The 46,221-nt window shown below is 65.9% G+C and carries 26 protein-coding genes (1 of these 26 cut by a window edge); 7 read left to right on the top strand and 19 right to left on the bottom strand.

Annotated elements, in window-relative coordinates; translation table 11 throughout:
- Positions 1-68: 68 nt before the first annotated feature.
- The 3 genes from hflX to H582_RS31135 form a co-directional block, all read right to left on the bottom strand.
- Complete coding sequence (gene hflX, locus H582_RS0116610; protein ID WP_028599411.1) at positions 69-1,376, bottom strand: GTPase HflX; 1,308 nt, start codon at positions 1,374-1,376, stop codon at positions 69-71.
- A 623-nt stretch (positions 1,377-1,999) separates the two neighbouring features.
- Entirely contained in the window at positions 2,000-2,302 is a 303-nt protein-coding gene (locus H582_RS0116600) for a hypothetical protein (protein WP_028599410.1), read from the bottom strand.
- Positions 2,274-2,897, bottom strand: coding sequence for a DUF3990 domain-containing protein (locus tag H582_RS31135; protein ID WP_228551789.1), 624 nt, complete (start codon positions 2,895-2,897; stop codon positions 2,274-2,276). Before H582_RS31135 ends, H582_RS0116600 begins: the two co-directional genes overlap by 29 nt.
- Before the next feature lie 230 nt (positions 2,898-3,127).
- Between H582_RS31135 and H582_RS0116590 the strand changes: the two genes are divergently transcribed.
- Both H582_RS0116590 and H582_RS30255 read left to right on the top strand, forming a co-directional pair.
- On the top strand, positions 3,128-4,774 hold the full coding sequence (locus tag H582_RS0116590; RefSeq protein WP_028599408.1) for a DNA-binding protein: 1,647 nt from the start codon (positions 3,128-3,130) through the stop codon (positions 4,772-4,774).
- Between the two features lie 393 nt (positions 4,775-5,167).
- Positions 5,168-8,914, top strand: a complete 3,747-nt coding sequence (locus H582_RS30255; protein ID WP_052333358.1) for a glycosyl hydrolase 53 family protein — start codon at positions 5,168-5,170, stop codon at positions 8,912-8,914.
- Between the two features lie 444 nt (positions 8,915-9,358).
- Here H582_RS30255 and H582_RS0116580 read toward each other — a convergent pair whose 3' ends face one another.
- The 5 genes from H582_RS0116580 to H582_RS0116555 form a co-directional block, all read right to left on the bottom strand.
- A complete protein-coding gene (locus tag H582_RS0116580) occupies positions 9,359-9,994 on the bottom strand; it encodes a hypothetical protein (protein ID WP_127464489.1) in 636 nt (211 codons plus the stop codon).
- 42 nt (positions 9,995-10,036) lie between these two features.
- Positions 10,037-10,513 carry a GNAT family N-acetyltransferase gene (locus tag H582_RS0116575; protein WP_043111470.1) on the bottom strand — a complete coding sequence of 159 codons (477 nt, stop codon included), beginning with the start codon at positions 10,511-10,513 and terminating at the stop codon, positions 10,037-10,039.
- 350 nt (positions 10,514-10,863) lie between these two features.
- On the bottom strand, positions 10,864-11,931 hold the full coding sequence (locus H582_RS33255; RefSeq protein WP_084137381.1) for a cupin domain-containing protein: 1,068 nt from the start codon (positions 11,929-11,931) through the stop codon (positions 10,864-10,866).
- Positions 11,932-12,043: 112 nt separating this feature from the next.
- On the bottom strand, positions 12,044-16,609 hold the full coding sequence (locus H582_RS28110; RefSeq protein ID WP_164820150.1) for a carbohydrate binding domain-containing protein: 4,566 nt from the start codon (positions 16,607-16,609) through the stop codon (positions 12,044-12,046).
- 1,340 nt (positions 16,610-17,949) lie between these two features.
- Complete coding sequence (locus H582_RS0116555; protein WP_028599405.1) at positions 17,950-19,023, bottom strand: branched-chain amino acid aminotransferase; 1,074 nt, start codon at positions 19,021-19,023, stop codon at positions 17,950-17,952.
- A gap of 190 nt (positions 19,024-19,213) precedes the next feature.
- Between H582_RS0116555 and H582_RS0116550 the strand changes: the two genes are divergently transcribed.
- The gene (locus H582_RS0116550; RefSeq protein WP_028599404.1) at positions 19,214-20,104 is read left to right on the top strand and encodes a LysR family transcriptional regulator; all 891 of its coding nucleotides are present in this window, start codon (positions 19,214-19,216) and stop codon (positions 20,102-20,104) included.
- Positions 20,105-20,209: 105 nt separating this feature from the next.
- On the opposite strand, the gene H582_RS30250 is transcribed toward H582_RS0116550, so the two are convergent.
- Complete coding sequence (locus H582_RS30250; RefSeq protein ID WP_052333356.1) at positions 20,210-23,251, bottom strand: S-layer homology domain-containing protein; 3,042 nt, start codon at positions 23,249-23,251, stop codon at positions 20,210-20,212.
- Between the two features lie 150 nt (positions 23,252-23,401).
- Positions 23,402-24,331, bottom strand: a complete 930-nt coding sequence (locus H582_RS28100) for an aromatic acid exporter family protein (RefSeq protein WP_043111469.1) — start codon at positions 24,329-24,331, stop codon at positions 23,402-23,404.
- Between the two features lie 188 nt (positions 24,332-24,519).
- On the opposite strand from H582_RS28100, the gene H582_RS0116535 reads away from it, so the two are divergent.
- Together H582_RS0116535 and H582_RS0116530 are read left to right on the top strand one after the other, a co-directional pair.
- A complete protein-coding gene (locus H582_RS0116535; RefSeq protein ID WP_043111468.1) occupies positions 24,520-25,911 on the top strand; it encodes a carbohydrate-binding protein in 1,392 nt (463 codons plus the stop codon).
- A 253-nt stretch (positions 25,912-26,164) separates the two neighbouring features.
- Positions 26,165-26,908, top strand: coding sequence for a class I SAM-dependent methyltransferase (locus H582_RS0116530; protein ID WP_028599402.1), 744 nt, complete (start codon positions 26,165-26,167; stop codon positions 26,906-26,908).
- A gap of 723 nt (positions 26,909-27,631) precedes the next feature.
- Here H582_RS0116530 and H582_RS0116525 read toward each other — a convergent pair.
- From H582_RS0116525 to H582_RS0116510, 4 genes are all read right to left on the bottom strand, one after another.
- A complete protein-coding gene (locus tag H582_RS0116525) occupies positions 27,632-28,360 on the bottom strand; it encodes an ABC transporter permease (protein ID WP_028599401.1) in 729 nt (242 codons plus the stop codon).
- A 289-nt stretch (positions 28,361-28,649) separates the two neighbouring features.
- Positions 28,650-29,366, bottom strand: coding sequence for an ABC transporter permease (locus tag H582_RS0116520; protein WP_028599400.1), 717 nt, complete (start codon positions 29,364-29,366; stop codon positions 28,650-28,652).
- Positions 29,366-30,325 carry an ABC transporter ATP-binding protein gene (locus H582_RS0116515; RefSeq protein WP_240479037.1) on the bottom strand — a complete coding sequence of 320 codons (960 nt, stop codon included), beginning with the start codon at positions 30,323-30,325 and terminating at the stop codon, positions 29,366-29,368. Before H582_RS0116515 ends, H582_RS0116520 begins: the two co-directional genes overlap by 1 nt.
- Positions 30,326-30,405: 80 nt before the next feature.
- Positions 30,406-32,166, bottom strand: coding sequence for a glycoside hydrolase family 2 protein (locus H582_RS0116510; protein ID WP_028599398.1), 1,761 nt, complete (start codon positions 32,164-32,166; stop codon positions 30,406-30,408).
- A gap of 461 nt (positions 32,167-32,627) precedes the next feature.
- Here H582_RS0116510 and H582_RS0116505 point away from each other — a divergent pair, with 461 nt between their 5' ends.
- The gene (locus H582_RS0116505; RefSeq protein WP_028599397.1) at positions 32,628-35,105 is read left to right on the top strand and encodes a family 43 glycosylhydrolase; all 2,478 of its coding nucleotides are present in this window, start codon (positions 32,628-32,630) and stop codon (positions 35,103-35,105) included.
- Positions 35,106-35,314: 209 nt separating this feature from the next.
- Here H582_RS0116505 and H582_RS28095 read toward each other — a convergent pair whose 3' ends face one another.
- The 5 genes from H582_RS28095 to H582_RS28090 form a co-directional block, all read right to left on the bottom strand.
- Positions 35,315-36,766, bottom strand: a complete 1,452-nt coding sequence (locus H582_RS28095; RefSeq protein WP_052333355.1) for a HAMP domain-containing sensor histidine kinase — start codon at positions 36,764-36,766, stop codon at positions 35,315-35,317.
- Positions 36,763-37,446 (bottom strand): response regulator transcription factor, encoded by a 684-nt coding sequence (locus tag H582_RS0116495; protein ID WP_028599396.1) that lies wholly within the window; start codon positions 37,444-37,446, stop codon positions 36,763-36,765. The genes H582_RS28095 and H582_RS0116495 overlap by 4 nt, the downstream gene beginning before the upstream one ends.
- Before the next feature lie 148 nt (positions 37,447-37,594).
- Positions 37,595-38,167 carry a DUF4276 family protein gene (locus H582_RS0116490; RefSeq protein ID WP_028599395.1) on the bottom strand — a complete coding sequence of 191 codons (573 nt, stop codon included), beginning with the start codon at positions 38,165-38,167 and terminating at the stop codon, positions 37,595-37,597.
- Positions 38,164-39,348, bottom strand: coding sequence for an AAA family ATPase (locus H582_RS0116485; RefSeq protein ID WP_028599394.1), 1,185 nt, complete (start codon positions 39,346-39,348; stop codon positions 38,164-38,166). Before H582_RS0116485 ends, H582_RS0116490 begins: the two co-directional genes overlap by 4 nt.
- A gap of 146 nt (positions 39,349-39,494) precedes the next feature.
- Positions 39,495-44,960: an S-layer homology domain-containing protein gene (locus H582_RS28090; protein ID WP_164820149.1), complete on the bottom strand. Its 5,466-nt coding sequence runs from the start codon at positions 44,958-44,960 to the stop codon at positions 39,495-39,497.
- A gap of 549 nt (positions 44,961-45,509) precedes the next feature.
- Here H582_RS28090 and H582_RS0116475 point away from each other — a divergent pair.
- Positions 45,510-46,221, top strand: partial view of a CAP-associated domain-containing protein gene (locus H582_RS0116475; RefSeq protein ID WP_028599393.1) — the 5' portion only. Its footprint extends 404 nt past the window's final position; 712 of the gene's 1,116 nt are visible here — the first part of the coding sequence; it begins with the start codon at positions 45,510-45,512; the stop codon falls past the right edge of the window.

The raw sequence follows: 46,221 nt of genomic DNA, 5'->3' as shown, positions 1-46,221 counted from the left end.
CATCCAAGGCACTTTTCTGCCTTGGATGAGCCGCGCCTTTTCCACCGGATGCCGCTCGCCCCCTCGCCCTACTCCCGGACCGCCGGCTGCCGCTCCGCGCCCGTCTCCTGATAGAAGCGGTTCAGATCCGCCTCGCGCACCTCGAGCTTGAGGCGCGTGCCGGCCTCTTCGTACTCCGTCTCCTGCACATGAGCATGCTCGTTGAAAAACGACACCCAGGCGCCCTGGTGGAAAGGCACGACGACCTCGGCGGCGATATAGTCGCGGAAGATCTGCTTGCGGATCTGCGCGACGAGCTCGTCGACGCCCTCGCGCCTGGAGGCGGACAGATACACCCGGTCCTGCTCTACGCGCGGGTAGCTTCGGCCGGCGAGGTCGGATTTGTTGAACGCATACAGCATCGGGATGCCGTCCGCGCCGAGCTCCTTGAGCGTCTGCTCGGTGACCTCGATCTGCTGCTTGAACTCCGGGTTGGAGGCGTCGACGACATGCACGAGCAGGTCGGCCTCGGCGACCTCCTCCAGCGTCGAGCGGAACGCCTTGATGAGATGATGGGGCAGCCCGCTGACGAAGCCGACCGTGTCGGTCAGCAGGAACGACTTGCGGTCCGGCAGCTCGATGCTGCGTACCGACGTCTCCAGCGTGGCGAACAGCATGTCTTTGGCGAGCACGTTCTTGCCGGAATCGGGGTGGAACGTATCGACGAGCGCGTTCAGCAGCGTCGACTTGCCGGCGTTGGTGTAGCCGACGAGCGCGAGCACGGGGATCTCGTTCTTCTTGCGGCGCTTGCGCTGCACCTGGCGCTGGTGGACGAGCTTCTCGAGCTCCGTCTCCAGCAGGTGGATGCGCTCCTCGATCCGCCGGCGGTCGAGCTCCAGCTTGGTCTCGCCCGCGCCGCGGTTGCGCAGTCCGGCTCCGCCTCCGCCGCCTTGGCGGCCGAGCGACTCGCGCAAGCCGACGAGGCGCGGCAGCATGTAGTTCAGGCGGGCGACCTCGACCTGCAGCTGCGCCTCCTTCGTCTGCGCCCGCTCGGCGAAGATGTCGAGGATGACGATCGTGCGGTCGATGACCTTCGTCTTGACGGCGGCCTCGAGGTTGCGGATCTGCGAAGGCGACAGCTCGTCGTTGCAGATGACGGTCGGGGAATCGTACGCCTCCATGAGAGCCGCCAGCTCCTCGAGCTTGCCGGAGCCGAGGTAGTGCGTGCTGTGGATGCGCTCCGCCTTTTGTGTCAGCTCGGCCACGACCTCGATGTTGCAGGCTTCGGCCAGCCCTTGCAGCTCCTGCATCGAGTAGGCGAACTGGTGGTTGTTCTGTTCGTGCACGCCGACGAGAATCGCGCGCTCGCGGGGGTGTTGGTTGGAATGTGTTGTCATATGGGAAATCATCCTCTCTTGGGGCGGGTATGAAAAAACACGGGCCTGGCGGCCCGTGTTCGCAGTTATGCAGGATGGATCGGCTTCGTCCCTGTCCGCCTCGCCGCATGGCAGCGGCGCCCGGAGGGACGCGGACGGCAGCATGCCGCCGCGCCGCTCTCCGGCCGGACAGAAAGGCTCCTCCGCGGACGGAAGAGGCGGCCTCGCCGACATCTCCGCCTAAGGGGCCGAAGCCGCCGGGAGACGGGAGATGCGAAAGAGGCGCGTCAAAGCGATGAACGTGGATTCATCCACGATTCGAGATCCCTGCACAAAGGCAGAACATGGGCGTTATTCCATTAGCGACGCACCGTGCGGATCCGAATCGAATGAATCACACGCAACCCTCCGTTCGATCGCGAGCCGCCCGGCTGGAGCCTGACGGCCCGCGGACGGCTTTCGCGTTTGATTGCTACGAGTGTAGCATAGCCGCTTTCCGTCCCGCAAGCGCTCCACATCACTATAGGAGAACTTTACCACTCTAGTCTGGTCGCCAAGCGGGGGCGTTATCCGTTCATCGACTCTCGCTCCTTCAAGCGCGATGGATAAGAAAAACCCACCTCTACATGAGGTGGGTTTAAGTATTAGTGGGAGATTAACGCCGCAGCCATCTCAATCTTGGTAAGAGGATCTATGCCAGAGTCGGACTTGCTTTGCTTTGACACTTTGCGGATGTTGGCTGCGGAGCGGGCGGGGGAAATGTTTTTCTCCACGCACTTAGCAATGGCCTCAGCGTGCTCGTAAGGCGGGTCATAGCTACCAATAAGATGGATAGGAGTCCGGTAACGGATGACCAATTCTTCACCCTGCTCTTCGGAAAAGCCGAAGTGATGGTGCAATTCCCTGGCAATTGCCGTTTCATACGGAGTCAGCTTTTCGCTCTTCATGGTTCCACGCTCCTTCCTCGCTATAAACATAATACCCGGTGAGTGCCAGCCGCGAATCCCACACGTCGGAGCAAAATGCAATCTGCGTTCCTAATCTAGGGAGACTGAGCTTTTGATTTTGTCGGGAATGAATAATCCTGTCGTAGAACCAGTCGAACCCGTACTGGTATTGTATCTCTTGTTGAACAATAGCGCCAGTGTCGTTGTCGGCCATAGGCCCGATTACAACAGCGGGGTGTTTTTTACAAGGGTCTCCGGATTGGCTAGAAGCTAACCGGTGTTGATAAATAAAATACGCCCACGAGCGCGAGACACCACTGAAAATAGTCGTCTCGTTCTCCACGCCACCATCATCATCTATGTAGGGTTGAGGGAGAAAATCAACCTCCAGAACGCAGGGTCGGACAAACTCACCCACACGCGCTCGTTTCTCCGCCGCTTTGTGCGCCCATTCACGTGCTTGGTCAATGTCGGGCGTTGCGTAAAAGCCCGGTCCGAAATCTCGTCCCGGCCTCCAGTATTCGGAGTTGATCAGCTGACGGGAAAACCCAGCTAAGCTGTCATCTGTCGTTCCGTGGTAGAGCTTTTCAATCACGAGCTGCAAATAGGATCCTCCTAAGATCAGTCTATGCTCCCTATGTTATCATGTCGGTTGACTTAGAGGGAGTATCTTCCACTTGAACAGGAAAAGGTTCCCTGCCGACATTTACAAAAATATGACGGACATGCCCCTCACATCCCTCTATCCGAACTCCCTCCTCTCGCCTTATAGTAGTCTCAGCCGGAATGGAAGAAGATTCCGCGCCCATCGAAAGGGGACGAGTTATGAAACCAGCTTTGTCATGGAAGAAACGCCTGCTCGGCGCGGCCGTCGCCGCAGCCCTCCTGCTCCCTGCCCCGCTGGCGCAGCCCGGAGGCTACCGCGCCTATGCGGAGGGGCCGTCGGACCCTGCGCCGTCCATCGCCGCCAAGGTCGTGAACGGCAACGCCGGCAAGAAGATCCTTTTCGACAACACCCATGCCCAGACGGCCGGCGCCGCGGACTGGGTCATCGACGGCGGCTTCTCGGACTTCGGCAACGCGCTTGCGTCCGCCGGGTTCTACGTCAAGGAGCTGCGCAAGACGACTCCGATCACCCTCTCCGACCTGACGCCGTACAACGTGTTCATCACGGCCGAGCCGAACGTGCCGTACAAGGCGACGGAGCAGGCGGCGATGGCGCAGTACGTGCAGAACGGCGGCAGCATCTTCTTCATCGGCGACCATTACAACGCGGACCGCAACAAGAACCGCTGGGACGGCAGCGAGGCGATCAACGGCTACCGCCGCGGCGCCTGGACGAACCCGGCCAAAGGCATGAGCGCCGAAGAAGCCGCCTCCCCCGCCATGCAGGGCGTCGTCAGCTCGGACTGGCTCGCGACGAACTTCGGCGTGCGCTTCCGCTACAACGCGCTCGGCGACGTGAACGCGACGCAGATCGTCGCGCCGAGCCAGGCGTTCGGCATTACGCAGGGCGTGTCGTCCGTGGCGATGCATGCCGGCTCGACGCTCGCGATCATTGATCCGGCCAAAGCCAAGGGCATCGTCTACCTGCCGCAGACATCCGCCAAGTGGGGCAGCGCCGTCGATCAGGGCGTCTATGCCGGAGGCGGCGTCGCCGAGGGGCCGTATGTCGCGGTCGCGAAGAAAGGCGCAGGCAAAGCGGCGTTCATCGGCGACTCCTCCCCTGTCGAGGACGCCTCGCCGAAGTACAAGCGCGAGGACACCGGAGCGAGCAAGACGACGTACGACGGCTTCAAGGAAGTCGACGACGACACGCTGCTCGTCAACCTCGTGAACTGGCTGGCCGTGCCGGAAAGCTACACGAGCCTGTCGCAGGTGAGCGGCCTGACGCTCGACAGCCCGACGCCGCTGCTCGCCTTTGAGAATCCGGCCTCCTCGACCGAGCCGCAGGCGGAGCCGTGGGCCGCGCCGGCCGCCGGCTACAAGTGGTACGACTCGTCCACGTTCAAGACGGGCTCCTACGGCTACGGCGCCGCGTCTCCGACGCCAACGCCTACCGTGACGCCGACCCCGACGCCGACCGCTTCGCCGACGGCAACGCCGACTCCGACGCCGGGCGTGCTCAGCTACAGCTTCGTGACGCCAGCGACGCTGCCGAGCAACGGCACGTCGTTCCAGATCACGGTCAAGGCAAGCGGCTTGACGCCGAACGGCACGACAAGCGGGTACAACGTCGGCATCTACCTGACATCCGGCGGCACGCAGATCGCCCAGGTGCAGAACGCCGACGGCAGCTGGCCGACCGCCTACGGCTACAGCTCCTCGTTCAGCCTGACGGCCGACAGCAGCGGCAGCGCCTCCAAGCAGCTCACCGTCCGCATCAAGTCGGGCTCGAGCGGAGCCGCCAGCCTGCGCCTGCGGCAGAACAGCACGAACCTGACGACGGTGTCCGTCACGCTCGGCAGCTAGGCGCTTGAAGGAGCGGCCAGGCCAGCGCTCCGGCGCAAGGGCTTGGCGCGAGGTCCAGATCGGATCCGGAGCGTCGGCTTGCATCCCGTCAAATCGCATAGCAGCGAGTAGACCGCCTAACCTTTTACGAGGTTCGGGGCGGTCTGCTTTTTTTCGAGCGGCTCCGGCGGCTGGCGGACGGGCTCCTCAGTGCCATATTTACCACTGAGGAGGGCCGTTCCTCGGCGGCGGGGCCTCTCAATGCCATTTTTACCACTGAGGAGAGCCGTGCCCCACGCTCCTTCCACCCCGCATCGTTGAAAGTGTATCTCTTTTTGTTGACCCGCTGAATGGGTGCGCTTTCACCTGTTCCCTACAATAGGAGAGACAACGGTACAAGGGGGAATCATCATCGTGCATACCAAGCTGCTGCGCCGACTCGGCGCCGCCATGCTGGCGCTCGTCATCGGGCTCGCCGGACTCGGCCTGCCGGCAGGAGGAGCGGTCGCCGACGCGGCCGCTTCGTCCGACCCGGACGGCTTCATCAAGGGCGTAGACATCTCCACGCTGCAGGCGCTCGAGGACAAGGGCGTCGCCTTCTACGACGACGGAACCGAGCGCGACCTGCTCGCGATCCTCAAGGAGCATGGCGTCAACTACGTGCGCCTGCGCCTGTGGAACGATCCCGTCCAGGCGGACGGCTACAACGACAAGGCCCATCTCATCGAGATGGCCAAGCGGGTGAAGGCCGCCGGCATGGGGCTGCTCGTCGACTTCCATTACAGCGACTTCTGGGCCGATCCCGGCCAGCAGGTCAAGCCCGCCGCCTGGGCTTCGCTCGGCTTCGACGAGCTGAAGGCGGCGCTCTACGGCTACACCCGCGAGGTGATGGACGAGCTGCTCGCCGAGGGCGCATACCCGGACATGGTGCAGATCGGCAACGAGATCAACTCCGGCATGCTGCTGCCGGACGGCTCGACGAGCCGCTTCGCGCAGCTGGCCCAGCTGCTGTCCGAGGGCGTGCGCGCGGTGCGCGAGACGACGCCCGCCGGGCACGAGACCAAGATCATGCTGCATCTGGCCGAAGGCGGCAGCAACGCGAAGTTCCGGACGTTTTTCGACCAGGCGCGGCTGCAGGGCATCGACTATGACGTGATCGGACTGTCCTACTATCCGTACTGGCACGGCACGTTCCAAGAGCTCAAGAGCAACATGGACGATCTGGCGGCCCGTTACGGCAAAGAAGTCGTCGTCGCGGAGACGGCCTACCCGTACACGCTCGAGGACGCGGACGGCCACGGCAACATCGCCGGCGAGGCGCAGGCGAAGCTGACCGGCTTCGAGGCGAGCGTGGCGAGCCAGAAGCTCGTCACCGAGCTCATTCTGAACACCGTCGCTCATGTGCAGGGCGGCAAGGGGCTCGGCGTCTTTTACTGGGAGCCGGCCTGGCTGGCGGGCGTCGGCTGGAAGGCCGGCGAAGGCAACGCGTGGGAGAACCAGGCGATGTTCGACTTCGACGGCAACGCGCTGGAGTCGCTGGATGCGTTCCGGTTCGTGCCGGGCGATCTGGACGACATCAAGCCGCTGCTCGTCTATCCCTCCCTGGACGTGACCGCGAGCGCCGGCTCCGCGCCGGAGCTGCCGGCCGAGGCCGAGGTGCTGCTCAGCGAGGGCAGCATCGAGAAGCGGGCAGTCGTCTGGGACGAGCCGGCCGATCCGGATCAGTGGAAAGTGCCGGGGACGTACGAGCTGCAAGGCTCCGTGCAAGGCGTGGACGCCGCGATGCGGGCCGCCGTGACCGTCAAGGTCGTGGACAATCCGAACCTCGTCCGTAACCCCGGCTTCGAGCAGGACGGCCTGGCCGGCTGGACGCTGAGCGGCACGGAAGGCGCGGCCAAGCTGTCCAAGGAAGCGGGCAACGCGCATAGCGGCGGGCATTCGGTCAACTATTATTACGGAACGGAGTACGGCTACCGCATCAGCCAGACGGTGACGGGGCTGGAAAACGGCACGTACCGCCTCAGCGCCTGGGCGTCGGGCGGCGGCGGCGAGACGAAGCTGCGGCTGTTCGCCGAAGGGTACGGCGGCGATCCGCTCGGCGCGGATGCCGTGAATGCGGGCTGGAACGTATGGAAGCCGTACGCCGTCGAGGAGATCGAGGTGACGAACGGACAGGTGACGATCGGCTTCGACGTCGAGGCTCCGGGCGGCACATGGGGGTATTTGGACGATTTCGAGCTGGTGAAGGCGCCGGAGAAAAATCCCGTGCAGAACCCCGGCTTCGAAAACGGCGACCTGACCGGCTGGACGCTCGGCGGCACCGCCGGCGCGGGCAAGGTCGAGAACAATGCGGCCAATGCCCATGCGGGCACGCATGCGTTCAACTATTGGTATGAGGATCCGTACCGCTTCACGCTGACGCAGATCGTGAGCCAGCTGCCGAAAGGCGTCTACGAGCTCACGGCCGCCGCATCGGGCGGCGGCGGCGAGACGAAGCTGCAGCTGTACGCCGAGACGGGCATCGGCTCGCGCTGGAACGCGGACATCGTCAACACCGGCTGGAATGTATGGAAGGAATACAAGGTCAGCGGCATCGAAGTGGCCAACGGCCAGGTGACGATCGGCTTCGACGTCGAAGCGCCCGGCGCGGCATGGGGCTGGTTCGACGACATTCGGCTGACGCGGACCGGCGACCTGCCGGGCACCGGCGAGCCTCCGGCGACCGGCGAGCCTCCGGCGACCGGCGAGCCTCCAGCGACCGGCGAGCCTCCGGCGACGGGCGAGCCTCCGGCAACGGGCGAGCCTCCGGCGACGGGCGAGCCTCCGGCAACGGGCGAGCCTCCGGCGACCGGCGAGCCTCCGGCGACCGGCGAGCCTCCGGCGACGGGCCAGCCTCCGGCAACGGGCGAGCCTCCGGCAACGGGCGAGCCTCCGGCAACCGGCGAGCCTCCGGCGACCGGCGAGCCTCCGGCAACACCGACGCCGACGCCGGAGCGGACTCCGGCGCCAACCGCTACGCCGGCGCCAAGCGCGGCAGCCTCGCCGACGCCGAGCGCCGGCAGCGGCGTCGTCGCCGTGCAGGCCGGCCAGCTGTCCGGCGATGCCGGAGCCGCCGCCGTCCTCAAGCTGGACGGAGCGGCGACCGTGCGCCTGGGCGCCGAGCTGAAGCCGCGGCTGGCGGACGGCCTCCGCCTCGAGCTGCCCGGCCTGAGCGCCGAGCTGTCCGGCGACGAGCTGCGCCAGCTTTGGCAGCAGGCCGGCGATGCGCCGCTGTCGATCCGCCTGAGCGCGGCGGCCGGCGTAGGAGAGCAGCTGGCTCCGCTGCAGCAGCCGGGCAGCCGCGCGTATGCCGCCGCAGGCGGCAGCGTGGAGCTCGCCATCGGCTCGATCGCCGCGGACGGCCGGGAGCTGCCGCTTGAAGCGGCTTCGATCCGGCTGAAGCTGAGCGCGGCAGCCGGCTTCGATCCGGAGCGCTCCGGCATCTTCCGCCTGGACGCGAACGGCGCGCCGGCCTACCAGCTCGGCTCCCGGCTCGCAGGCGGCGATTGGACCGCCGACGCCGACGTCCGCTCCGCCGGACGCTACGCCGTGCTGGAGCTGAGCGTCGCGTATGCCGACGTGCCGGCCGGCCACTGGGCGCAGGCGGGCATCGCCAGCCTGTCGGCCAAAGGCATCGTGCAAGGCGCAGGCGCGGCAGGCTTCCTGCCCGCCAAGTCCGTCAGCCGCGCGGAGCTGGCGGCCATGCTCGTCCGGGCGCTCGGCCTGAGCGCCTCCGGCAGCGCCGCGGCAGGCTTCGCCGACGTCTCGGCGGACGCCTGGTACGCCGGAGCGGTCTCGGCCGCTCTGGACGCGGGCATCCTTCGCGGCCAGGCGGACGGCATCGCCGCTCCGCAAGCTTTGCTGAGCCGCGAGCAGATGGCGGCGATGCTCGTGCGCGCCGCCGCCGCAGCGGGCAAGCCGCTCGTGGCTGCCGCCGGCGAACGGCCGGCTGCCGCCGACGCGGGAGCGATCGGTGCCTGGGCGGCGCCGTCCGTCGCGGCCGCCTACGAGGCCGGCCTGCTGCAAGGCGACGCGAACGGCGCGTTCCGGCCGCAGGCGGAGCTCACCCGCGCGGAAGCCGCCGCCGCGGTGCAGCGCCTGCTGAAGCTGCTGCAGGCGTAGGTTCATTCGCCCGCAGCGGTCCGTTCTGACGCAAGCACCCTCATTAAAGAGGCTAACGACGAATCCGCTCATTAGACGGCCGAATTCAGCCCTCGCCGAACTTTAATGACTCGTGAGAAGCTTAGCGTCGGGAAAACAGCGTCCAACGAGTAGAAATACCGCCATGCGAACGTTTAAGCGTCTGAGGAGTCGTTAACGCAGAGGAAAGCGGAAAAACAGGCGTCTAAGCTTCTGACCCGTCGTTAGAACACAAACCCGCATCGAAGCAAAGCGGCTCCGAAAGGCTGCTGCCTATATCCTCAAGCCCGCCACCGGCCTCGGCCGCTGGCGGGCTTTTTTATCGCGCTGCACGGGGCGAACCGCTTCCCGATCCGCCGCGAAGCGCTCACCCGGCCGCGGCCAGCGCCGGCCGATCGAGCTCCCTGCCGATGGCGGCAGCGCTCGTCAGGCAGGCTCATCCTTCGGCTTGCGGGCGGGCAGACGCTTGAGCTGCCGGGCCAGCCTTTTCAAATACAGCGCCTGGAGCAGGAAAACCAGTCCATATAGACCCGGCAGCAGGATGATCTCGAACGGATAGCCGCCCAGGCGGGCGATGTAGACGACCACAAGCGCGAGGCCCAGCCCCGAACCGATCAGCGAAACCCAGAAGCGGCGAAGCCTGCGGGCGAGATCGCCTCCGTACAGCGTCAGCGCCGCCGCCGTGATCAGCACGCAGAGATTGTAAAAAAGCTGGCGGTTGATCGGGAAAAGGAGCCTCTTCGAAGAGGCATAGCTGATCGTCCACTCCTCCAGGGGCAGGCGGTCGAGCTTCACCCGGCAGACGCCGTCCTCGCAGCGCAGCGGCACGTTGCTATGCAGCCTCCAGCCCCAGCTATCCGGCAGCCGGGCCTCCAGCTCGACTTCAGGCTGCCCTTTCCAATAGGCGGCCGGCGAAAGATAGTACCGATGCGCCGCCATCCGCAAAGCCGCGCAAGCCCATCCCCGCGCCTCGGCGCGGAGCCTCCTCCGCAAGCCCGCGCGCCGCGCCGACCTGCGCCCGAGACGGCAAGCCTTGCGCCGCGTCCGCCCCTTTTGCTGCATCTGCCATGCCCCTTTTGCCGCATCCGGCCGTCCTCCTGTCCCTTACTCCTCATCCCGGCGCTCCCGCTTCGGCAGCCGCTTCTCCAAAAAGACGAGCGTCAGCCGTTCGTCGACGAGCCTTTCCTTGAAGGGCTCGTAGCCGAGCTTGCGGTAGAACGCCAGGTTTTTCGTGCTGCGATGGCCCATGAACAGCTCTGCGCGCGCCGCATCCGGCCAAAGCCGCTCCGCCTCCAGCAGCAGCCGCTTGCCGAGGCCTCGGTTCTGAGCGGACGGATGCACGATCAGCTTGCCGATGCGCACGCTGTCCCCGTCGCGCTTGGCGCGGACGGAGCCCACGATGTCGCCGCCTTCCACGACGATCAGCACAACGCCCTCCCGATGATCCTGCTCCAGCTCCTCCAGCGTCTGCGTCAGCGGGGGGATCGCCATGCCGTCATACAGCTCGGCCTCGCTCAGATAAGCGAGCCTCTGCAGCGAAAGGATGGCCGGCAGGTCCTCCCGTTTCGCTCGTTCGATCATCCGTTCTCCTCCTCCTGGATCGATTGCGGCCATCCCGGCCGGCGGATGGTCCGGATGCCGCTTCCATCTCTTCCAGTATATCGAGGATTTCCCGCTTGCCTAGAGCGCTTTGCGCTGGAATCTCCCGCTGCGAGGAGTGCGGCGCCCATGCCGATCGCACGTCAAAAAGCCGGCCCCCGAGGGCAATGCCATCAAGTCAAGCTGATCTTGATGGCATTGCCCCTGAGGGACCGGCTTGGCGACAAGCTTGAAGCCGCTCGCAGACGCCTGCGAGCGGCTCCTGCATCGGCGCTGCCCTGGCGGCGGCGAGGCCGGCTCGCCTCAGCGGCAGGCGAGGCCGCCGCTGGCGCTCAGCGCCAGCCGCCGCCGGGCGCCTGCTGCGGCGCATACGCCGCTGGCGAGCCGTAGCTCCGCTGCGCGTACGCCGCGGACGCTCCGTAGCCCTGCGGCGCGTAGGCCGCCCAGCCCTGCTGCGGCTGCCCGTAGCCGGCGTAGTAGGCCGCCTGCGGCGCATACGCCCGGGCGGCGGCCGCCTGATGAGCCGCGTAGCCGGCCGCATACGGCTGGCCGGCCTGCGCGTAGGGCTGGCCGTACGGCGGCTGCGCCTGGAAAGGCGACTGGCCGTACACATAGGCCGGCTGGCCCGACACGCCGGTGCCGGCCCAGGAAGGCGCGGTCCGGTAGGCGGAGATCGCGCCGACCGTCGGCGCGTCCTCCAGCTCCTCCGCTCCCTGCGGCCCTCGAGCTCCTTGAGCTCGCGTCTCCCTCGCCCCCTGCGGGCCTTGAGCTCCTTGAGCTCGCGTCTCCCCCGCTCCCTGCGGCCCTCGAGCTCCTTGAGCCCGCGCCTCCGCAGCCTGCCCTTCCTCCCCGCTCTCGCGCGCCTGCTTGCAGCTGTCGAGCGGACCGATCGCGACGGTCTGCTTGATCGGCGCGATCGCTTCCTTCCATTTCGCCTCGTCGAGGCAGTACGTCTGGGCGATCGCCTTGGCCGGCGTCAGCCGCAGGATGTCGGAGCCGAGGATGACCTGCGGCGTCGGCGCGTCGAAGATCGCCAGAATATGCGTGTCGTCCGAAGTCGCCTCCTCGAAGTGCCACCAGCCCTGCGGCACGATGACGACCTCCTGCGGCACGATCGGGATGGAGATGAGCTTGTTCGTGAACGGATTGATCATGCTGACGGTCGCGCTGCCCGAGATCAGATAGACGAGCTCCGAGGCGTTCTGATGATAGTGCGGCTCGACATAATGCCCCCGGCTCAGGAAGATGTCCAGCAGCGAGGCCGAGCCGAGCGTCGGCAGCTGCTTGTAGCCGAGGATGTTGATGTAGTTGCTCGCGTTCGTCTTGAACGCCGTGCTCTTCTTCATGTCGAACGAGAACTTGAGATCGGGATCCGTATAGTCCATGTACGAGACGGTCATGTTCCCCATCCTTCCCCCTGCGTGATGCCTACTGAAAAGGATATGAAGCTCGGAGTCCGTCCCATTCCCGCCACCCGTCCATTCGGCTGCAGCCGGACCGGCTTTGCTCTGCCTAAGGCAGCAGCTCGCGCACGGCGACGTCGTCGATGCGGATCGCATGCGGAGCGTCCGGCGTCGCGGCCGCGCCGTCGACGACGTTGCCGAGCAGGAACTTGAGCTCTACCGTGCCGTCTGCCGCGGGCGTGACGACGACGCGGTGCACGCGCGCGCTGTCTCCCGTCAGGCGGACCGCCGACTTGCCGACGCCGGCCGCGCCCGTCCATTCAAGCTCGATCGGACGGTCGGCGTCGCTCCATGCGCGGAACGTCAGCTCGTAGCTGACCCCGCCTTTGAGCTTGAGGCCGCCTTGGATGAGCTGGCTCGACCAGCTCACCGGCACGTTCCACTGCGGATGGATGCCCCCGTGGTAGAAAATGTCGATCTTCGCCGCCCCGTCCTCCACGGCGAAGGCGGAATCTCCGCCTTCGCCTTTCCAGTACGTCCAGCCGGCCTCGCCGCTTGCGAACGAGCCGTTCGCGAGCAGATTGCCGTCCGCCTCCATGACCGGCTGCCGGACGGAGGCGTCGGCATAGCCTTCCGCCTGCACCGTCACCGTCGCCGTGCCGGCCGAAAGCCCGGCTGCCGGCAGCAGCCGCAGCACGCCCGGCTCCAGGACGTAGGCGTCCGGCGCCAGCGTCCTTCCGTCCGCCGCCACCGAGCGGACCGCCGCCCGCCAGTCGGCATCGTCGGCGAACGTCAGCTGCAGCTCCGAGCCGGCATAGTTGCCGTCCAGGTCCTCGTTCAGCCGCACCGGCCGCTTGAACGGAGCGTCGGCGACCTCCAGCACGACGTTGCCGATCCAGACCTGATGGCTTCCCGCCGGCGTGCCGGGCAGCCTGCCGAGCAGGAACTTGAGCGCGAGCGTCTCGTCGGCGGTCGGCCGGAACGTGTAGGCGAAGCGCTGCCAGTCGCCGGTCAGCGCCTTCTCTCCGGAGTCGAAGCGCCGCGCGTAGGAGGCGTTCTCCAGCGTCGCCTGCAGCGGCCGCGCCTCGCTCGCCTTGGCGTCGAACTCCAGCTTGTAGGCGAAGCCTTTCTTGAGGCTCAGGCTGCCTTGGTTCAGCATGACGTTCCAGCTCTCGCTCCCGGCATTCGAGATGTCGATGCGTGCCGCGCCGCCATCCGCCGCGAAGGTCGCTCCGGCTCCTTGGACGAACGGCTCCCACGAAGCCAGGCCGCCGCTGAAATCGCCGTTCTGCAGCGGGAACAGATCCACGCCGGAGTAGTCGACGTTGCGGTCCGACAGGCGGAGCAGGCGAGCCTCGTCCAGTACGATTTCGCCCGCGGCGCCTCCGAACAGGAAGGACAGTCGTCCCAGCGGATCGCTTTCGCCCGCCGGCATCGTGAAGGCGAGCTTATGCTCGGCCATCGCCGTCCCGGCCGCCATCTCCTGCGAGGCGTACGTCCGGCTGCCGCCCTGGCTGCCGAGCTGCACGCCGACCGTCCGCCCCGCCGTGGAAGCCCGGGCGCGGAACGTCAGCTCATAGTCGTCGCTTTGCAGCAGCTGCAAGCCGTCCTGGCGCAGCGCCGCGTCCTGCGGCGCGCCTGCCGCTGCGGTCGTCAGCCGGACCTCGCGGGCGGACGGATCGACCGATGCGGACGCGCCGGCGGTCGGCGCCGCATCCAGCGTCCAGTAGGTCAGCCGGTCCATCTTGCCCAGCTCGAAGCTGCCGTTGTAGATATGGTTGCCGTTCTCGAGCGGCTCCTTGGCCGCCAGCGGGTCGCGCAGCTGCTCGACCTCCTCCAGGCGGACATTGCCGATCCAGACGTCGCCGGCCGCGAGGCCGACGTTGAACTCGAGCCGCGCCGTGGAGTCGGTCGCGTTGCCCATCGCGAAGCGGTATTCGAACGGCTTGACCTCCGTGCCGAGCTGCGGCGCGAACTGGTCCGTGTAAGCGGCCCAGCCGTTGTCGGCGTCGCCGCCCAGCTTGACGGCGATCGCGCGCGGAGCCGAGGCTTTGGCGTCGAAGGCCAGCCTGTAGTTGCGGCCCTTGACGAGCGTCGCGTGCTGGATCAGCTGCAGCGAATAGTTCTGCTGGCCGCCGTCCGTCGCCGTGATGCGGGCCATCGGCGTGCCGCCGACCGTCTCGATCTTGGCCGTGCCGGCCCCGCCGAATTCGCCGGTGTGCAGGAAGTTCCAGTAAAGCGGATCGAGCGCCGCCCCCGGAGCCGCGACGTCGGTCAGGCCGCGCGCGAATTCCCGGTCATGGATCCAGCTTCCGTCCACCGGCTGCTTGGCGTCTGCCGGGATCGGCTCCTTGACCCCGCTCGGCTCCTGCGGCGTACGGTAGTCGCGGCCCGTCAGCTCGTATGCGCGGACGTAGTCGACCTCGACGCGGCCCGGAAGGTCGGAGTCCTGGGGCGTCCGGCCGCCGTCGTAGTTGCCCCCGACCGCCAGATTGACGATGAGGTGGAACGGCTGGTCGAACGGCGCCGGGAACGCGTACTTGTCCGGCTGCCCGACGCCTTGGCTGCTCCACTCGTTCTGCGTCTGGTACAGCTTGCCGTCGACGTACCAGCGGATCTCCCCCGGCTCCCACTCCACGCCGTACGTGTGGAATCCGGTGATGTCCTCGCCTTCGGGGAAATGGTACTCCTTGCCGGTGTAGCGGTTGTCCGGCCAGGTCTTGCCGTGGTGGAGCGTGCCGCCCACCTCGCCGAGCAGCCGTCCGCGCGCCTCCATGATGTCGATCTCGCCGGAGGACGCCCAGACGCCGTAGACGCTGTCCTGCGGCATCATCCAGAAGGCCGGCCACAGCCCCTCCCCGGCCGGCAGCTTCATGCGCGCCTCGAACTTGCCGTACGTCTGGCTGAACGTCGGCGACGTCCACATCCGGCCGGACGTGTACGGCTTGCCGCCGACGCTCTCCTTGCGCGCCTCGATGACGAGCTTGCCGTCCTCGACCTTGATGTTCTCCTTGCGATAGAACTGCTGCTCGTTGTTGCCCCAGCCGTCGACGCCGTACTCCGCGCCGTTGCCGAGCTGGTAGCCCCACTTGCTGAGGTCGACGCCGTTCGTATCCGGCTGCGCCGCATTGCCGTCGAACTCATCCGACCAGGTCAGCGTCCAGTCGCTTTCCGTCGGCGTCGAAGTCGGAGCCGGCGTCGGCGTAGGCGTTGGGGTCGGCGTAGGCGTTGGGGTCGGCGTTGGGGTCGGCGTCGGAGACGCGGACGACGTCGGCGTTGGCGTTGCGGTCGGTGCCTGCGTCGGCCAAACGATCGGCGGCGCGGCGCTTGGCGTTGGCGAAAGGCTCGGCGAAGGGCTCGCGGCCTTGCCGCCGCTCACGGCGCCGGAAGCGACCGTACGGCTCTCGCCCGCCGGCAGCGGCTCGCCGTTCAGCGTCACGCCGGTTCCCGCAGCCGTGACGCGCCCTGCGCTGCCCCGGATCGACAGCTCGGAGCCCGCTCCGCCTTGCCCGACCTCCATCTCGCCGACCTCGGCCTGCGGCCCGATCTCGATCGTGGCGCGGCTTTGCGCCTGCAGCCGGCCGACCTCGCTGGAGCCCTCGAGCACGACCCGCACCGGTCCGGACGGCTTGTCCACGACGACTTCGCCCGCCGTGCTGTCCTGCAGATGGATGCTGCTGGCGCCGCCGCCTTGCACGAGGATGCGGCCCTTGACGCGGACGCCCTTCAGCGTCACGTCGCCTTCGCCGATGCCCGGCGCCAGGTACAGGTCGCCCGCCACCGCCGTGCCCTGCACGACGACGCCGCCCGTCTTGACGACGAGATTGCCGGCCTCCGCCTTGGCATGCGTGCCCGGCGCGGCGACGATGTCGCCCGACAGCCGGTCCAGCAAAGCGATCGCCTCCTCCCTCGTCACCGGCGCGCCCGGCTTCAGGCTGCCGTCGCCGTAGCCCGACAGGTAGCCGCCGGCGAGCAGCGCCTCCAGCGCCGGCCGCGCATAAGCCGCAGCCTTGGCTCCATCGGAGAACGCGCCGAGCTTGTTCGCCGTCGGGCCCGCATCCGCCAGTCGGAACAGCTTGGCGGCCAGCACGGCGGCCTCCTGCCGCGTGACGGCAGACGAAGGACGGAAGCTGCCGTCCGGATAGCCGCTGGCCAGGCCCGCGGCGCGCAGCGCCTCGATCGCTCCCGCGTGCCAGGCGCCCGGCTTCACGTCGGCGAAGGCCGCCGACGCCCGTTCAGGCGTCGGCAGGCCGAACAGGCGGACCATCAGCTGCGCCAGCTCGGCGCGCGTCACGGCCGCCTGCGGACGCGCCGAGCCGTCCGGATCGCCCGCCGCCAGTCCAAGCTGCGCCCATTTCGCCATGACCGCATCCGACCATCGGCCGGCCGCTGCTGGGGCTGACGAGGCTGACGGAGCAGCTCCGGCTGTCGATTCGGCCGCCGGTACAGATCCGGTCGCTGCCAGTGCCGCCGCTGGGGCCGTCGAGGCCGCGTTCGCGCCTTGCGCTTCTCGTGCTGCAGCTCCATTCGCAGCTGCCGCCCCGATCGTCTGCGCAGCCTGGCCGCTGCTTGGCGCGGCTTGTCCTCCGCCTGCCGGCGCTCCATAGGCCGGCATCGCTCCTGCAGCCACGAGCAGCGCGCACAGCGCTGCAGCGGCCGCTTTCCCTTTTCTCATTCCAATGCCCCCTTCTGATGTTAACGCTTTCATAATGAGATGCTACTTACTATAGAGGAATCCAATGTTGGATTATATCCCCATATTTCAGGTAAGGTGACGGGAGTTCGGATCGCCGCCGACTTTATTCCTGCTGCTGTTGAAACGTCCCTCCGAATGTACTCCTTGCTGCCGAACGTCCGTCTTGCCATCTCTCTTCTCACGCCCGCCTCGCCTCGTCGCTCCAGCCTCGTTCATCTCGTCCAATCGTCCACCTCGCCCGCCCCACTGATCTCGTTCATCTGTCCACCTTGCCCGCTCCGTCCATCCCGTTCATTCGTCCATTCGCCCGCCTCGTCCAACTCGTTCATTCGTCATTCGCACGCTCCGTCCATCTCGTCCATCTCGTTCAATTCGTTCATTCGTCCACCTGCCCCTCGCTCAACTCGTTCCTTCGTCCATTTCACCGGTCTCGCCCACCAAGCTCTTGGTTCCATTCGTCGCTCGTCTCGTTCCTCATGCCATCCCTCCAGCCGCCTGCTGCCTCGTCCGCCTCGCCTGCTCGTCAGCCGTGCCGCTAACGATACGGAGAAGCGCTATTTTGCCCAAAACGAACAGCTGGAAATTCTAACGATACTGAGGCGCGCTATTCGACTAAAATCGGCCAAAATCATCGTTCTGGACTCGAATAGCGCTCGCCAGTATCGTTAGCTGACAAAAAGGCTCGAAAATCAGCAAATAGCGTCTCTGAGTATCATTAGCATTCGCAGGCAGCCCTGGATGCGGCACATCCGAGGCTAGACTCACTGCGCTGCGAAAGAAAAACCTCGGCTTGGCAACCAACAAACAGACGCCCCCCTGCAAGAGGCCGCCCATCATCTGAGCAGGTGCCCGCAGGGCACGGCTCCAGCCCTTAGCGGCGCCACCGGCCAGGCGCCCGCAGCGCGACGTCTCCAGCCCCCAGCGACGCCTTCGGCCAGGCGCCCGAAGCGGTGCGACGGTTCAACCCCCTAGCGGCGCCTCCAGTCAGGCGCCCGCAGCGGTGTGGCGCCTCCAGCCCTCAGCGACGCCTCCGGACAGGCGGCCGCAGCGGCGCGATCGGCTCCGCGGGCGGCGATCGCCACCTCCGCGAACGACAAAAAGACGGCTCCCCTTGCGGGAAGCCGCCCCTCTACGCGCGCATGCATTACGGTCCGTCGACCGTCATTCCGCCGATCCAGCGTTCCGTCGATTCGTCATTCCGCCGATCCATCATTCCGACGATCCATCGTTCCGTCGATTCGTCATTCCGCGGATCCAGCGATACGCCGGTCCGTCATTTCGCCGTCCGACAATTCGTCATTCCGCCGTCCGCCGATCCGTCAGCCCTGCAGCTCGACCGTCCAGCCGAACGGGTCTTCCTTCTCGCCGCGCTGCAGGCCGGTGAGCTCGTCGTACAGCCGCTGCGACAGGTCGCCGGTGCGGCCCTCGTTCACCTTCATCGCCTCGCCCTGCCAGTACAGCTCGCCGATTGGCGAGATGACCGCCGCCGTGCCCGTGCCGAACGCCTCGACGAGCGTGCCGGCCCGATGCGCGTCGGCGACCTCCTGCATGGACAGCTGGCGTTCCTCGACCTCGTAGCCCCAGTGGCGGAGCATCGAGATGACCGAGTCGCGCGTGATGCCGTGCAGGATGCTGCCGTTCAGCGCCGGCGTGACGACCTTGTCGCCGAGCACGAAGAACACGTTCATGCTGCCGACCTCTTCGATGTACTTGCGGTGCACGCCGTCCAGCCACAGCACCTGCGAGTAGCCCTTGGCCGTCGCTTCCTCCTGCGCCTGCAGGCCGGCCGCGTAGTTGCCCGCCGTCTTGGCCTCGCCGACGCCGCCCGGCACCGCGCGCACGTAGCCGGACTCGACGTAGATGGAGACCGGATTGACGCCCTCGGAGTAATACGCGCCGACCGGGGACAGGATGATCATGAACTTGTACTGGTGGGAAGGAGCCACGCCCAGCGTCGCCTGCGTCGCGATGACGAACGGACGGACGTACAGCGACGTGCCTTCCTCGGACGGCACCCAGTCGCGCTCGACGACGAGCAGCTGGCGCAGCGCCTCGAGGAACAGCTCCTCGTCGATCGTCGGGATGCTCATGCGCGCGTTGGACAGGTTCATGCGCTTGATGTTGCTCCGCGGACGGAACAGCAGCACGCGGCCGTCCTCGGTCAGGTACGCCTTGAGCCCCTCGAAGATCGTCTGGCCGTAGTGGAACACCTTGGCGGCCGGATCCAGCGTGATCGGCTGGTAGGGCACGATGCGGCCGTCATGCCAGCCCTGCCCCTTGTCGTAATCCAGGATGAACATATGATCCGTGAAGCGGGTGCCGAATACGGAGCCTTGAAGCGACTCCTTGGCCTTCGGCTCCTTGGTGCGCTCGATCTTGAACTCGTAAGCCATCTGCGATCCTTCCTTCCGTCGTCCGCCTCGTGCGGCGTCCGAGCATTCTTCTACTAGTCATCCTACCACTTGATCCCCTATAGTGAAAGGATCGGTTTCATTCAGTTCTCCATACCTTCCGGGTATGGCATTCCGGACGATCGCCCGCAGCCGCCAGGCTTTTCCATTGTTGCCGAAAGGAGTCTTCCGTATGGATATGCGCCAGCTGAATTACTTCGTGACGATTGCCCGCGAAGGCCAGATTACGCGCGCGGCGCGCGCGCTGCACATGGAGCAGCCGCCGCTCAGCCGCCAGCTGCGGCAGATGGAGGAGGAGCTCGGCGTCGTGCTGTTCGACCGCACGGGACGCAGCCTGCGGCTGACCGCCGCCGGCAAGCTGCTGCTCGAGCGCGCGGAGCGGCTCATGCGCGAGTTTTCCGACACGCTGCAGGAGGTGCGGGAGCAGGGCGAGGGCATCCGCGGCGTGCTGTCCGTCGGGGCGGTCGTCTCGTGCATCTCGCTGCTGCCGGATCCGATCCGCAAGTTCCACCGCCAGTATCCCGACGTGACGTTCAAGGTGCATGAAGGGGATCATTTCTCGCTCGGCCAGGAGCTGGACGCGGGCGAGATCGAGCTGATCGTGACGCGCCTGCCGTTCGAGTTCGACTCGGAGCCGTCGGCCTACAAGATCGCTCCGCTGCCTTCGGACCCTTTCGCCGCCATCCTGCCTGCGGGCTGGGCGCCCGAGAGAGGGGGGCCGATCTCGCTCGGCGAGCTGGCGGAGCATCCTTTCCTCACGCTCAAGACCGAGCGCACGACCGCCATGCACGAGAAGCTGCTCCAGCAGTTCCGGCTGGCCGGCTGCGAGCCGCATATCCTGTGCGAATGCTCCAGCGTCGCCGTCATCCTCGCGCTCGTCTCCGAAGGCATCGGGGCGACCGTGCTGCCGCGCTCCGTGCTGGCCTCGTTCCAGATGTCCGGCATCGAGCTGCGCGAGCTCGGCGGCGAGCGCTTCCACTCCGAGGTCGGCATCGTCTGGCGCAAGGACCGGTACCTGTCCAAGAGCGCGGAGCGGTTCATCGCGACGCTGCTTCAGACTTGACCGGAACAGCTGGCCTGGATGATTGTGCAGGTGAAAAAGCCAAAGGCACCCTCGAGGAGGGTGCCTTTGGCTTGTCTGCTATTGTCCGCGATCCGGAACCGCGGCCTAGGCCGCTTGCGGCGCGCTCAGCCGCACCAGCAGCGCGGCGGCTTGCGCCCGCGTCACCGGAGCCGTCGGAGCGAAGCGGTCGCCGCCGATGCCGCCCATGAGGCCGGCCTGCTGCAGGGCGGCCACCGACGGCCGCGCCCACGCCGGGATGCTCGCCAGGTCGGCGTAGTCCGGCCGAGCGCCGGCGGCCGGGCTCAGGCCGGCCGCCTTGGCGGCCAGCACGGCCAGCTCCGCGCGCGTGACCGCGCGGTCCGGACGGAAGCTGCCGTCCTCGTAGCCGCCGATCAGGCCGGCTCCGGCTGCGCCGGCGATGGAGCCGCGCGCCCAGGCCGGAATCTGCGCGGCGTCCTTGAACGCCGCTTGTCCGCCGGCCGACGGAAGCTGCAGCGCCCGCGCCAGCAGCACCGCCAGCTCCGCGCGGCTGACCGAGGCGTCCGGACGGAAGCTGCCGTCCTCATAGCCTTGGGCGATGCCGAGCTGGATCGCCTGCCGGATGCTTGCGGACGCCCAGTGCGTCGCCGGCACGTCCTTGATCTGCGCCGGGGCCGGCGTGGCCGACGGCAGCGCCGATGGCGCCGGGGTAGGGCTGCTCGTCGGCGCCGGGGTCGGACTTGCCGTCGGGCTTGCGCTCGGCAATGGCGTCGGCGTCGGCGTGACGACCGGAGTCGGCGCCGGGGTTCCGCTCGGCGACGTCGTCGGGCTTGCGCTTGGCGATGTCGTCGGGCTTGCGCTTGGCGATGTCGTCGGGCTTGCGCTCGCCGTCGGCGTTGGCGTCGGAGTCGCGCTCGCCGTCGGCGTCGGCGTCGCCGTCTCCGCGTTCGTCTTCACGAACGCCGCGGCAGAGTTGCCGCGTCCCGCCGTGGCGCGGACGGCAAGCTCGTACTTGCCTTTCGGATCGGCTCCTTCGAGCACGTAAGCGTAGGCCGTCTTTCCATCGACATGCGGCACTGTGACCGTCCAGTTCGCGCCCAGCGCGTCGGTGCGCTCATAGAGGCGGTAGGCGGTCGGAGCGGCGCCGGCCGGAGCCGTCCATTCCACCTGCAGCTTGCCGGCCGCGTTCACCGACCAGCGGGCGTCCCGCACCGCCGCCGGAGCGGCGTCCGTGCGCTTGATGCGGTAGGCGTCGTAAGCATCGGTCGTGCCCGCCTCCGTCGTCGTGTACGCCTGGAAGCCGATCGAATCGTCGCTCACCTGCACGCCGGTGAACATCTCCTTGCCCGGCTGCTCGTACTTGGCCGCGTAAGGGAACTCCATGCCGGTCTTGACGTTGTAGCGCTTGTCGCCGGCCGCGTTGGTGATGAGGTACAGCGTGCCCTTCGGATCGACGACCTGTCCGTCCGCATCCGGCAGCTTGTCCTTCTGCGCCTCGCCCCCGAGCATCTGGAAGCTGCGCGTATACGTATGGTCGTGGCCGCCGAGCACGAGGTCGACGCCCATCTCGTCGAACACCTTGGTCAGCTCCGAGCGGAAGCTCACGACGTCGCTGTCCGACACATGGCTCGCGACGGAGTACATCGACTTGTGCAGCAGCACGACCTTCCACTTCTTGTCCGTGCGGGCCGCCTCGGCGCGCAGCCATTCCACCTGGTTGCGGTAGATCTGCTGGTACTCCGCGCTGCTCGCGGCAAGCGAATATTCCGTGTTGATGACCATGAAGTGCGCCGGGCCGTAGTCGAACGAGTACACCGAGCCGTCCGGCTTGGCGCCCGTCTGCGACAGGTTCGGCAGGTTGAAGTGCTGCGTGAAGTTGCCGTAGCTCTTGGACTCGTGGTTGCCGACGAGCGGCACGAGCGGCCGGCTCATGAGCAGCTCCTTGGGCTTGTCGAAGAACCAGGACCACTGCTCCTCGAGGTCGCCGTTGTCCACCAGGTCGCCCGTATTGGCGACGAACGCCGACTGCGGGAACCGGTCCAGCCCTTCCTGAAGCGTATGCGCCCAGGTGACGAAGTCCGCGTCGGTCGTGCCTTGCGAATCCGTCGTATACAGGAACGTGAACGCCTCCGGCTGCGCCGCCTCCGTCCGGAACGAGCCGGTGCCGCTCCAATGGCCGTCTTCCCCGTCGCCGACGCGGAACACATAGTCCGTGCCCGGCTTCAGGCCGACCGCCTTCGCCTTGTGGCTCTGGTAGACCGTCTTCTTGCCGGCGGCTTTGTCCGCCTTGGTCTGGTACGTCTCGACGCGCTCCGCGGAGCCTTCGAACGTCAGCGCCTTGTCCGCCGGGAAGCCGCCTCCCGCCGGAGCGCCGCTCTTCTCGGCGACCTGCAGCTTCGTGCCCGGGTAGTCCTCATAGGTATACCAGGCGACGCCCAGCTCGGTGCGCGGATCTCCATGGAACGTCAGCGCCACCGACTGCGGCAGCGGCGACTGCGGCGGATCGACCGGCGTCTGCCCCGCCGTCTTGTACGCCAGCAGTTCCATGTCGAAGTACAGGTCGGAGCTGCTTTTGCTCTGCTGATGCACCTCGACGGCGATCTCGTTGGCGCCTTCCTTGACGACGCCGGCCAGCTTGTCCGTCAGGTCGACGTCGTAGAACGACAGCGGCGCCGATTTGCCTTCGACCGACAGGGTCGAGTAGCTGATCGGGCCTTCCGGCATGTTGTAGCGGGCGATTTCCGTCCCGTTGACATACAGCACCATGCCGTCGTCGACGCCGAAGCTGCCGACGAAGCGCTTGTAGTCGGCAGCGCCGCTCAGCTGCACCGTCTTGCGGAAATATGTCGTCAGGTACTTGTTGCTGCTGCTGCCCCCGTAGCCGATCGTCGTGGCGATGCCGCCGAACCTCGACGTCGCCGTCTCCGCCCGTACCGGGTAGCCGAGCGGAGCCGTCCCCGCGTCCCATGACGAGTCGTCGTAGACCGCCCTCCAGACGCTGCCCTGATCGGCCGGCGTCACCAGCACCTTCCAGTTGCCGCCCCCTTCGACCAGCTTGAGCGGCGTCTCCTCCGCGGCTTGCGCCGGCTGTGCCCCCGGCCATGCGATGCCGGCCGCCAGCGCGGCGCTCAGCATGATGCCGAGCCCTTTCCGTACCCACTGTCTCATGCGCTTCCTCCTGCCTGTCCGTTGTGGTTGCATCGCCCATTAGCGTACGGGACTTCATTCAGCGGAGGATCAGCGTTTCATGATGCTTTAGTAAAGAAATAAAAAAACGGCCCCCCGTCCTCCGGCCTTAGGGCATGTTGGAAGCACGCCCTAAGCCAGGGTCAGGATGAACCGTTCCAGCTCGTTGGCCATGCCGTACAGGCTGGCCCTCGTCTCGAACTCCTCGCGCGTCTCGGGCAGCGGAAGCTCCTTGTGGTAGTCGCGGATCGAGCGCAGCCGCTCGTGGTAGTCGCGGCCGCCGGGAATCGTGTTCCAGTGGTCGGCCAGATCGTCCAGGAACTCGCCGATGCGGCGGCCCTGCTCCAGCCTCGCGTCGACCTGGGAGACGAGCGGCATCATCGTCTTGAGGATGTCGGCCTGGCGCCTTCGCGTCTCGTAGTAGGTGTAGAACAGGCTGCGCCGGCCGCTGAAGTCGTTCTCCGTCGCCTGCACGCCGAGCGCCCGCGCCTGCTCCAGCAGCTTGTCGAGCTCCAGCAGCTCGCGGCCGTCCCACAGGCTGCTGCCGTCCTTGAGATAGATCGCCAGCTCGCGCAGGATGCGCTCGATGTTGTCCTCGATGCGCCGCCGCAGGGTCATCACCTGACGCTCGATGCCCGGCATGTACAGGTTGACGACGAGCGACAGGCCGAGGCCGATCGCGATCAGCGCCAGCTCGTTGCCGATGAACGAGAGCGTCAGGTCGCCGTGGATGTACACATGCATCATGATGACCGAGCTGCTGGCGATGCCGCCGGTGCAGCGCAGCCCGACGCACAGCGGGATCAGCACCAGGTAGATGGGCACGAACAGCAGCGCGTAGTAGCCGGCCAGCTCGAAGGCCAGCCCCGAGACCGCGATGCCGACGAGGCAGGCGAGCAGCCGCTCCCAGATCGCGTTGAACGACTGGCGCCTCGTCTTCTGGATGCAGAGCAGCGTGAGGATGCCGGCGGAGGCGAAGTTGAGCAGTCCGAGCTGCTGGGCGGTCAGCACCGACAGGCTGACGCCGACGGCGGTTTTGAGCGTACGGAATCCGATCCTCATGATTCGCTCCTTGTCTCGTCAAAAATGTCACCCCGATTATAGCATCCGCGAAGTTCCGTGACGAACCGGCGTCTTTCTTCAAAAAATCTGCCCCTGATTCTCGGAATATTCTCCCTTATCTGAAATCTATTTCAGTGGTCCAATAGAGTAGAAGATTCCGCAAGGAAATTCCGAAAGGGGATGGATTGATGAAACGCAAAAGTCTTGCCCTTACCCTGATCCTCATGCTGCTGGTGGCGATCGTGCCGGCAACGGTGTTCGGCGCCGCGGCCTGGACGCCCGGCACCGCCTACAAGGCGGGCGACGTCGTGACGTACGCCGGCAAGGACTACCGCTGCGTGCAGTCCCATACGGCGCTGACCGGCTGGGAGCCGCCGAACGTGCCCGCGCTGTGGACGCCGACGGGCGGCACGACGCCGACTCCGACGCCTTCCGCCACGCCGACGGCCACTCCGACTCCGACCGCCACGCCGACGCCCAAGCCGACCGTGACGCCGACGCCTACCGCGACGGTGACGCCGACTCCGACCAAGACGCCGGTTCCCACCGCTACTCCGACGCCTACGGTCGCGCCGACCGCCACGCCGATTCCTTCGGCCACGCCTTCGACCGGCAAGGTCGTCGTCGGCTACTGGCATAACTTCGACAACGGCTCCGGCGTCATCCCGCTGCGCGACGTGTCGCCGAACTTCAACGTCATCAACGTCAGCTTCGCCGAGACGCTGAGCGACCATGCGACGCTCACGTTCGTGCCGTTCCAGACGACCCCGGCCCAGTTCAAGGCCGACGTCGCCTACCTGCAAAGCCAGGGACGCCGCGTGCACATCTCCATCGGCGGCGCCAACGCCACCGTCGAGCTGAACACGGCGGCAGCCAAGGCCAGCTTCGTCAGCTCGCTGAAGAACATCATCAATACGTACGGCTTCGACGGCATCGACATCGACCTCGAAGGAAGCTCGCTGTCGCTGAACGGCGGCGACACCGACTTCAAGAACCCGACGACGCCCAAGGTCGTCAACCTGATCAGCGCCATCAAGGAGATCATGGCGACGTACGGCTCCGGCTTCGATCTGACGATGGCGCCGGAAACGGCGTACGTGCAGGGCGGCCAGATCGCCTACGGCGGCCCGTGGGGCGCCTACCTACCGGTCATCCACGCCGTGCGCGACCAGCTCGACTACATCCACGTCCAGCATTACAACAGCGGCTCCATGCAAGGACTCGACGGCAAGTCCTACGCCCAGGGCACGGCCGACTTCCAGGTCGCGATGGCCGAGGTGCTGCTCAAAGGCTTCCCGATCGCCGGCAACGCCAGCAACCTGTTCCCGGCGCTGCGCGCCGACCAGGTCGCGATCGGCCTGCCGTCGTCTCCGGCCGCGGCGGGCGGCGGCTACACGCAGCCGGCCGACATCGTCAAGGCGCTGAACTACCTCACCAAGGGCCAATCGTTCGGCGGCCAGTACACGCTGCAGACTCCGGGCGGCTACTCCGGCTTCCGCGGCGTCATGACCTGGTCGATCAACTGGGACAAAACGACGAGCTACGTCTGGTCCAACGCAATGAAGGGCTACTTCGGCTAAAGCGGTTGTTCCCGCCGCTGCGCGAAGCCGCATGTCCATTGCCCGGCCTCTTCCGAGAGGCCGGGCTTTCGCATGATTGCAGCGTCGCCCGGCCATGCCTGGCATAGCCCGACTTGGCTGGCATGGCCCGTCTTGGCTGGCCTTCCCGTTCTTGCGCCGGATGCCGGCCACGCATAAAAAACGGCTCAAGCCGTTCTCTGCCGGTTGCGCTGCGGTCGGGCGAGGTAAAATAAGAGAAAAGGGGGCTTGCACGATGAAGGAAAACAAATACGACGATCCGGAGTTTTTTGACCGCTACAGCCGGATGCCCCGTTCGCAGGGCGGGCTGGACGCCGCCGGCGAATGGCCGGCGCTACGCGCCATGCTGCCGCCGCTTGACGGCAAGCGCGTGCTCGATCTCGGCTGCGGCTACGGCTGGCATGCCCGCTACGCGCGGGAGCAAGGGGCGGCGTCCGTGCTCGCCATCGACCTGTCGGAAAAGATGCTGGAACGCGCCCGCGAGCTGACCGACGATCCCGCGATCGACTTTCGGCGCGGCGCGATCGAAGACATCGCTTTCCTTCCGGGGGAATTCGACGTCGTGCTGAGCTCGCTCGCGTTCCACTATGTCGGCGACTTCGCCGCGGCTGCGGTCAAGGTGCATGACGCGCTCGCGGACGGGGGCAGCTTCGTCTTCTCGGTCGAGCATCCGATCTTCACCGCCCTACCTGCGCAGGACTGGCAGTACGGGACGAACGGCGAGAAGCTGCACTGGCCCGTCGACCGCTATCACGACCAGGGCCTGCGCTCCGCCCGCTTCCTCGGCAGCGACGTCATCAAGTATCATCGCACCGTCTCCACGTATCTGAACGCGCTGCTCGCCGCCGGCTTCTCGATCCGCCAGCTGTCGGAGCTCGCTCCGACGGCGGAGATGCTCGAGCGCAATCCCGCCTGGGCGGAGGAGGTCCGTCGGCCGATGTTCTTCCTGATCGCGGCCGACAAGACCGGCAGACGGTAGCTGGAGCCGTCGGGGGCTGGGGCGGTCGGTTGCTAGGGCGGTCGGTTGCTAGGGCGGTCGGTTGCTAGGGCGGTCGGTTGCTAGGGCGGTCGGTTGCTGGAGCTAGTCGGGGGCTAACTCGGCCATTGCTGGAAACCTGAAAAGCGTCCGTGCCACCTTAAGGTGACTCGGACGCTTTATTCAATCTTGAGACTCCGGCCATTCGGCCGATTCTCGGGAATCCAAGGCACTCCTCTGCCTTGGATTCGGCCCTTTGGCCGAGATCCGGCCCATCCAAGGCACTTTTCTGCCTTGGTTCCGGCCCCTTCGGCCGAGATCCGCATATCCAAGGCACTTTTCTGCCTTGGATTCGGCCATCCAGCCGAGATCCGCCCATCCAAGGCACTTTTCTGCCTTGGTTCCGGCCCCTTCGGCCGAGATCCGCCCATCCAAGGCACTTTTCTGCCTTGAATTCGGCCATTCAGCCGGGATCAGGCCCATCCAAGGCACTTTTCTGCCTTGGTTCCGGCCCCTTCGGCCGAGATCCGCCCATCCAAGGCACTTTTCTGCCTTGGATTCGGCCATCTAGCCGGGATCCGCCCATCCAAGGCACTTTTCTGCCTTGGATTCGGCTATCCAGCCGAGATCCGGCCCATCCAAGGCACTTTTCTGCCTTGGATTAGGCCTCGGGCCGCTGCGCCCCCCGGTCGTGTCGGCCGCCGCGCCCCCAGCCGACCCGGCCCGCTACACCGCCCGCCGGCGGAAATGCAGCCAGCCGGCGGCAAGGAACAAGGCGAAGCTGCCGCCGATGACGAGGAACAGCGACTCGGCGGGGACGTTGAATGCGCCGAAGCCTTCCTCCGATCGCGGCATCATCGCGAGCAGCGGCTGTGCCCACGGGTACCAGGGGGCGAACCGCTCGGAGTTTACGACGAGCATGTTGGGCAGCGTGAACACGGTGCCCAGCACGAGCGGAGCCGCGAAGCTGGACCACGCGAACGAAGCCCACAGCTGCAGCGCTGCTAGCGGCAGGCAGGCGACCCAGCCGCCGAGCAGCGCCCGGCCGAGCTCGGCCCACGGCACGCCGCCGTCCATGCCTCGCAGCAGGCCGCCGGCGAGCAGCGCCGCTCCGAGCAGCAGCTGCAGCAAGGCGACAAGCCCGGCCAGCGCGGCCAGCTTGGACAAATAGACCGCGCCTGGGCGAACCGGCAGCGCGAGCAGCTGCTTCCAGCCGCCCGAGGCATGCTCGAAGCGGCACAGCAGCGCCGCAAAGATGCCGACGAGCAGCGGCAGGAACATCAGTCCGTGCACATTGGCGCTGATGATGTACGCCTCCATCCAGCCCGCTCCGCCGATCGCCTCCAGCGGGGCTTTCCAGGCGACGGCGAAGGCGATCAGCGGGCTGACCGGCAGCAGCAGCCAGACGATGGAGCGGCGCAGCTTGAGCCATTCGGCCGACAGCAGTCTCCTCATGACGGCTCACGCCCCTCTCCCGTCCATTCGGCCGACAGCAGTCTCCTCATGACGGCTCACGCCCCCTCTCCCGTCCATTCGGCCGACAGCAGTCTCCTCATGACGGCTCACGCCCCTCTCCCGTCCATTCGGCCGACAGCAATCTCCTCATGCCGGCACGCCCCTCTCCCGTCCATTCGGCCGACAGCAGTCTTCTCATGCCGACACACGCCCCTCTCGCATCCAGTCGGCCGACAGCGGCCTTCTCCTGCCCCAACGCTGCTTTCTTCCCGACAGCAGCAGCCTCATGTCAGCTCACATCCTTCCGCGTAAAATGCATGCAGCCGGCCGCGAGCAGCAGCAAGCCTCCGCCCAGCCCCGCCGCTGCCGCACGCAGCGCGGTCTCCGCCTTCAGCGCGAGCCACGGCCAGTTGTACGGAACCCAGTCCGGCAGCAGCATGCCGAACAGGCTGACGACCATGCCGAGCACCCCGATCGTCATCGGCACCGCCTGGTTGCCGATGGCGAGCGACAGCCCGATCTGCAGCGCGACGAACGGCATCGCCGCCGCATACGGCGCATACGACTGCCGCAGCAGATCGGGCCAAGGCAGCTCCTGCAGGCTGAATCCAAGCACGGCGCCAAACGCCAGCGTAAAGACGGCCAGCAGCGTGCATGACAGCAGCAGGAGCAGCAGCGTGAGCAGCGTCTTGGCCGCGAACACCTGCAGCCGCGTCAGCGGCAGCGCCAGCAGCTGCTTCCAGCCGCCTGCCGCATGCTCGACGCCCGCGGACAGCGAGGCGACGAGCGCCAACCCGATGAACAGCGCCGGCAGCATCAGGCCGGTCGTCGCTTGGAGCAGCCCGCCCCACGGATCGTCCGCATTCTGCTTCATCACGTAGTCATAGCGGAGCCCATAGTTGACGGCCTGCAGCAGGACGACGCCGAGCGGGCCGATGACCGCCAGCGCCAGGATCCATTTCCGCTTCAGCTTGAGCCATTCGGCCGCTATCGCCCGCGCCAGCATCAGAGGCTCCCCCCTGTGCCCGTCATCTCCAGAAACACGCTCTCCAGCGACGAGCGCTCCTCCTCGACGCGGTAGACGGCATGCCGCTCCCGCACGAGCTCCGCCACGATCGCCGCGATGTCGCGGTCGTCGCCGCCCGGCACGGTCAAGCCGCGCTCGTCGCGCCGCGCCTCCCAGCCTTGCTCGAGCAGCCGCTTCCAGGCGGCCTCCGGCTCGCTGACGGCAAGGCGGATGCGGCCGGCCGTGCGCCGCTTCAGCTGCTCGATGCGATCCTGGTACACCAGGCTGCCGCTCGTGATGATGCCGACGCGGGTCGCCATCTGCTCGACCTCGGACAGCAGGTGGCTCGACAGCAGGATCGTGACTCCGCGCTGCTGCGGCAGGCTTTTGATCAGCTCGCGGATTTCCTGGATGCCGGCCGGATCGAGGCCGTTCGTCGGCTCGTCCAGAACGAGCAGCCGCGGATGCCCGAGCAGAGCGGCGGCGATGCCGAGCCTTTGCTTCATGCCGAGCGAGTAGCCCTTCACGAGGCGGTTCGCATCCTTTTCCAGCCGCACGATGCCGAGCGCCTCCGCGATCCGCTCCTGCGGCGCGTCCAGCAGCCGGCGTACGACCTCCAGATTTTCCCGGCCCGTCAGATGGCCGTAGTACGACGGGTATTCGACGAGCGAGCCCACCTGGCGCAAAATGTCGAGCCGGTTCTTCGCCAAATCCTTGCCGAATACGGTCACGCGGCCGCGCGTCGGCTTGGCGAGGCCGAGCAGCATGCGGATGGTCGTCGTCTTGCCCGCGCCGTTCGGCCCGAGAAAGCCGTAAATGTCTCCTTCGCCGATTCGGAGCTCCACATCCCGCACGACGGCCTTGCCGCCAAGCTTCTTCGTCAGGCCGCTCGTCTCGAGCAGCCAGGGCTGGCGCCCCTCTTGGCCGAGGGGCTGGCCGATGCCATGATTCATGTCCATCACCTCTGACCTCATCGTAACGGACCGAGGTTAAATCCCGGGGAGGAAGCCGGTTAAAATACGGTTAAAACGCGAAGCCGCTACCCGAGATTGATTTCGCGGATCTTCTCCAGCGGCACCTTGGGCCGGCGGTCCTCGGTCAGCAGCCCGTTGACCTCCTGCTGCACGTCGGTGATCTGCGTATAGCAGTAGCCGACGATGTAGTCCGTCGCGCGGATCGCCTCGTGGATGCTGCGGAAGCGCTCGAGGAAGCTTTCCTCGCTGCCCGCCTGGCTGCCGTAGCCCCAGCCCTTCTCGGAGCGGAAGGCGATGCCGCCGAACTCGCTGACGATGACCGGCTGGCCCCGGTACGCATAGCCGTCCGCGAAGGCGTATTTCGACTTGTTGAAGCTGATGCCGTTGCCGACGATATCGTCCTTGGCCGCGTAGCGGCGAAGGAACTCCTCCCCGCGCTCGACGTAGTCGTGCAGCGTCAGAATATCCGATACGGTGTGCTCCCAGCCGTCGTTGGCGACGACCGGACGATGCGGATCGAACGCCTTGGTCAAGTGGTAGATCGCCTCGGTGAACTTCTGCTGGCGCTCGTCCTTGAGGATGTTCGGGACGCCCCACGACTCGTTGAACGGCACCCAGGCGACGATCGACGGGTGGTTGTACTGCTGCCGGACGACCTCCATCCACTCGCGCGTGAACCACTCCACCGCCTGGTCGCTGAACTCGAACGTGGCCGCCATCTCCGACCAGACGAGCACGCCCTTCACGTCGCACCAGTAGAGGAAGCGCGCATCCTCCACCTTCATATGCTTGCGCACGCCGTTGTAGCCCATCTCGAGCAGCTTGCCGATATCCTCGAGGATCGCCTCCTCCGACGGTGGCGTCAGATGGGTGTCCGGCCAGTAGCCCTGATCGAGGACGAGGCGCTGGTAGAGCGGCACGTTGTTGAGCAGCACCTGCCCCTTTTCGATCGAGATCTTGCGCATGCCGAAATAGGAAAGCGTGCGGTCCGCCTCGCGGCCGTCCTCGTACAGGATGAACTCTACGTCGTACAGGCTCGGATGCGCCGGCGACCAATGGCTCTGCATCCACGGGCCGCTCGCCTCGTGGACGAGATCGAGCTCCAGCTGCAGCCGCGGCCGGTCGAGGACGAGGCTCGCCTTTTTGACCGTCTGCCCCCGCAGCGTGACGATCGTCTCCAGCCGCAGCTCGCTTCCCGCACGCAGCCCCGCCACCTCGTACTCGAAGCGGACGGTGCGGGCGTCGAGATCGGGCGTCGTCTTGACCGCAGCCAGATGGGCCGGCTCGACGAACTCCATCCATACCGTCTGCCAGATGCCCGTCGTCTGCACATAGAAGCATTCGAAGCTGTCCTGCACCCAGCGCTGCTTGCCGCGCGGCTGCGTCGCGTCGAGGCTGTCCTCGACCTTGACGGTCAGCGTATTCTCCTCCCCGAAGGCGAGCCAAGGCGTGATGTCGAACTTGAACGCCGCATAGCCGCCTTCATGCTGGCCGACATAATGGCCGTTGACCCACAGCTTCGCCCGGTAATCGACCGCCTGGAAATGCAGCAGCGCGCGCTTGCCCTCCGCCTCGGCGGGGATGTCCACGGCACGGCTGTACCAGACCTGCGCGTGATGCTCCTCCTGGCCGATGCCGCTCGCCTTGGTCTCATAGGTGAACGGCACCTGGATGCCGAGCCGGCCCCCGAACTGCCGCGGCCACCCGAGCCTCTCCCCCTCGTCGGCGTCGTCGAAGCCGAACCGCCATTCGCCGTTCAGATTGATCCAGCCGCTCCGGACCAGCTGCGGCCGGGGGTAGTCCTTGATGTAGCTTTTCGTCGTCATGATCGCTTCTCGCGCTCCTTTGCCGTCCCGATGCGGGACCGAGGAATACAACCGTTATTATGTTTTATTCCATTTTATTTGTTTTCCTTGTGACTATAGCCTCTCTATCTTCTTCATGTCAACGCTTTCCTTCGCCTATATCGGATCGATTCACGATGGGGACAGGCTTTCCGAGAGAGTGCTCGTCGGAAGCCGGCGAGTTCCGATCTTCCTGCCCGCTGCCGAATATTCCCTATAAATAGCGGCTTCAAGGCCCTATCCTCCCGCTATATGGGAACATTCATCATTTATTCCATAAAATCGAAAATAGTTCTTTCGATTTTCCAGCCGATTTGCTATACTCCGGAATTGCAAGCGCTATCAAGCGACTTTGCCGGAGGGGAGGAGATGCCGGGCGACAGGCCCGATGCCCTAGGGAAGGCAAGCTTTTGCTTTTATCCGCTCAAAGGAGATGATCGTTCATGAAATGGAAGCCTCTGCTGCTCGCCGCCGCTGCCTTCGTGCTGCTCCCTTCCGCCGCGGGAGCCTACAGCAACCCCTTCTCGCTGCCCTCCTCCTGGCATTGGGCCAACGGGGATTTCTACGGCGAGGGCGATCCGTACCTCCTGAAGTTCAACGGCGTCTACTACCTCTATGTCAGCACGGTCGACGACCAGACCGGCGTGAAGGTATGGTCGTCGACCAACCTGGTCGACTGGACCTACCGCGGATTGTGCGCGACCGACCCGCTCACGAAGGGCGCCTACGCGCCGGAGGTCGTCTACTGGAACGGCCTGTTCTACATGTACACGTCCCCGGCCGGCCACGGCCACTACGTGCTGTCGAGCCCGAGCCCGCTCGGACCGTTCACCGTGCAGACGAGCAATCTCGGCATGGGCATCGACGGCCACGTCTTCATCGACGACGACGGCCGCTGGTATTTCTACTCGACGGGAGCCGACCGGATCGACGTCCGGCCGATGAGCTCGCCGCTCTCCTTCGGCGCGCCGGTGTCCGCCGGGTTCTCGATGGCCGGCTGGACGGAGGGACCGACGACGTTCAAGCGGGGCGGAACCTACTACATGACCTATACCGGCAACCACGTCTGGAGCACCGCCTACCGCGTCGACTATGCGGCCGGCTCGAGCCCGACGACCGGCTTCGTCCCTGCCGCAGGCCAAAATCCCGTGCTCATCCGCACGGAAGGAAGCAACGTCGGCCTCGGCCACAGCTCCATGGTGAAAGGTCCCGATCTCGACTCCGACTACATGGTGTACCACAGCCATGCCTCGCAGGGCAACGCCACGTATCCCGGCCGCAAGATGAACCTCGACCGCGTCGCCTGGAACGGCGGCCGGATGACCGTGCTCGGCCCGACGGCCGGCGCCCAGCCGAATCCGGCCGGACCGACGTTCGAGGACCGGTTCGCGCGGACGGCGATCGGCTCCGGCTGGACCAACGTCGGCGGCGGAACCTGGGGCATCTACAACCAGGAGCTGATGTGGCAGGACACGATCGGCACCTCCGTCTGGCATCGCCAGGTGACGGCCGCCTCGACCGAGTCCGACTATACGGCCGAATTCCATGCCAAGCAGATGAAGATGGGCACGAGCGCCAATCCGCTGTATGGAGCGGTGTTCTCCTATACGGACGAGAACAGCTACGGCACCGCCGTGCTGAACCGCAAGCTGAACCGGCTCGAGACGAATTTCGTCGTCGGCGGCGTCTCGCAGGGCTGGCAATACTCGGCATTGCCCGCTGGATACGACTATACGAAGTGGCATCAGATCCGCGTGGAGAAGCGCGGCTCGGCCTTTTCCATCTATGTGGACGGCATGAAAAAGCAGACGCGCGCTGTCGGCGGGCTCGGCGGCGGCCGGATCGGCTACTCGACGCTCGACGCCCACGCCGACTTCGGCTACACGGCGTTCAGCAACGACGTCGAGGGCAGCAGCGTCTGGAACGCCTACAAGCCGCTGCCGGGCACGATCGAGGCGGTCCATTACCGCAAGGGCGGGGAGAGCGTCGGCTACCATGACCTGACGGCCGGCAATACCGGCGGCGCCTATCGGAGCGACGGCGTCGACATCCGTTCCTCCGCGGCCGAGGGCAAGGAGGTCGTCGGCTGGAACCAGCCGGGAGAATGGCTCACGTACCGGGTCAACGTCGCCGAGACCGGCCTGTACGACGTGAGCGCCCGCATCGCCACGACATTCCCTTCCGTTGGCTTCCGCATCTGGGATGGCGCGGCCGACCTGACCGGCGTCGTGCAGTCGAGCGGCAGCGGCGACTGGGAGAAGTGGATCAACGTCGCCAAGAAGGGGCTTTACCTGACGGCGGGCTACCATGAGCTGAGGGTCGAGACGGTGCAGGGCGAGTTCGACTTCAGCAGCCTGACGTTCGAGCGGGGGCAGGCTCCGAGCGTATTTACGGACGACTTTGGCGACGGCAACGACAACGGCTGGACGCGCTTCGAGGGCGGCTGGTCGGTCGCAGGCGGGGAGCTGGCTGCGGCGGGAAGCGGCTTTGCCAAGACGGTCGTCGGCTCCTCGCTGTGGTCGGACTACTCCGTCGAGGCGGACATCAAGCTGGTCGGCACGACCGGCGACGCCGGCATCCTGACGCGGGTGAACAACCCGTCGAACGGCACCGTTCTGGCGAACAACCCGGACTATGTGCAAGGGTACTACGCCTTCCTGAAGCCGGACGGAGTCTATCTCGGCAAAATGAACTACGGCTGGCAGCAGCTCGCTTACGCGCCGCTGCCGATCGCCTCGGGAGCCTGGCAGAAGATGAAGGTGTCTGTCAGCGGGCCTGTCATCCGCGTCTACGTCGGCGACATGAACGCGCCGAAGCTGACCTACGCGGACAACAGCCCGTCCCCCTTCCTGCACGGCAAGGCCGGGCTGCGCTCGATGTACAACGAGACTCGCTTCGACAACGTCAAGGTGACGCCGTAGGGGCGAGTTCGCGCCGGTTGCCGGCGAAGGCTCGGAGCAATCCTTCTCCGTAGAAAAAAGCCCGACCGGGATTGCGTCATCCCGGTCGGGCTGTTCAGGTTTTGGAGCGCTTGAGCGTCAGCGTTGCTAGGCGCCTGTCCGCAGGTTCGGCGTGGGGATGCGAAGGCCGTCTCTCTTGCGGACAGAGCCGGGCCGAGGCTCCTCCCGCCTCAGGGCTGATCTGCGCCTCGATCCGCCGAGCCGCCGGCGGCCGAGTCCGCGCCAGCCCGCTCCGCCGGCCGGATCTCCACGACCGTTCCCTCCGGCGAAGACCGGACCGTGCGGCTGAGCCCCTGCTCGCGCAGCATCAGCTCCGCGATCGCCAGCCCGAGGCCGCTGCCCTTGGCCGCGGACGGAGCGTCCATGCCGGGGCCGCGATCCTCGACGCGGAGCGTGCCGCCCGCCTCCGGCGACAGGCGCACGGCGCTCCAGCCCCCGGCGGCGGCGTGGCGCAGCACGTTGAGCAGCAGGTTGTCGAGCACGCGCTCCAGCCAGCGCGGATCGGCGGTCCACCAGAGCGGCTCCTCGGGCAGATCCGACTCCAGCTCGAGGCCGGCCTGCTCGAACGCCGGGTACCAGGCGGCCAGCTGCGTGCGGACGAGCCGGGCGGCGTCGAGCCGCTCGGGACGGTACGGATATTTGCCCGCGGACAGCAGGTTGTAGGAAAAGAGGTTCTCCATCATCTCCGAGAGATAATCGAGCTTGCCCGTCATGAGCGACAGCGACTCGCGGCCGGAAGGTCCGAGCGGCTCCTTGGCCAGCGTATGCGCATGGGCCCGCAGCACGGTGAGCGGCGTGCGCAGGTCATGGGAGAGGCGGGCGATGAGATCCCGCCGCAGCTCCTCCTCCTGCCGCTCGCGGCGGCGGGCGTCCTCGAGCTGGCGCACCATGCCGTTGAAGCTGCCCTCGAGCCTTCCGATCTCGTCGGCGCCCGACAGCTCGACCGGCTCCGGCAGGCCGCCGGCCGACGGGCGCTCCATCGCGGCCTGCAGTCGCACGAGGCGGCGGCGGATGCGCAGGAAGAACAGCATCGACACGAGCAGGAACAGGCCGAGCATGAGCAGCACGCCGCCCGCGTATACGCCGCCGCTCACGCGGTCCATCCGCTGCGAGTAGGGCAGCGTCAAATAGCGCGGCACCTCCATCGCGATGAAGCCCTCCGTGCGCGAGGAGCCGACGAAGCTGACGACCGTGAAGCGGTCGCCGCTCACCGCATCCTTCATATATTCGACCGTATAGGCCGCGGACCAGACGGACGGCAAGTCCTTGCGCGCCGGCATGACGTCCCGCAGCCGGCCCTCCGCATCGACGCGAAAAATATAGGTGCGGGGGTAGCGCTCCTTCCAGGCCGCCATGCGGGCGGCCGCTTCAGCGGGACTTTCCCCGCCCATCGCGGCCGCCTCCGCCTCCCACGCGAGGCGCAGCTTCGTCGTGTCCGAATAGATCGACGGCTCGTCCCGCGGCCATAGCCAGCCGAGCGACGTCATCGTCACGACGCCGACGAGCATGAGCAGCAGCGGCAGCAGGATGATCGCCGACAGCACGATGCCGCCGTAGCGCAGGAGCAGCGACGGCCGGCGGAGTCGGCGGAGCAGGCGGCGGGGCGATGGCAGGCGGCTCACGACGGCCTCGCCCGGTAGCCGATGCCGCGCACCGTCTCGATCAGCGACGGGTTGGCGGGGTCCTTTTCAATGCGCTCGCGCAAGTAGCGGATATGCACCATGACCGTCTTGTCCCCCTCGAGGTAGGGCTCGCCCCATACCGACTCGTAGATCTGCTCCTTCGTCAGGATGCGTCCGGGGTGGCGCAGCAGGAAAAGCAGAATCTGCAGCTGCTTCGGCGTCAGCGCGATCTCCTCCCCGCTCTCTCCGTCGGTGACGGTCAGCTCGCGCGGGCGGACGAGCAGATGCCCGAGACGCACCGGCTGGTCCTCGCCCTTGCCGAAGCGGCGCAGCAGCACCTCGATGCGGGCGGCCAGCTCCTCCGGATGGAACGGCTTCGTCATGTAATCGTCGGCGAAGCGCAGTCCCTGCAGCTTGTCCTCGACAGCCGAGCGGGCGGACAGCATGAGGATCGGCAGGCCGGGGCAGCCTCGCTTGAGCTTCTGTCCGACCGTGAAGCCGTCCAGTCCCGGCAGCATCACGTCGAGGATCGCCATGTCGGCCGTCTCCGCGAGCGCCTCCGCTCCTTCGCCGCTCTGCCGCCACTCCACCTCGTAGCCGCGCTCCCGCAGATCGCGCGACAGCCAGCCGCCGATTTCCGGATCGTCCTCGATGTACAGCAGCCTCGCTTTTCCGTTCATGCGCCGCCTCCTCCGCTTCCCTGTGTTCGAGCCGCTAGCTGATCCTTTCATCATAGTCTTTCCCGAAGGCCGCGCGGTAGTTAAATTTCGTTTAAAAGGACCAACAAAAAAACCACGGCTGCTTTCGCTTTCACCATGGTTTCGAGGATCAAGAGGATTGAATCGGATGGTCTGCTTTTTTAAGTAGAGAATGAATGCCGCTTATAAAAACTTGAAAGCTGCGGGATTTGTTGTCGTCCACGCTTAAGAACGGCGAAATCGCCCTTGATCCAGCAAGCTTGCGATAAGGAACCAATTTCCCTAATTCTTGGGCAGGATTGGCTAATCGATCAGGATCGCGATACTTAGCCTTTTCTTGAAGCTCGGATAAGCCTTCTTGTGAAAATGCTTTTTCGACAGCCTGAAGATCGCCCAGAAACCACGATTCCAGCTCATGGCAGACGATACGAACCAATGTATCTGGCCTGCCTCCCTTTTCGCATAGCGATTTCAAGCGGTTCTTTATTTCCATGCAATCCCCCGTGTCCTTGTCGCGCAAAATGACAAAGTACGTATGCGGCGTACGAAAGGCTTTCAGCTTGATCGGAATCGACTTTTCCAAATCCGATTTCCCCTCATGCTTGATCGTCATGAATGCTACCTGAGGAGGGATCACTTTAGGGAGAAGCTCATCGAGCGCAGCTTTCATTGAAATCTCTTCTAAGAGGAAGATAAGCATCATTGGAGAGGACCCGCTCCTTGAAAAAAGCCTTGCTTCCAGAGATATCCCGGAAGATCGCCTTCTCGAACCAAATTACGAAGAATTTCCACATCGCCAGCCCGACTGACGTGACTGAATCCCTCTTGCTTGGTCAGCCAGAAAAGCTCATTCAGAGCAATGCCGTTCACAAAATCTGGAGAGTGTGTCGAAATAAATACCTGTCCTCCCTCTTCGGTATAGGAGCGGAACTCTTCGGCAAGTTCATATAACAAGTCTGGATGCAGCTGATTTTCCGGCTCTTCAATACAAAGCAGCGGATGGGGCTTCGGATCATTCAAAAGCACTAAATAAGCAAACATTTTAATCGTGCCATCCGACACATAACGCGCAATGAAAGGATCCTTGAAGGAACCATCCTGAAATTTCAGCACGATCCGGCCATCTTCCGTCTCCGTAGATTCAACCGAACTTACTCCAGGCACTCTTTCTTCCATTTTGCGTAAAATCGCATTGAATTTTTCACGGTGATGCTCGTAGAGGAATTTGGCCACGAGCGGAAGGTTCTCCCCTGTCGTCGAAAGATGCTCCGCGTACCCGGCATCCTGGCTGGAACGTGCCGCATAGATGTGAAAATCAGAAACATGCCAGCCTTCAATCAGCCTTCGAAATGCAGCCACCTGCTTGAATTTTTGAAACTGGCCTAACCCCTTTATCGCTAAAATATCTGGGGAGTCTAGTTTTTGCTCTTCTCTTTTTTCCTCCACGCCTGATTGTCCATACTCATCTTCATTGATAATTGCCGTTCCTGAGCCTCTAGAGAAATCCAGGAAATGCCATGGCCTTCCATGCTTGCCTCGACGATACTTTAAAAGTTCTTTGCTGACAATGGGAAGCCCACGTTCGTCCAGATCAATGTGAAGCTCATAAGTAACAAGAGGCTCTTCCGGGTCAGGCCTGAATTTGATTTCAAATTCAATCGGTCCCTTTTCGCCTCGCGAAATGACTTCCTTGAACCCGCCTCGTTTGGTAAGCGCCGCACGGACATTGTCCACCAGAGAATCATGTAAAAATCCAAAAGCATCAAACAAAGTCGATTTCCCCGACCCATTTGCTCCCAGGAAAACAACCATATTAGGCAAATCCGTTAATTTCAAATCTTTGAACACTTTATAGTTTTTTAATCTTAAGCCTTCGATATGCATCGCTTCACCCTCAATAATGGAATTGATGTCCTTTATCTGTTTCTAGTATATACGTCGATCGGATGACATACTCCTGCCTCCTTCATGCTAGAGACAGAAATACGGCCTCCCCTGTTTAAAGGGAGGCCGCAACGGAATATCACCTTTTAGCCGCGGTTCGCCCGCAGGTCGATCAGCCCGATCAGCGCCGCGGCCGCTTGGGCGCGCGTCACCGGCTGGGCCGGAGCGAACTGGCCGCCGCCGATGCCGTTCATGAGGCCGGCGTCTTGCACGGCCGCCACGTACGGCTTCGCCCAGGCCGGAATCTTCGCCGCATCGGCGAAGTCCGGCTTGGCGCCGGCCGGCGTCTGCAGCCCGGCGGCGCGGGCCAGGACGGCGGCGAGCTCGGCGCGCGTCAACGCGCGCTGCGGCCCGAACGTGCCGTCCGCGTAGCCGCCGATGATGCCGGCCGCTGCCGCTTGGGCGGCATAGCCGCGGGCATACGCCGGAATTTTCGCCGCATCGGCGAAGCTGTCCGCGCGGCCGCCGTCCGGCCAGCCGAGGGCGCGGCCGAGCATCGTCGCCAGCTCGGCGCGGCTCACGCCGGCGTCCGGGCGGAAGCGGCCGTCCGCGTCGCCCGTCACGATGCCGAGCGCTGCCGCGCGGCCGATCGCGCCGACCGCCCAGTGGCCCGGCTCGACGTCGCTGAACTTCGGCGCAGGACTTGCGCTTGGAGCCGGGCTGGCGCTCGGCGTCGGCGACGGAGCCGCGCTCGGCGAAGGACTCGCCGTCGGGCTCGCGCTTGGCGTCGGCGTCGCGATCGGTCCCGGCCCGGTGCCCGTACCCGGCGTCGGCTCGGCGCTCGGCGTCGGTGTCGGGCTTGTCGTCGGCTTCGGCGTCGGCGTTGCGCCGCCCTTCGCCGCGAAGCTCCAGATGTCGGAGCGCGCATAGCCGCTATGCTCGTCGCGGGCGACGGCATACCATTGATGCAGCCCGTCCGCCAGACCGGTCCATACCGCGCGCGCGACAGCGCCGCTCGCGGCCTTTTGCACGGAGCCGATCGGCGTCTGCGTGTACACGCTCGCGGTCATCGAGTCGGTCGCGACCCGCTTGACCATCGGGGCCAGGTTCAGTTCGAGGCTGAACTCGTCCTTGCCAGGATGCACGTCGGCATCGTAGTAGTTGTAGTCGTCGAGATACGGCGAGTACGTCTTGATGTCCACGCGGTTCGCCGCGAGGTTGAACTGCATCAGCCGGATGTAGCCGAGGCCGCCCATCTCCGCGCCCTGGTAGTCCGCGAGCATCTGGTACACCTTGCGGTCCGGCACGCCGTCGCCGTTGTCGTCGATCTCGTCGATCTTCGTCTCGGCGTCATGGTAGTGGCCCGACAGCACGGCGAACACGTTTTTGTTCTTCGTCACGACATGCTCGTAGATCTCGTCGGCGATCGGAGCGCGGTTGCCGGAGACGAGCAGGTACTCGTGGAAGGCGAGAATCGCCTTGCGTTCCGGATATTGCTTCAGCACGCCGTCGATCCACTGGATCTGCTCCTCGCCGATGCCCCAGCCCATGTAGACGATGATGAAGTCCTGGCCGCCGGCGGAGATCAGGTCGTAGTGGCCGCGGTTGTTCTCGTAGGAGCCGCCGTAGTACGGCTTGTCCTTGAAGCGGTCCTCGCCGTAATGCTTCCCGTACTCCGTATAGTCGCCGGTCTGGTGGCCGACGTCATGGTTGCCCGCCAGCACGCCGTACGGCATGCCCGCGTCGTCGAACGGCTTCATCGCCCGCTGGGCGTTGTCCCACTGCTCGGGCTTGTACGACTTGTCCACGATGTCGCCGGTATGGATGACATACTGGATGTCCATCGCATCGCGGTTGTCCAGCACCCACTTCGTATTGCCCTCATAGATGAAAGGCCAGCTCTCGGAATAATACTGCGTATCCGACATCCAGACGAAGGAGAAGTCATAGCCCCGCCCCGAGGCGGCGGTGGCGGCAGCTCCGCCCTCCTGCCCGTCGCCGCCTGCGGCTGCCGGAGCGGCAGCGATCTCGTCCTGCACGAGCGCGTGCACGACTCCGTCCACGGCGTAGGCGCCTGCCTCCACCGAGGCGCTCAGCTCGAACGGCCCCTCGTCCGCCGGCACGTTCTGCGCCAGCCGCTCCCACTTGGCTGCGGACGCGCTCCAGGCGTACAGCGTCACCTTGCGGCCCGCGAGCGAGCTTCCCTTCCACTCCAGACGGACCTCGTCCTGCGGCTTCACCGCCGCGTCCAGCTTGATCTCGAAGCGGTGGTACGGGAAAGCGTCCGTGGCGTCGTTCACCAGCTTGTCCCCGTCTGCCGACGCGATGCGGGCGTATTCGGCCGCCGTCAGCTCGCGCTCGCCTTCCGGCCGCAGCACCGGCGGCGGCTCGACGGCCGCCTGGCCGGCGTACGCCCGGAACGATTCCTTCCGCTCCGCGCTATGCTTGAAGCCCTCGTAGAAGCCGACGCTCAGCTCGTCGCCCGTCGGGTCGGCGACCCGCACGGCCAGCTCCGCCGAGGAGCCGGAGACGTCCGCGCCTTGCAGCGGAGCGACGAGCTCCGGCGCCAGCGGGTTCTCGTCCGGCACGAGGAAGCGGACCGTCCGCTCCGTCCGGTTGCCGGCGTTGTCCTCGGCCGCGATGATGAGGACATGCTCGCCGCCGCCCAGCGCGGAGCTGGTCGCCGCATAAGGCAGCTTCACCGGCTTGCCGTCCAGCGTCGCCGCGACCGAAGCGGCCTTCACGCCGGAGAGCGCATCCGTAATCGCCGCGTCGATCGCGAAGGCGCCGCGGTACGTCCGGCCTTCCTCCACGGTCGGCGCGATGACCGGAGCCGCGTTGTCCACGACGACGCTGCGGGCGAGCGACAAGCCCCCCGGACCCGTCAGGACGATCTCATGCTTGCCGTCCGCCTCCGCCGTCGTATCCCAGGCGTACGTGCGGGAGCGCAGCTGCTCGGCGAGCAGCGGGAACTTGAACTCGATCCCTTCGATCTTGCCTTTGTCGCCCATCTCCAGCACCTTGCTCCGGTCCGCATAAGCCGGATCGTAGATGATCGTGCCGTCCGCCAGGATGAGGCGCACGTTGCGCATCTGGAAGTCGTCCTTGTTTTCCTCCGTGCGGTCGTCGAACGGACCGGACTTGGATCCGACCCGGATCCAGATGCCGTTGTCGCCGGCCTTCAGCCGCTCTTGGCCGATCGGATAGAGCAGCGTGCGCCACGACGGGATCGGATCCATGAATGTATACAGAATCTCTTTGCCGATCGTCACCGCGTTCTTGAAATAGTAGTCGACGCCGCTGACGTCGAACGCCAGATAGGCGTCCTGCTCGAGCGAGGCGTACACGCCCTCCGTCACCGTCTTGCCGTCCAGCGCCAGCTGCAGCTCGCCCGGCGCATGCTGCTCCGCCGTGCCCTTGAGCGTCTGCACGCCCCGGACGAACTGGCCTTCGGCCACGTTCAGGCGCAGCGGCGACTTGTCGCGGCCATCCTTCACCGGCACGCGCACGGCCGGCAGCTCCGTCCGGTTCTGGCCGTCAGAGGCGACCGCCTTGTACTCGACGTAGCTTTTGCCGATCAGATCGGCCGCCGGGATGAGGTAGTGATAGTACGTGTCGTTGTAGTCCTGCGTCAGGTAAAAGCTCGCCCAATCGCTCTTGTCGGTGCGGTACTGGAGCCGGACGGACTTGATGCCGCTCTCGTCCTCCGCCTCGAGCCGGATGTCGAGGTCCTTGGACGCGTCCGCCTCGGCGACGCCGGTGCGGTCGAGCAGCGCCGGCGCAGCCGCGTCGTCGGCCGCATGGACCGGACGGGCGGGCAGCTGCCACGGCTCTACGCTGCCGGGGGTCGACTTGGCCGCGGCCGGGCCGAGATTCAGCATGTCCTTGCCGCCGAGCGTCGGGTAGCGGTATTGGATGCCCTTGTCCGCCTTGACGTCCGCCGCCTCATAGGAAGCGGATGCGATGTCGACATGCGCGTTCGTGCCGATGACGAGCGCACGCGGCGAGCCGTTGGCCATGCCGGCGCTGTGCACGCGGAACAGGTTCTGCCCTTCGACGAGCGAGCTGCCGAAGTTCGCGTTGAACTGGGCGGCCGTCGCCGAGCCGTTGGCCGCATTGATGACCCACAGCACGATGGCGCTCTGCGCCGGAATCGTGACCTGCTCCGGATCGCTCGCCCAGACGACGTCGGCTTCCGGCCCTTTTTCCGGATAGCGGTAGTAGAGCTTGTAATCGCCAAAATCGAGCTCGCGATCCGTATTGTTGTAGATCTCGATGAACTCGTAGCCGTCGGAGCCGCCGATGTTCGCCGTATCCGGCGTCACCTCGGTGACGAGCAGCGGCGGCACGCGGTCGGGATCGGCCTGCGGCAGCTCGACCTGGACCGCGGCGGCAGGAGTCGTGCCCTTGACCCCGCCGTTGTCCGCCTGGATGTAGTAGTACAGCGTCTCCTCGGCGACGGCCGCCGCCGGGATGCTGCCTGCAAACGCGGTGCCGCCGCCGTCCGCAGGGCGCAGCGCCGCGCTCTTGTACACGGACTGGTTGACCGTGCGGTAATAGACGGCCGCTGTCGCCGTCTGGAGCGGCTGGCCGTCGCCGTCCGCCACCTGCGCGACGATCGGCAGCGCTTGTCCGCCCTTGGCGGACGCAGCCGGCTCATGCGCGAGGACCGGCTGGCCCGGCACGACGGGCGGCGGCGGCGCGATCAGCTGGCCCGCCTCGACCGAGCCCGGCGTCGGCACGGCCAGCACGGCGTATTTGCCCTGCTCGGCCGTTCGGGAGGCTTGGTAGTGGACATCGAGAGTCGTCCCGCTGCTGCTGATGTCAGCCTTCAAGTACGCGGCGATCGCCAGGTCCTGGCCTTCGCTCTTGACGACGACGGCGCGGTTGCCGTCGTTGGCGAACGCCGAGAACCCGCCGGTCTGGGCCGGCAGGGAGACGACCTGGCTTTCGGCCAGCTCCGTCTTGTAGAAGGAATTGAAAGCAGCCAGCGCCTTCTTTTCCGTATTGTTCCAGAACACTTTCGTCTCGCCGGGGGCAAGCACGGTATTCGCCGGGAGGCTGAACTTCAGATCCGGCGAGCTGCTGGCCGTATAGCGGTAGTACAGCGCGTCCGTCACATCCTGCGGAGCGGCGCTGACGTTGTGCAGCTCAAAAAATTCATACACGTCGGTCCCGACGTTGTCGGGCACGATCTCCGTCACGATGACCGGCGACAGCGAGCCGCCGTTCGGAGCCGGGGCTGCCGCCGCTTGCGGCAGCGGGCCGGCGACGGGCAGCAGGCCCGCGATCAGGCTCGCGGCGAGTCCGCCGGCGAGCCATTTGCGCCACGGCATGCGCCGCAGGCGGCGCTGCAGGCCGCGCAGGCTGAGCGTCCTGTGCGGCTCAGCCTGCACGGAACGCTGTCCGTCCTGCTGACGGCGGCCGTCCCGCATGGAGCTCTGCCCGTCCTGCTGACGGCGGCCGTCCCGCATGGAGCAAGCGGCGACTGCCGCCGCCTTTTCGCCAGAAGCCTCGCCGATTCGGGAGTCGGTACCTCCGGCGGAAGCCTCCCTATTCCCTGTCATCCATCCCTGCGCCTGGAGCCCTTGGCGCCGCTCTTCCTTCGGCACGTTCCTGTTCCTCCTCTTGTCGCAGCAGGCTTGTCCATCCCGCCCGTCCGCGATCCGATGTCTCTCCATCTCGAACCCAATCTTTACTAGGCTAAAGAACTTTTGTTAGCCGGGCGTCAGAAGCAGATGGAGAAACGGTAAAAGGACGCCGCCCGTTTTTTTCGGGCTGTGGCGTCGGATTCTGGCCTCCCGGTTCCTGCAGTCCGATTTTTTCGGGTTACAGCGTCGGATTTCGGCCTCCCGGCTCCTGCAGCCCGATTTTTTCGGGTTACGGCCTCGGATTCTGGCCTCCCGGCTCCTGCAGCCCGTTTTTTTCGGGTTACGGCGTCGGATTCTGGCCTCCCGGCTCCTGCAGCCCGTTTTTTTCGGGTTACGGCCTCGGATTTCGGCCTCCCGGCTCCTGCAGCCCGTTTTTTTCGGGCTACCGCGTTGGAACTCCCTCCGCAACCGGGACTTTTGGAGTAATTAGATCCACTCCGCACGACCTCGGCCTGTCCCGCGCGTCCAATGGACATCCATTCCCGCATCCAGAAAGGAAGATCAGATTTGATGAACCTCTTCAGCAACCTCTTCGGCCCATCCGCCACCCTCGCGGGCTCCCCGCAGAGCCAGCATCCTGTCCGCGTCGCGGCAGCCGCCCTGCTCGTCGCCTCCCTGCTCGTCGCCTCCCTGCTCGCCGGCAGCGTCGCCGCTCCTTCGTCCGCCGCCGCGCAAGGAGCCGGCTTCGCCGATGTCCCCGCCAAGCATTGGGCCGCCGGCGACATCGCCTGGGCCGTCGCCGCCGGCTTCGCCCAAGGCGACGGCAACGGCCGCTTCCGGCCCTCGGCTGCGCTCAGCGAGCCGGAGTTCCTCGCCCTGGCGGCGCGCGCCTACGGCGCCTCGCCTGCCGCGGGCGCAGCCTCCGGCGCGGCCTGGCACGCGCCGTATTATGCCGCTGCCGCCGCCGAAGGCTGGGCAGCGTTCCATGCCGCGCAGCCGGCCGCCCGCTATACGCGGGGCGAGGCCGCGCGGCTGCTGGCCTCCGTCGCCGGGCGCTCCGGAGGCGAAGCCGACGCCGTGGCCTGGCTGCTCGCGGAAGGCATCGCGAGCGGGCGCACGGCGTCGACGGCTGCCGGCTACGAGAGCGGCAGCACGCTGACCCGCGCGGAGGCGGTCGCCCTCCTCCGCCGCATGCTCCAGGCTTACCCGGCGCAGCCGTCCGCCTCTCCGGCCCCATCCGCTGCGCCTTCGGCTTCGCCTGCTCCTTCGGCCTCGCCGAAGC

The organism is Paenibacillus pasadenensis DSM 19293 (genome assembly GCF_000422485.1).
Lineage (GTDB): Bacteria > Bacillota > Bacilli > Paenibacillales > Paenibacillaceae > Paenibacillus_O > Paenibacillus_O pasadenensis.
The sequence above is the reverse complement of the archived record's forward strand: the minus strand, read 5'-3'. Positions and strand labels throughout refer to the sequence as shown.

Coding starts and splice junctions, on each gene's coding strand:
- H582_RS28100 (WP_043111469.1), bottom strand. CDS start 24,331: ATGAGGATCGGATTCCGTACGCTCAAAACCGCCGTCGGCGTCAGCCTG.
- H582_RS0116550 (WP_028599404.1), top strand. CDS start 19,214: ATGGATATGCGCCAGCTGAATTACTTCGTGACGATTGCCCGCGAAGGC.
- H582_RS0116505 (WP_028599397.1), top strand. CDS start 32,628: ATGAAATGGAAGCCTCTGCTGCTCGCCGCCGCTGCCTTCGTGCTGCTC.
- H582_RS28110 (WP_164820150.1), bottom strand. CDS start 16,609: ATGAGAAAAGGGAAAGCGGCCGCTGCAGCGCTGTGCGCGCTGCTCGTG.
- H582_RS0116575 (WP_043111470.1), bottom strand. CDS start 10,513: ATGATCGAACGAGCGAAACGGGAGGACCTGCCGGCCATCCTTTCGCTG.
- H582_RS0116510 (WP_028599398.1), bottom strand. CDS start 32,166: ATGACGACGAAAAGCTACATCAAGGACTACCCCCGGCCGCAGCTGGTC.
- H582_RS0116535 (WP_043111468.1), top strand. CDS start 24,520: ATGAAACGCAAAAGTCTTGCCCTTACCCTGATCCTCATGCTGCTGGTG.
- H582_RS0116485 (WP_028599394.1), bottom strand. CDS start 39,348: ATGCATATCGAAGGCTTAAGATTAAAAAACTATAAAGTGTTCAAAGAT.
- H582_RS0116555 (WP_028599405.1), bottom strand. CDS start 19,023: ATGGCTTACGAGTTCAAGATCGAGCGCACCAAGGAGCCGAAGGCCAAG.
- H582_RS0116520 (WP_028599400.1), bottom strand. CDS start 29,366: ATGCTGGCGCGGGCGATAGCGGCCGAATGGCTCAAGCTGAAGCGGAAA.
- H582_RS0116490 (WP_028599395.1), bottom strand. CDS start 38,167: ATGATGCTTATCTTCCTCTTAGAAGAGATTTCAATGAAAGCTGCGCTC.
- H582_RS0116590 (WP_028599408.1), top strand. CDS start 3,128: ATGAAACCAGCTTTGTCATGGAAGAAACGCCTGCTCGGCGCGGCCGTC.
- H582_RS0116515 (WP_240479037.1), bottom strand. CDS start 30,325: ATGGACATGAATCATGGCATCGGCCAGCCCCTCGGCCAAGAGGGGCGC.
- H582_RS0116495 (WP_028599396.1), bottom strand. CDS start 37,446: ATGAACGGAAAAGCGAGGCTGCTGTACATCGAGGACGATCCGGAAATC.
- hflX (WP_028599411.1), bottom strand. CDS start 1,376: ATGACAACACATTCCAACCAACACCCCCGCGAGCGCGCGATTCTCGTC.
- H582_RS30250 (WP_052333356.1), bottom strand. CDS start 23,251: ATGAGACAGTGGGTACGGAAAGGGCTCGGCATCATGCTGAGCGCCGCG.
- H582_RS0116600 (WP_028599410.1), bottom strand. CDS start 2,302: ATGAAGAGCGAAAAGCTGACTCCGTATGAAACGGCAATTGCCAGGGAA.
- H582_RS0116525 (WP_028599401.1), bottom strand. CDS start 28,360: ATGAGGAGACTGCTGTCGGCCGAATGGCTCAAGCTGCGCCGCTCCATC.
- H582_RS0116530 (WP_028599402.1), top strand. CDS start 26,165: ATGAAGGAAAACAAATACGACGATCCGGAGTTTTTTGACCGCTACAGC.
- H582_RS0116580 (WP_127464489.1), bottom strand. CDS start 9,994: ATGCAGCAAAAGGGGCGGACGCGGCGCAAGGCTTGCCGTCTCGGGCGC.
- H582_RS33255 (WP_084137381.1), bottom strand. CDS start 11,931: ATGACCGTCTCGTACATGGACTATACGGATCCCGATCTCAAGTTCTCG.